This window comes from Psychrobacter sp. 219-2-C, from assembly GCF_049560815.1.
Classification (GTDB): domain Bacteria; phylum Pseudomonadota; class Gammaproteobacteria; order Pseudomonadales; family Moraxellaceae; genus Psychrobacter; species Psychrobacter faecalis.
This window is the reverse complement of record NZ_CP186933.1, coordinates 576,714-634,384: the sequence shown is the minus strand read 5'-3', so window position 1 is coordinate 634,384 and position 57,671 is coordinate 576,714. Positions and strand designations below refer to the sequence as shown.

Here is a 57,671-nt window from a genome sequence, read left to right as displayed (position 1 = left end):
TGACCATTACTAGCACTAATTAGGAGATAATTATGAAAAACACTTGGATGAACAAAGCCGCACTTGCTACGGGTACCGCTGCTCTACTAACAGCAATGATAGGTAGCGCCCATGCAGAACCTACAGGCTACGATCAGCTGACTTTTCAGACAGAAGTCAAAGAGGAAGTCCAAAACGACGAAGTTCGCGCCACTATGTATAAAAAAGCGCAAGCATCAGATGCTAAAACGCTAGCGACCACGCTTAATACTTCGATCAATAACGCGATGAAAATCGCCAAACGCTACCCAAGCGTGACGGTTAGTACTGGCCAGCAGCGCACCTATCCTCGCTACGATAAAAACGACAAAATCATTGGTTGGACAGGACAAGCCAACATCGACTTAAAGAGCACTGACTTTGCTGCCACCAGCCAACTGATTGCAGACTTACAGCAAACCTTAGTGATGGAAAACCTAAACTTTGGGGTTTCAGACGCTAAAAAAGATGCGCTAGAGCAAAAGCTTATGACCGATGCTTCTCGCGCTTTTCAGCAGCAGGCTAAAAACCTGACTCGTGCATGGGATGCGCGCGGTTATCGTGTCGTCACTGTCAATCTAAATACCGGCAGCAACTACCCTCGCCCTATGTATAGCGCGATGAATATGAAAGCTGAAGCGGCGGATGCCTCAGTACCAAGCCAAAGCTTTGAATCGGGCAACAGTACCATTTCAGTGACTGCGAATGGCACGATTGAGTTAACGAAATAAACGCAGAGGTAATGAGTTAAGCATTGACATACTCCCCCACTTTCGCCAAGCTCAAGCGGGGGATTCTAAAAGCATAAGCTCTTAGGCGACATTCTCACGAATATCACAAGTTTTCTGCTTCATCGGGCGACCTTTACCGCATCCTCCCTCCACAGACAACACGGCATGTCCTGCCGCAAGAATATTTTTAGCTGCATTCACATCAGCATTTGCTTTATGCCCGCATTGGATGCACTCAAATTTAGCTTGAGTGCGTCTATTTTCCTTGGCGATATGCTTGCACTCAAAGCAGGTTTGGCTGGTATATTGCGGATTGACTTTGACAAGTAATCCGCCTGTCCAATGCTGCTTGTACTCAATCATATCGACCATCATACCCCAACCTTGATCTAAGATAGACTTGTTCAATCCTGACTTAGCTTTGACGTTGCGCCCATGCTGAGTAGCAGAGCCACTAGCAGATTTCGACATATTGGCTACTTTTAAGTCCTCACAAGCAATCATGGCGTGGTTTTTGCTGATGTTGGTGGTGATTTTATGCAAGTAGTCATGGCGGATATTAGCAATATGATGGTGGAGTTTTTGTATTTTGTTTTTCTGCTTTTTCCAGTTTTGACTGAATAAGGCTTTTCTACTTAATTGGCGCTGTAATGCGGCCAGTTTAATTTGATTGGCTTTAAAGCTGTTTTTGGGTTTGATGTGCTGACCGTCTGAGGTAGTAATCAGTTTAGTGACACCTAAATCAATACCTATGGCGCTTGTAGAGGGGTGAATTGGGTTTTGATCCAGTTCTCGCTCACACCCAAAAGACACGTACCAGTGCCCTAGTTTCTTGCTAATAGTGACGTTTTTGATGGTGCCGATGATGTCTTGTGATTTTCTAAATTTCACAAAGCCCACGCCATTAGGTAGTTTGACGCGATTACCCTCAACACGGCAATATTTATCAAACTGAACAAGCCTGATTGAGTCGCAGCCATCGGATTTACGTTTAAATCTTGGCATCAGTTGTCGTAGTTGAATCTCTGTGCCATCGCTTAGCTTAAAGAACTTGGGTTTTCGGAGCTTCTTTTTATTTTCTTTGAGCCTAGCATGAACTTTAGGGTCGAAAAATCGTGACCAAGCAGAGGCGAGATCACGTACTTTTTGTTGTAAAGATACGGCGTTGGCATGGGTTCTTAAGAAGTCAAAATCAGGATTGTTCTTTAGATCCATGATTTTATTAACCAAGTTGGTGGCATTAATAAATTCATTTTTGGCAAACATCTCAAATGAGATCGCTAGTATTTGATTCCAAACAAAACGTGCAGAGCCGACAAGACTATTTAGAATAATCTGTTGCTCTGCATTAGGCTCAAGCCTAAATTTATACGCTTTGTTGATTTTCATGGAATAGTCTTGGCGAGTTTATTAATATAACGCCAATCTCAACTTATCGTAGGCTTTTGATTTTTATAGAATTTAAAATTCTAATTGTTTTAACTGAAATTTTAAAAACTAAGTAAACCAATACCTTAGAAAAATAAGTTGAGAGTGGGGTTAATATAACAATACTTAATAAGCATATCAAATTCACGGTCAGGATGTGTAAATAAACAGTAACAATGAGGCGAAATTCACCTCCACCCTAATGTCGGATGGAATCCTCTTTCGCGGTTTGATAGATATTATTACTAACTTCTACCAATAAGGGCAATCACTGCTTTCAGTGACTGCCCTTATTTTATGTCCAGCAATTATTGTTAATGGATTGCCGCTATCTTTTCACTGTTAACCTTTCACTACTAGCCTTTAACACAGTGACTCAGATTTATTTTTTTACCAGTTCTTCAAGCGTTATGGGTTTATCAACTATTGGCTTAGTAAATGACAACATATTAGGATGCTTGCCATCTTGACGCAGTTTTAATAGTACTTTTTGGTGCCAAGGTAGGCGCTGATACGCCAAAAGCTGCTCTGCTAATTTCTTATTTTTTTGCAAGGTTTGCGTGTTTTGAATGACGTAGACGGTACGCTCGACCTGTTTTGCTGCCTGCCCTTTTTTATCTTTTATCACCGCTTTGATATTATGCGTGCCTGGCAAGATATCAACAGTTGCAATCGAAGCGCTCAAACCCTGCGCCACCTCGTTGCCATCTAAGTAAATGCTCACGCTATCGCCTGCTTGTAGGGCTGGTTTTACTTGCACCTTGACATCGATGCTTTGTACCGGACGACGATACGCCCGCTCTTCGCTAGGCTCTGTTATCGTCAGCTGATAATTAATGGGTGCTTTATTAGCGGTTTTGTTACTGTTAGCAGTGGTGCTGGTGGTGCCAGTGCTGTTAGCAGCAGATGCTTGAGTAGTATTGACAGGCTGGTTGTTGGCACTGTTGGTTTGACTAGAACTATTTGCACCCACACTGTCGCTGCTAGTCATGACGCTGGTTTGGCTAATTTGTTTGCCAGCTTGCTGTTCGTAGTTTTGCGGACGGTCGGTAAAGGTCACTTGACCGGTCTTTTCATCGACAACTTTATAAATAGCAGCGGCATTTGCCATCGGCGCGTAAAGGCTTGCGGTGCTAATAATCAGCCCTGTCAGCAAACTTACCGACAACCCTTTATTTAAAAAAACAGTACTTTTAAATGATGAACTCATAGTCAATCAGCCTAAAGCGATTTGTTATTAATATATAGATGTAACCATTATGCGATATTTTTGCCATTAAATCAGTAATGACTTTACACTAAATTTAACAATTAAACGTCTACTTTAATTGCCCACAAAAAAACCAGCTAAATATAATTTAGCTGGTTTTTCTTATTTAAAACAATTGAGCCTATTAATTATTAATTAGCAGCTGTAGTACATGTCAAACTCAACAGGATGCACAGTTACGTTCAGACGTTGTACTTCTTCTTCTTTCAAAGCAATAAACGCTTCTAGCATGTCTTTAGTGAACACATCGCCTTTTAACAAAAACTCGTGGTCGTCTTTTAGCGCCTGTAGTGCAACATCTAGACTCTCTGCAACCGTTGGGATTTGTGCTTCTTCTTCTGGTGGCAAGTCATATAAGTTCTTGTCAGCCGCTTCACCTGGATGCATCTTGTTCTGGATACCGTCAAGACCTGCCATCAATAGCGCAGCAAATGCCAAGTATGGGTTCGCCGTTGGATCAGGGAAGCGTGCTTCGACGCGTACTGCTTTTGGACTGCTCACGTGCGGAATACGGATAGACGCTGAGCGGTTTGATGCAGAATACGCAAGCTTGATAGGTGCTTCGTAATGCGGTACCAGACGCTTGTAGCTGTTGGTCGATGGGTTGGTAATCGCATTCAGCGCACGAGCATGCTTGATGATACCACCAATGAAGTACAATGCTGTCTCAGACAGACCAGCATACTCATCACCAGAGAACGTGTTTACGCCATCTTTTGAGATCGACATATGCACGTGCATACCAGAACCGTTATCACCAACGATAGGTTTTGGCATAAAGGTGGCGGTTTTGCCAAACTGGTGGGCAACGTTATGGACGGCATACTTTAGCTTTTGTACTTCGTCTGCTTTACGTACTAAAGTATTAAATGCCACGCCAATTTCTAACTGGCAAGGAGTCACTTCATGATGATGGACTTCGATACAACCTTCGCCAATCATATCTTCGATACGCTCGCACATTACCGCACGCATGTCTTGTGAGCTATCAACCGGTGGTACTGGTACATAGCCGCCTTTAACGCGTGGACGATGCCCCATGTTGCCCCACTCATAGGCTTTATTGGTTGACCAAGCGGCTTCTTCAGCGACGATTTCATGGCTGACACCAGACATATCAACCGACCATTTTACTTCGTCAAAAACAAAGAACTCAGGCTCAGGACCAAAAAAAGCGGTATCACCAATACCCGTTGATTTTAAGTATTCTTCGGCCCGACGAGCAATAGAGCGCGGATCACGGTCATAGCCTTGCAGCGTTGATGGCTCGATGATGTCACAAGTCACCACCACAGTAACTGCGTCAAAGAATGGGTCGATAAAGGCAGTTTCTGGGTCAGGGCGCAAAATCATATCTGAGGCTTCGATACCCTTCCAGCCAGCAATCGATGAGCCGTCGAACATTTTGCCATCTTCCATCACTTCTTCATCAACGCTGTGCGCTGGGAAAGTCATGTGTTGCTCTTTGCCGCGGGTATCGGTGAAACGGAAATCGACCCATTTGGCATTGGATGATTCGATAAGATCAAGTAATTTGTTCGACATGGAAAGTTTCCCTTATGGTTAACATGGTAATAAAATTGTAACGTAGAATGAAAATTTTAGACGGAAAGTTTTTTTAAAGTTGTTTTTTGCTTAAAGCCCAGCTGATTTTCTGGCGTTAAGCTTTAAGTATTTTTATGAGCCAAATAAATGCAGGTGCTATTTTAGCAACATCTGGCCAATAATGCTGAACTCTTCAAATGCATCTTGGTAAATAATATTACATCGCTTTAATAGCGAGCTATTCACATCTATAAGAATTGCAGCTACTATGCCAACTCATCTTCGGGCCATCAAGTTTTTAAAACATCCAAAAGCTGAAAGTAATAATTATTTATAATAGATACAAGCATTTACATAATATAAATCTTATATATTAAAGCGTTATTTGCATAGCAATTGCTATGTCTAGCTAGCAAACTCAAAGATTAATATATTAAATAACGTCCCATAACAGTGCAAACTTTAGAAATTTTAACTTAGTAACGCACCTTTATAGAGCATTTATTACTATCAGCGTGCAACGGCGCTACGTTTGATAGATAACGAAATAGTGTTAAGATAACAGCCTTTAAAATCGCATCGCTGTTGAACCTATTAAGTTAAAGATACTAAGCTAAAAACACCAAGCTTAAGACACTAGGTTAAAGAGACTAAGTTGAACAAATGATGATTTTGATGATCGATAATTACGACAGCTTTACCTACAATATTGTACAGTACTTCGGTGAATTGCAGCAGGACATCAGCGTTTGGCACAACGATGAAATCAGTATTGATGAGATTAAAGCACTTGCGCCAGATGCCATTGTTATTGGTCCCGGCCCCTGTGACCCTGACAGTGCTGGTATCTCGCTAGAGGTGATTGCGACCTTTAAAGGCATTATCCCGATATTAGGTATTTGCTTGGGTCATCAGGCAATCGGTCAAGCCTTTGGCGGTAAAGTCGTCAAAGCAAGCGAGGTTATGCATGGGCGGTTATCGGCTATTTATCATAATGGTCAAGGCGCTTTTACCAACTTGCCAAATCCAGCCCAGTTTACCCGTTATCACTCATTGGTGATTGAGCAAGCAAGCTTACCCGACTGCTTTGAAGTTAGCGCTTGGACTCAAAATGCTGATGGCAATATCGAAGAAATCATGGGCATTCGCCACCGCGAGTTTGCGATTGAGGGCGTCCAGTTTCATCCTGAGTCGATTTTAAGCGAAGCGGGTTATCAGCTGCTGAATAATTTTTTACAAATGCATCAGTTAGCAGTTTTATCCTCAGATAATTTACCAAAAGTAGGATAAGTGTTTTAAAAGACGAACCCTATTTTTTAATCCAATGAATGTATTTAAACGACAACTATAAAAGATAATAATAAGTGAGAATATTATGACCGCTGCCGCTATGCAGGACAAAAAATCAATCATGAATCAAGATAAGCAAAACCTGCAAAATGCTGAGAGCATCAATCAGCTGCCAGATGAGAGTATTCATAAGCTTCTGACCACCGCATTAGGCAGGATTTTTCAGCATATTGATTTGACCTTTGACGAGATGTATCAAGTCATGCTCGTCATCATGCAAGGCAGATGCAGCGATGCCATGATGGGTGCGATTTTGACGGGCCTGCGGATGAAAGGCGAATCCATCGACGAGATTACCGCCTCAGCCAGTGCGATGCGTGACTTAGCTGCCAATATTAACCCAAGAGACTGTCGCTACATGGTCGATATCGTCGGTACTGGTGGCGATGGCGCTAACTTATTTAACGTATCAACAGCGGCAGCCTTGGTCGCAGCCGCAGCTGGGGCGCAAGTCGCTAAGCATGGCAACCGCGGCGTTTCAACCAAATCTGGTAGCTCAGACTTACTTGAGCAAGCCGGTATTAGCCTAACCCTGACACCAGAGCAAGCACAGCAGTGTATCGAGAATCAAGGGATTGGCTTTTTATTTGCGCCCAATCATCATAGTGCGATGCGCTACGCCAATCCGGTACGCCGTGAGCTAAAAGCGCGGACGATTTTTAATATCTTAGGTCCACTGACCAACCCTGCTGGCACGCCAAATCTGGTTATCGGCGTCTTTACCGCCCAGTTATGTGAGCCTTTGGCAAAAGTGATGAAAAATCTGGGCGCGCGTCATGTAATGGTGGTCGGTGCCAAAGATGGTTTGGATGAAATCAGTCTTGCAACTTCAACCACGGTAGCCGAGTTAAAAGACGGTGAAATCTCTGTTTATGAGATGATGCCAGAAGATGCGGGCGTTGAGTCACAAACCTTAATTGGGCTTGATGTCGATTCTCCTGCCCAAAGTCTTGAGCTGATTCGTGCCGCTTTATCAGGAGCAGATACTAATGACCGCGCTGTTCTAAAAGCCCGTGATATGATTGCCTTAAATGCCGGAGCGGCGATATATACCGCAGGACTTGCCAGCAACTATCCGAATGGCGTGAGCCGCGCCCAAAAAGTCATTCAAAATGGTGACGCTTTGATTAAGCTTGATGACTTAGCCAAATATACGCAGCAATTAGCTGACCAAGTTTAATAAGCTAAATGCTTAGAATTAATAAGAAATACGTGGCTCATAACCCTGTTAATCGCAACTATGTGTGCCGCCTTAATTTATTAGCCTAATTGTTACCCTAATTTTTTTACCAAATAACGGAATATAGCCATGACCGCCAAACCAAAATCAGACACCGCGATTCCTTCAGTGTTGCAGCGTATCGTTGCTACCAAGCACGAGGAAGTTGCTGCTGCTCGTGCGGCAGTATCGCTTGAGGCATTAAAATCGCAAGCCACCGCTGATACCCAGCCACGTCGCGGTTTTGCCAATGCTTTACGCAGCGCTGATATTGGTATCATTGCGGAGATTAAAAAAGCCTCGCCGTCTAAAGGTATTATCAATCATAACTTTGAGCCTGCGCTATTTGCCAAGCAATATGAGCAAGCGGGAGCCAGTTGTTTATCAGTACTCACCGACCGTGATTATTTCCAAGGTGATGATAGCTACTTAATCCAAGCGCGCCAATCTTGCAATTTGCCCATATTGCGCAAAGATTTTATGGTAGATATTTATCAGATTTACCAATCTTACTTAATGGGCGCTGATTGTATTTTATTGATTATGGCCTGTCTTGATGAGGCGCAAGTACAAGAGCTGCATGCGCTAAGCATTGAGCTGGGTATGGATGTCTTGATTGAAGTTCATACAGCAGATGAGCTTGAGCGTGCGCTACAGTTGCCACGTTCAGCGCATAATATCTATGGTATTAATAATCGCGATTTAAACACCTTTGATGTCGACTTACAAACGACGCTTGATTTAAAAAACACCCTGCTGCGCGAATTAGCTATCGATGATGCGCTCGCTGCCAATCCTAATGACCGTCTAGAACGGCCGCTTATTGTCACCGAAAGTGGCATTCATAGCAGCCATGATATACGTTTGATGCTCAATAATGATATTCAGCACTTTTTAATCGGCGAGCAGTTTATGAAGACCGAGCATCCAGGGCAAGCGTTACAATCCTTACTTGCGAGCGTCGCAGCACAGGCGTAAAGTAAACCGCATCTATTTTATGTACGATATAAATCATTAAATCACTCATTCACTCACCAACGATACGTTAATTATTATGTCAAACTCTCTGTTTTCAAAAGAAATGCAAGACCAATTAAAAGAACTTAAAGGGCAACTGAGTAAAGGTCGCGATACCAATTCACCAGAAGGTGAAAATGAAAAGCCAACCGAACCTGTCTCACTCTTGACCCAAAAACAAGTCAAAAAAACGGTCAAGCAATTAGATAGCGAACATATCGACGACGATAAAGTGCTATTTATGCAAGCGATGCATGGCGTCAACCAGCTAAAAGACAAAAACGTGCGCACACCTGCCAACGCCTCTAAAGCAGGTAAGCCTGACGCTGCAACGCTTTCAAAACGTGCGGCTGCTCAAGGGAGCGAAGCTGGTGATTTGGGCGCAGGCTTGTCAGATATGCAAGCGCTATTAAACCCTGTCGCCGGCGAAGCTTATTTGTCTTATAAGCAGCCGACCTTACAAAACAAAATCTTTGATCAGCTTAAAAAAGGTAAGCTACGCTGGTATGATGCGGTAGACATCCATGGTTGCACCATTGAAGAAGCGCGCGATGCAATGACCCAACTGCTCAGCCAAGCCAAGCAAAACAATGAAACTGTGGTAAAAATCGTCCATGGTAAAGGTTCTGAGGCTATTTTAAAAACCTGCGTCAATGGTTGGTTACGTCAACTGCCAGAAGTACTGGCATTTTGCTCGGCTCCGCCGAAAGATGGTGGCAATGGTGCGGTACTGGTACTACTTAAAAAGACCAAGACCGATAAAGAATAAAATTATAGATCGAAAAAAAGGACTGCCACCCTGCAGTCCTTTTTTATATCAAAGGTTCACCCTCTCGTTTTGTAGTCGCGCTTTGATAAATCTTCCTATCATTTTGCTGCATATTTTTTAGTAAGTGATTTCTCTATGAATATACAAATCATCGAAAACAAACAAGAATTAAAAGCACATATCAACGCTTTGATTGCTCTCGAACCAAGATTTGCGCCTGTTTATGAGCAAGTGGGTGTGCCTGATTTACGCCATAACGCGGGCGGCTTTACGCAAATAATGAGAGCGATGGTTGGACAGCAGTTATCAGTCGCAGCGGCAGCCAGTATATGGCAACGCTTGGTAGAGGCAGGTTTGACGACGCCATCAGCGATTCGGGCAGCGACAGACGATGATTTACGGGCGCAGGGGCTCTCTAAGCAAAAAATTCGTTATACGCGCTCTTTGGTCGAGCACGATATAGATTTTGCTGCCTTAACAACCCTACCCGACAACGACGTTATCGATACCCTGACTGCTGTGGTTGGCATTGGACGCTGGACCGCTGAGATGTATCTGCTATTTTCGTTACAGCGCGCTGACGTGCTGGCAGTTGATGATCTAGCCATTAAAGTCGCAGCGATGGAATTGTTAGATTTAGAAGAGCGCCCAACGCCAAAACAATTAAAAAACCTGACCCAAGATTGGTCACCGCACCGTAGCGCTGCCAGCTTATTGTTATGGCAATATTATGGTTTTTTACGTCAAAAAACTGCTATCCCTTTATAAGCCATAGCTTTATAAATAAAACGTTCAATAAACCTTAAGCAAAATAACCACACAAAATATTAAGGCTGATTCCATATAGAAAAACCAAATTTCTTTTTGGCGTGTTTAAACTTACCTTTTTTTAACAGACGATGTTTGTGCCTTTGTAGTTTTTGCTTTTTAGTGGTGTCTTTACGAGCCTCTTTCTCACTCGTCGCACTGTCAGCGTTTTTATTTAAATCAAGCGCCTTTTGCTCATCAGCATTATCGTTATTGGCATCAGTGTCTGCTTCACTCGCATCGCTTGCGTCCACTACTTCGTTTATCGAATCATCAGTCACGGTTTCTAGCTGAGGTTGTGGCTCAAGCTCGGCTTGATTGACAATCAGCTGCTGCGTTGGCAGCGCATGCTCGACATCGTATTTTTTCACCAGGGTCAACACGTCGACCAACAAGTCATCTTGCTTACGATAAAACTCTATCGAGTCGACAGCATTAATATAAGCGCGCAGTTGAATGACGTAGCAGTCTTGGCGCAGCTCTGAAATATTGGCCTGATTCCACTCCTGATTGGTCAGCTCGTGCTCGTCCAAAAATTGATCTAATTTTTTGACCATCTTAAAGACCACATCAATATCCGCATTGCGTTTAATATACAAGTTATGCAAAAAGTGAAACATATCCCGCGAGGTATAGTTTTCAATTTGCATCGATGAGAAGTCACTGTTAGGCACCGTCACAATCGTCCGGTTCAGCGTACGCACCCGTGATGAACGAATACCAATATCAATCACCGTACCTGCTTGGTTGCCGAAGCTACAATAGTCGCCAATGCGTACTGGCGAATCTGCCACCACCACCACACTGCCGACCAAGTTCTCAATCGTCTTTTGCGCACCTAGTGCTAAGGCTAGACCACCGACCCCTAATGCGGCAATCCCTGTGGTCAAATCAAATCCTAAATTTCCAAAAATGACAATAACCGCAAAGATTAATAATAGCGCTTTGACCACCTTGCGCATCAAACCCAAGATAGAAACTCGCTCGGTATAGTTTTTCTTATAACTTAAATTGACCGCGCGGGTAAATATCGAATCAATAACCCGCAGTAATAGCCATGTCGTCGCTACCCAAGAAGCAATGTCGGTAAAGCGCTTAATTGGTTCACGCAGTGTCACTGATATACCGGCATATACCATCACCTCGGCCAATATCAGCGCCGTGATAACGACGGTCAGTGGCAATATCACATTATTAGGTAAAGGTAACGTCTCACCCCGTAGGCGAGGATAAATCAGTTTTAATAAATAATAGAGCAGCCAAACCACGATGTAAGTAAAAATAAAACTACTGACTATAATGGCTAATGCCGCCAATATATCAGAAATCTGATAACCAAATAGCTTTTTACCATCTAATGAGTCAATGGTGTAGCGCGAAACCAGCGTCGGCTGATAATTCTCTATCACTTCTGGTATCGAGCTTAGGGTATCGTTTGAAAACTGCCAATATTGCTCGCCTTGCTTAGAGGCTACTCTTTCGAGCACCAGCGGCACGCTCTTATCACCCACATTAATCACGCCGACGTTTTCTTGGCTTGGCGGTAGCTGATCGCTTAAATTTCCCTCAGGCGTATTATTAATTTGCAAATCAGGCTGAAAACGCCCGCCCGCATCGAGTGCTTGCTTAAATTGGCGCACCACAGTGGTTGGATTATCAGACTTGGATAAATTTAGATAATTACTGGCCAGCAGATAGTCGTTATCGCCCAATGCTTTAATAAAGCCTTGTACAGTATGGCGCGGCGTGTCACGTCCGAAAGAATCAGGGGTCGAAGTGTTGGCCACCTCTTCAGTTTGACCACCCACGCCCAATATACTGGCTTCGGCAGCAAGCGCACCATGTGAAAAAATGACGCTTAATGCACTCACTATCATCGCAAACAAAAACACCGTTATCATGAGCGGCGTTTTTGTTTTTAAAGATGTAAATGATGAAGATGTCGCAGTACGAGCACTCAGATGACGCTGAATAGACAAAACAAACCTCTTAGCTTTAGGAAGAGCAGCACAGTAAATAAATGAAATCCGCCACTATAATAGCAATTATTAATCACAGCAATGCGTTTGATTGCATGTTTTTATTACTGGTTAAAATAGTGCTTGCCTTTAATGCAGATGATACTTATTTAAAAGCTTAAAAAACACTACTAATGGCTAAACAACCCAAATAAATCCCCGTCATCATGAGCATCACTCAGCGTATGCTGAATAAATATTAGGACAAAGTGGTTTATAAGTACGTAGCTTTTATAGATAATAAGCGCATGTAAAATTCGTATTACTTTTTGTAATTTTTTACTTTTAGGCTCTCGCTTCTGTAACTTTTTACTTTGTTCAATTTGTCATTCAACTTTGGAATTCAATATGGCTTTATCACGTTCATCTTCGACCACCTATCTGCGGTTGTGTCTCTTAAGTGCTTTAGGCGGATTTGCTATGAGTGCCACAGCTGCGACTGGTGATAGTAGCGTTATCAATCACAGCGAGTTGCCACAAGTTGAGCTTGATAAAATTGTCGTGACGGCGACGCGGACGCCAACTAAGACCAGTAATGTCATTGCCCAAACTCGAGTCATTGATAGTGAAGAATTGCAGCGTTATCAGGGTCAGACAGTAACTGACGTATTAAAGAATCAGCCTGGTATTAATATTACGCAAAGTGGCGGTATGGGCACAGCCAGTAATTTTTATATGCGCGGTTTTGATAGCAAGCAAGTCTTGGTGATTATCGATGGGATACGCTATGGTTCTATCTCCTTGGGTAGCCCTTCTCTAAATCTATTATCAGCAGATCAACTGGATCGTATTGAGATTTTATACGGCGCCTCAGGTTCTAGTATTTATGGTTCTGATGCCATGGGCGGTGTCATTCAAATCTTTACTAAAGGCAATAGCGTCGATAAATCCAATGTTTCTACGACTGTTGGTTATGGCAGTAACAATCATTACCAAATAGGCATTACAGGTCAGCTTAAAAATGCGACTTCATCAATGAGCTTGGGCGTCAGTCGCAACGAAACAGACGGCTTTAACGTCATAGCCAACCCCGAGTCTGTTGATTTTAATGCGGACGATGATGGCTTTAAATCTACTAACGCCAGTTTGGCATTGCAGCACAAGCTTTCAGATTCGCTAAGCGCGGGGTTGAGCGCCTTGTATACTGACTCCACCACTGATATTGACTCAGCAGGAAACGCGTTTCCAAATGCTTATTCAGATCAAAAAAATGGCAGTGCCAATGCTTATCTTCAATACAAAACGCCTTTAACGGTCAGCAAACTTAGTTACGGTCAAAGTATTGATAAATCGACTTCTCATGACGCCAACTCTATTAATTACCAAGAAGGCAGCCAGTACGATACCACCCAAGAGCAAGCGCGATTAGAAACCAGCATTAATGCGCAACCTGGTACTGTAACTGTTGGGGCAGAATGGTTGTCACAAAAACTAGACGCGTCAGATGTTTTAGATTTTTCAAGTTATCCTGATCCTGCTGTACGAACCCCTTATGACCCTAACGACAGAACGGTCAAAAGTGCCTTTGTTGGTTATCAGCTCGCGGACACTTATTACGACCTACAAGCCAATTACCGCGTAGATGACAACTCGCAGTATGGTAATGAGAGCACCTATAATTTAGGAGCAGCTATACGTCCATTAGCTGGTATGCGAATTGGTGCTAACTATGCCACAGGTTTTCGTGCACCAACGTTTAATGACTTATACTGGCCGGGTTTCAGTAACCCCAACCTTAAACCCGAAAGAACGAAAAACACCGAAGTATTCGTTGAATACGCAAATGACGCTCAAACGTCACGATTGACAGGCTATTATACCGATGCAGAAGACTTGATTTCTAATGCAGCAAATATCAGTGAAGCGAAAATCAAAGGCTTAAGTTTGACCTCAGACTGGAATATGAATGACTTTATCTTTGGTCTCGGTTATGACTACTTAGATGCGAAGGACAAAACGGCAAATAGCGCCAGCTACGATCAACAGCTCGCCTACCGTCCTAAAAACAGTGGTTTGATTTACGTTGGTTATCAACAGCCGATGTTCGATGTTCGCCTCGAAGCCAAACATACTGATGATAGAATCACGGCCGAAAACAATAAACTTGATAGCTATACCCTGCTTAATTTGAGCGGCGCAGTTTATATCAACCCTAATCTCCGCGCTAACTTGCGGGTAGATAATATCACTGATGAAGACTATACGCTTTCAAGCCAGTATGGTAACGTCTATACCACAGAAGGCACCAGCTATTTCGGCTCACTCACCTATAAATGGTTTTAAGCTTATTTGGTAAAAATCAGAACTTATATATAAATAATCAAGGCTATCGATAGATGGCCTTTTTTTTATGACGTAAGCACTTACGATTTTCCGCAGCCAATAGGTGACAAATTAATCCTCATCAATTACAATAACGACCTCCGAGAGGTGTTGCGCCATAATCATCGATTACTGCAATTAAGCTTTATTGCTTTGCAAATCATTTATTATGTTAGGCTCGGTTAACTGTTTATGACCATTTTTGGTTATGAACAGCGCAAATAACGGCACCTGCGTTTTTATTCTTTTTATCTATTAACTGATAGGAGCATATTATGGACGCAGTGTCTAACACCCCATCTGCCCATACGATCGACCCCTCTTTCACTGACTATAAAGTCGCCGACATTAGCCTTGCTGATTACGGTCGCCGTGAAATCACCCTAGCTGAAGCCGAAATGCCTGCCCTGATGGGTTTACGTCGTCGCTACGAAGCCGACCAGCCGCTTAAAGGCGCAAAAATCGCTGGCTGTATCCACATGACTATTCAGACGGCTGTCCTCATCGAGACGCTTGTCGCGCTAGGTGCAGAAGTACGCTGGACCTCATGTAACATCTTCTCAACCCAAGACCATGCTGCGGCAGCAATTGCTGCTGCTGGTATCCCTGTTTATGCTTGGAAAGGCGAAACCGAAGAAGAGTACGAGTGGTGCTTGCGTCAACAAATTCACGTTGGCGGCGAAGAATCCGGTCAGCTTTGGGATGCAAACTTAATCTTGGACGACGGCGGTGATTTAACCGCTTTGATTCATAATGATTATGCCCAAATGCTTGATAACATCCATGGTATCTCTGAAGAAACTACTACAGGTGTCCATCGTTTGGTTGAAATGCTGGGTAAAGGTACGCTAAAAGTACCGGCTATCAACGTTAACGACGCGGTTACCAAATCTAAAAATGACAACAAATACGGCTGCCGTCATAGCTTAAATGACGCCATCAAACGTGCTACCGATATGTTCCTTGCAGGTCGCCGTGCTTTGGTCATCGGTTATGGCGATGTGGGTAAAGGCTCTACCCAAAGCTTACGTCAAGAAGGCATGATTGTCCGTGTATCAGAAGTTGATCCTATCTGTGCCATGCAGGCCTGTATGGACGGCTATGAAGTATTGTCACCTTATATCAATGGCGATAACACCGGCGGCGCAGAAAACATCAACACTCGTCTGCTTGAAGACACTGATTTGATTGTTACCACTACCGGTAACTATCACGTTTGTGACAAACATATGCTAGCGGCGCTGAAGCCGGGTGCGGTCGTATGTAACATCGGTCACTTCGATACCGAAATTGATACGCAGTTTATGCGTGATAACTGGCGCTGGGTTGAGATTAAGCCGCAAGTGCATCAAGTCTTCCGCTCGGATGACGAAAACGATTATTTGATTTTGCTTGCTGAAGGTCGCTTGGTGAACTTAGGTAATGCTACTGGTCACCCATCGCGCGTGATGGATGGCTCATTTGCTAACCAAGTATTGGCACAAATGTACTTGTTTGAAGAAAAATTCGCTGAGCTGCCAGTCGATGAGCGCTTTGATAATTTATACGTTAAAGTGTTACCGAAAAAACTTGACGAAGAAGTTGCGGCGGCAATGGTTGCAGGCTTTAACGGTACATTGACGAAACTGACTGAAAAACAAGCCGAGTATCTAGGCGTACCTGTCGAAGGTCCGTTTAAGCCTGACGCTTATAAATACTAATAGGAGTCAGACTGTGACTAAGCCTACTTTCTCCTTCGAGTTTTTCCCAGCCAAAACCGAGCAAGGCCATGAAAAACTCCTCAGCACTTATGATGAGTTAAATAAGCTATCACCTGCGTATTTTTCGGTGACCTATGGGGCTGGCGGTTCAACCCGTGGCCGCACGCTTGATATCGTGCAAGCGTTGTGTGCGCGCGGTGACACGGATATTGCGCCGCATATGTCTTGTATTGGTGATGACAAAAGTCAAATCGCTGAACTACTCGATCTTTATAAAAGTTTGGGCATCACACGCTTGGTTGCCTTGCGTGGTGATTTACCGTCAGGTCAGGTCAGTATGGGAGAACTGCCGTTTGCCTTAGACTTAGTAAAGTTTATCCGCGAATATTCAGGCGATCACTTCCGTATCGAGGTCGCAGCCTACCCTGAGATGCATCCGCAAGCACGTAGCTTTGAATTTGATGTCGACAATTTGGTGAATAAATATCAAGCGGGCGCCAATGCGTCGATTACCCAGTTTTTCTATAATGCCGATAGCTATTTATATCTGCGTGACACCTTAGAAAAACGTGGTATTGACACGGTAGCGCAGCCTTTGGTCGCTGGCATCATGCCGATTACCAACTCAAGCAATCTCGTACGCTTTGCTGATAGCTGTGGCGCTGATATCCCACGTTACGTGCGTAAGCGCTTGGCAGATTTTGGCGATGACCGTACTGCTATCCAAGAGTTCGGCTTTGATGTCGTTTATCGTTTGTGTGAGCGTCTAATCTCTGAGGGCGTACCTGCCATGCATTTTTATAGCATGAATAAGGTTGAGCCAAATAAACGCTTAGTCGAAGCTTTAGGCTTGATTGCTTAAATATTTATCGAATGTACTGCTGAATGACTGGCGTTCTTAGGGGCGCCGGTCTTTTTTGGTATGGGAATTGCATTTATGCCAATTCTACTTATGACAATCCCTTTACCCACCCAAATGATATTCTGCTAAGATATTGAAAAATGTCATGACTCCCATTATAGGAATAAGTAATTTTGCGACGTTTCTTTTATGCCACCAGTAGCGATAGCAGTGATAAAAATGCCCCAACCTGGCCACAACTGAGCACCTTAGCTATCGGTGCTAACGTCGATTTGACCGAAAGTATTGTCCATCATTGGTGCCGTGTACTGCGCGCCAATAACGGCGACACAGGTATTTTATTTGACGGTTTTGGCGGTGAATATCAGGTACAGCTGAATAGCATCAGTAAAAAACAGGCCACTGCGACGTTATTATCACACCTAGAAACTGACCGTAACGCCGCTATCTTAACTAAAATCGGACTGGTGATGAGTCGCGGCGAGCGCATGGATTACGCCATTCAAAAATCCACTGAGCTTGGTGTCACTGCTATTCAACTACTGAGTAGCCACCACGGTGAGGTCAACCTAAAACCTGCGCAAGTGGAGAAAAAACTGGCACATTGGCAGCAAGTGGCGATTGCTGCCTGTGAGCAATGCGGCCTTAATCGCCCGCCCCTTATTATCGCGCCATTATCGATTGATGACTGGCTGTCAAATATAGCGGCCAACGAAAATGATAACGACAAAGAGATGGCAGTTAGCCCAATCGTCGCTGAGCTAAGTAAGGATGCCTATTATCAAGCATTACAGCAACCAGCAGATTTACGTCTGCAGCTAAGCGTGCCAGCATCAGGACAGCCGCTGATGCCTGAGGCGCTGCCCGTCGTTTTGAAACAACAGGCGCCTTATATTGAATTACTAATCGGACCTGAGGGCGGGCTCAGCGCTGATGAGTGCGCCAAAGCTGCTGACGTTGGTTTTGCACCGTGGCAAATTGGACCTAGGGTGCTGCGTACCGAAACTGCGCCTGTCGTTGCCCTAGCGACATTGGCTTCGTTGGCAACCCTGCACACCTTACATATGTAGGCATCAAATTGCCATCGCTACATCGCCATTTATTATTCAATTTGATGTTATGAGTCCTATTATGACCGATTTTACCCCTATGCCAATATCGGATAAACAGCAATTATTGGTCAAGCTGTGCGAGCAATTTGAAGACGCTATCTTCATACTGGACGACAAACTGCGCTATCTATCCGTTAATGCGAACTATGAGCTGATGCTTGGCTATACAGAAAAATTTTTGCTTGGCCGTCCGCTTGGTATCTATGCAGCCGAGTTTTTGTCTGAAGAAGAGCAAGGTGTGCTTAGAAATCTGATTAACAGTTTAGACAGTACAGGATTTTGTGAAATTGATTTTTCGATGGCAAATCGCTATGGCGAAATACTTGACTGTCATATCACCTATCGCAAAATTTACTTAGAAGACACCCCTTATTACGTTGGTACCATACGTAATATGGCGACGCTGGCTAAAAACAGAAAAAAGGTCGCCCATCTGTTAAATTATGACCAGCTAACTGGACTGCCAAACCGAAAAGTATTTTTAAGTCAAACCAGTGAGTTGTTAATAGAAAGCTACCAAGAAGTGGTGGTCGTGCGTTTTAACATTGACCGTTATCGCAACCTTGCTATCTTATTGGGACCAGATGGCATCAACAAACTGGTAGAAAGTTTTGTCTTACGTATCACCGAGTTGGAGCTGGACAATTTACGCTGCTTTTCGCATTTTGGTGGTGACGACTTTGCTTTATTATTCGAATGTAATGATGCCAACATGGTGCGCCATCAATTAGACAGTTTAATGCAAATGTGCGAGCGGCCTTTTTTCTTAAATGACAGTATGGCAAAAGAAGCACAAGTCTATTGTCATATCTCGGTTGGGGTCAGCTATTTTCCTGAAAACGGCAATGAGTTCATCGGCTTATTGACCAAAGCCGAAAAAGCCTTGAATTACGTCAAGCAGCAAGGCGGCGATGATGTCTGTTGGTATCATAAATCAATTAACGAGAGGAATGCACACGATATACAGTTAGAGTCTGAGCTTAGGACGGCCAGCAACGAATGTCAATTTGTGCCGTATTACCAACCAAAATTCGCCTTAGATACGGGTGTGATTAGCGGTTTTGAGGCGTTGGTGCGCTGGCAACATCCTACTCGCGGCTTACTAAGACCCATAGACTTTATGGATGCCATCATTTCTCATAAATTATCGTTTGAGTTGTTTTCACAAATGGCGAACCAAATTGCCAAGCAATTGACCGTTTGGCAATATTTGGGCTTTGAGCAGCACATCTGTATCAACGCCGATGCGGCCGAGTTTAGCCATCCTGATTTTTTTGACTTGGTCAGTAACTTGTTAGACAGCCATAAACTTGCCGCTCACCAACTGCACATAGAGGTGACCGAATCTTCATTGATACAGCGCCATGCCAATGTCAAAAAACAACTGGATTTACTTAAAGAACTTGGCATCTGTCTGGCGCTCGATGACTTTGGTACAGGTTTTGCCTCGTTAAGCTATTTACAAGAATATCCGTTTGATTTTATTAAAATTGATAAAAGCTTTATCTCTAAGATTACCAATGACCGTACGCAGCGCGCCATTGTTAAAGCGATTTTGGATTTAGCAGAAGCGCTTGATATGCACGTTATCGCCGAAGGTATTGAAAACGAGCAGCAACGCGATTTACTGCTTAGTATGGGTTGTCAGTACGGTCAAGGTTATTGGTTTGGTAAACCGATGACGGCGGACGAGGCAACTAAGATGCTTACGCAGCAACATTTGTCTAAAAATGACCGTCCTTAGGATTATCTATCAAAGCGAGATTTATTAAAGCGATATTGTTTGAATTTTTCTACCCTTATTGTTAAATAATGCTTAAGTTTTTGGCGTATAAGCTCGATGATATATAGGATGCAATACAGGTTGATGACTTATCAGTATTGTCACCAAACTTGTATATTTGTCAGTGAACGCCTATCTTTTACCAAGAATTTACGAATACAATCATAATTCTTTTTCACTCTTCTCAATTTATTTCATATGATCGGTGTTGTTGTCCGTTATTGATACAGACAAACCCTTTAACAGTAAACAGTTGGCAACTCAGACTATTCATAATAGTCGATGACAGTTGCTGTTTTACTGCCGGTCGCATCCTAAAAAAGGACAGGAAGTTATGCAATATAAAGCGCCCCTACGTGATATCCAATTCGTGATGCATGAGTTACTTGACAGCGAAAGTCACTACAAAACCTTACCTGCGTTCCAAGAAGCGGATCGTGAGTTGATGGACAGTCTGTTTGAGATGGCGGCAAGCTTTGCGGAAAATGAGCTGTCTCCATTAAACCAAAGCGGCGACGCGGAAGGCTGTCATTTTGACAACGGTACTGTCACTACGCCAAAAGGTTTTAAAGAAGCTTATAAAGCCTACTGCGAGCTTGGCTTCCCAGCCTTGTCTGCTGAAGAGGCATTCGGCGGTCAAAACATGCCGTTCTCATTATCAACAGTTATCAATGAGATGGTTGGCACGGCGAACTGGTCATTTTCTATGTATCCTGGCCTATCACATGGCGCGATTCAAACCATCGAGCACCATGGTACTGAAGAGCAAAAACAAACTTACCTTGAAAAAATGGTCACCGGCGAATGGTCAGGTACTATGTGTTTGACTGAAGCGCATGCGGGTTCTGACTTAGGTATTATCCGCACCAAAGCTGAGCCAAACGATGACGGCACTTATAGCATCACTGGTCAAAAAATCTTTATCTCAGCGGGCGAGCATGACCTAACCGACAATATCATTCATATCGTCCTAGCCCGTCTACCAGGCGCGCCTGCTGGCACCAAAGGCATCTCGCTGTTTATCGTGCCTAAAGTCATGGTCAACGCAGACAGCAGCCTTGGTGAAAGCAACAACGTCGTTTGTGGTTCTATCGAGCACAAAATGGGTATCAAAGCGTCAGCGACTTGCGTGATGAACTTTGATGGCGCCACTGGTTATTTGATTGGCCCAGAAAACCGCGGTCTACAGTGTATGTTTACCTTTATGAACGTGGCCCGTATCGGTACCGCCGTTCAAGGTTTAACGGCAGCAGAGTATGCGTTCCAAGGCTCATTAACCTATGCCAAAGACCGCTTAGCGATGCGTTCATTATCAGGGGCAAAAGCGCCAGAAAAAGTCGCTGACCCTATCATCGTTCACCCAGCCGTTCGTAACATGCTATTGACCGAAAAAGCCTTTGCTGAAGGCGGTCGTGCCCTCGTTTATTACCTCTCACACTTTGCGGATACTGTAGCAAAAGGCGAAGGCGATGATCTTAAATTTGCTGACCAAATGCTGTCACTATTGACACCGATTGCTAAAGCATTCTTGACTGAAACTGGTCTAGAGGCGGCTAACCATGGCGTACAGGTTTATGGCGGTCACGGCTTTATCAGTGAGTGGGGCATGGAGCAAAACGTCCGTGATACCCGTATTGCTTGCCTCTACGAAGGTACCACTGAAATCCAAGCGCTTGACCTACTCGGCCGTAAAGTATTGGGCTCACAAGGTAAAATGCTTGCCAACTTTGTCAAAGTCATCCAAACTTTCTGCGAAGAGAACAAAGACAACGATCAAATGGGTCAATTTATCCGCCCACTTGCCAAACACGTCAAAGAATGGGGCGATTTGACCGCGCGTATCGGTATGCAAGCGACTGAAAACCCAGATGCGGTTGGCGGTGCAGCAGTTGACTACTTATACTTCAGCGGTTATGTCACATTAGCTTATTTATGGGCGCGTATGGCCTTGGTTGCGCAAACTGCATTGGCGGACGGTACTGGCGAAAAAGCTTTTTACGATGCCAAAATCAAAACCGCGCAATTTTACTTTGCAAAATTATTGCCACGTACCACCACGCACGTACAGCGCATCAGCACTGGTGTTGAGCCGTACATGACCATGGACGTTGATCAATTTGCGTTTTAACGTATAGAACGTTGCAAGTGTAGTATCTATTTTAATAAGCAGTTCCTATCGGCAACATACTTAGGTGTGTTGCCGATTTTCTTAGCGGCTTTATTGCTAATGGTTTTTGGTGGACGCACAATTCACGAAGAAAACCACCCGTCGTTACGCTAATTTGCTAAACTTTAACTATCTATGTTTAAGCTGCACTCACAAGAAAATTGAACGCTTTGCCCTACTCACTTTTATTTATTTAAACCAAAGGAATGTTTATGGCTGTTTATAATGCCCCTCTTAACGACATGCGCTTTATCCTAAACGACGTATTTAAGGCGCCTGAATTTTGGCAAAACAACGAAAACCTTGCTCATGTCGATATGGAAACTGTCGATATGATTTTGGAAGAAATGGCAAAATTGTCAAAAAACGTTTTATTACCTATCAACCGTAGCGGCGATGAAGAAGGCGCAACCTTTGAAGGTAATGGCGTTGTCACCACCCCTACTGGCTTTAAAGACGCCTATAAGCAGTATGCCGAATCAGGTTGGGTTGGCTTAAGTGGTAACTCTGAGTACGGCGGTCAAGGTTTCCCAAAAATGGTCACTATGTTGACCGAAGAGATGGTATTTACCGCCAACCAGTCATTTGCTCTATATCCAAACCTAACCGTAGGCGCAACGCTTTGTTTAAATGCGGCGGCGTCTGAAGAGCAAAAGCAAACTTACTTAGAGAAAATGTACAACGGTGAATGGTCGGGTACCATGTGCTTGACTGAGCCGCATGCCGGTACTGACTTAGGTATTATCAAAACCAAAGCGGTACCAAACGATGATGGTAGCTATAACATCTCTGGTACCAAAATCTTTATCACCGGCGGTGAACACGACCTCACAGAAAATATCATTCATTTGGTATTGGCAAAAACCCCGAATGCGCCAGAAGGCTCAAAAGGCATTTCGCTGTTTGTGGTACCAAAATTCTTGGTTAATGAAGATGGTAGCTTGGGCGAGCGTAACACCTTGGCAGTTGGCTCTATCGAGCATAAAATGGGTATCAAAGCCTCTGCGACTTGCGTGATGAACTTTGATAATGCCAAAGGCTGGATGGTTGGCGCAGAAAACACCGGTCTGTCTTCAATGTTCATCATGATGAACTATGAGCGCGTGACCATGGGTCTGCAAGGTCTTGGTGGTTCTGAGCTTGCTTATCAAAATGCGGCGCTATATGCCAATGACCGTGGTCAAGGCCGTAGCGATACCCAAATTCAAAGCCCAGAAAAACCTGCTGATGCCATTATTTATCATGCCGATGTACGCCGTATGCTGTTAAATGCCAAAGCCAACACCGAAGCGTCACGTTGTTTTGCGATGTACGTCGCCAAAAACCTAGACCAAGAGAAATTTAGTACCGATCCTGAAGCCGCTCAAGCAGCCGCTGCACGCGTTGCCCTCCTGACGCCAGTTGCTAAAGCGTTCTTGACCGATAAAGCATTAGAAGCGACCATTGATTGCCAGCAAGTATTTGGCGGTCACGGCTATATCCGCGAATGGGGTATGGAGCAAATCGTTCGTGATACTCGTATTGCCCAGATTTATGAAGGCACCAACGGTATTCAAGCGCTTGACCTATTAGGTCGTAAAGTGGCGAAAAATAATGGCAAATACGTCATCCATTTCTTAGGTGAGATTCGTGACTTTGTCAATAATATGCAAGCAGATCATGGTATTAAGCAAGCAACGCTAAACGCTGCTGATACGATTGAAGAGTTAACCACCACGGTACTTAGCAATATTGGCGCACGTAAGAGTGAAATTAATGGCTGTGCCGTTGATTACATGCATGCGTTTGGCTACCTTGCCTACTCGTATATGTTTGCACTCATGGTCGAAGCTGCGAATGGTAAAGAAGGTGAGTTCTACACCAATAAAGCCAAGCTTGCCGATTATTTCGTCGGTCGTATCTTGCCACGTATCGACGCTCACGCGCAGATGGTAAAAGCTGGCAGCGATCCAATGATGAACTTTGATCTTAGTTACTTTGATGTACCTGCTAGCTAATTGTTTACTTTTATAATAAAGTAAGCAATACCGTACAACAATAAAAGGGACAGTCACGCTACTGTCCCTTTTTTTGCCAAAATATTGTGGCAGCCATTAAAGAAACTAGACGAATTAAAGAAATACGAGAAATCAGCATATTAAAGGTCAGAATAACTGCTAACAAAATAATTAAGCGCCGAGAGATAGTTACGATTAAAATAACGCAGAGCTAAGCTTATTAAGGCGTGTCCTCATTTTAAAAATGGTGATAAAAATGAGATAAATTGCCGTCAAACGAGGAAAATAGCGCAAATAATATCGAGATATTAGTCAGCTATTTGACGATGTTTGACAAAATTTAGCCATTTTTAGCCCCTTTGGATACAAGCGCTTGAATTGAGGACACGCCCTAACTTTAACAAGGGTTTTTTAGTTTTAAACAGTAAAGTGATGCCTTGGCACGCTAAAAATTAACACTCAAAAACTCCCCTCACTTATTGCAATATTGATAAACACAGCATTTGCTAAAAAAAATATCTCCTTGCCCATACTCAATAATAACAATGATTGAAATAACTACCATAAGGGATGCAATGTGTCAGAAATAAAACACATTTTACAACAGATTACTGCCTTAAGTGATGTGCCAGATCCTGCGGTACTCAAGCGCTTAATCGATGAGCTACGTGTCAGCGACAAAGAGCCAGCGTTAGCCAATCAAAAGATGCAAGATTTGATTGATATTTTACGTCAGCATCCAGAATATGCCGATGGACTGTCAAGCTTCGTTTTAAAACTCATCATTGAATATCGCCAAATTGCGTTATATACCGATACGGGCATCATGTCGGATCAAGGCTTTTTTAATAGTCTGCGCCGCCTTATCGGTCATCGTTTTTTACCCCTGCTGCCACAAGAAGATTCTGTCATAGAATTGGTCGGTTATTTGTTTGACAGACGCTCTGATGAGCGCTGGCTTGCCAATATTGACAAAGACAAATGGGATGAGATGGTCGGCCTACTCAAGGTCAATGAGCAGCATTTAAACTTGGTCGCAACGGCAAAAAACAGTATCTTGAACGCGATTATCATTTTATCGTATCGGATTAGCGGCATCGGCTTGCATCCAGATTTGATGGAATTTTATCCGCAAATGCTCAATTACTCGGCGTCATTTGTGGCACAAAATCAAGAAGCTGTCCTCTACGTCAATCAATACCGAGAAGCGCATGAGCTTGATACTCTGACCGATATTATCCCTGACAAAGCGGTCGATCCTGCGCCATTACTAGTGATGATTGAGCAATGTGAAGATATCGTTGCCACTATCCGTAAACGTATCTATAAAACTGGTATTTCTATTCGTCTAACCAACATGATGCTGCGTTTGGATCAAAGCTTACAACGGATGCGTATTTTAACTGAGCTGGTAGCAGACAACTACGATAAGCGTGATCAGGCTATTATTGAGCTTATTCAAGCGCTGATTACCACCGCTAGCCGCCGCTATAGTATTGGCTATCTGATTGATAATAATACCAAGCTGCTGTCGCGTAAAGTCACCGAAAACGCCAGCCGCGTTGGTGAGCATTATATTAGTACCGATAAATCTGGTTATCAGAAGATGTTTAAAAAAGCCTCTATCGGTGGCTTTATCATTGCTTTTATGGCGACCACTAAGATATTGGCGTACCATCTGGCGCTTGCACCGATGGGACGCGCCTTTATCAATAGCATGATTTATGGTTTAGGCTTTGTATTTATTCATATCGTCCACGGTACAGTCGCTACCAAACAGCCGGCTATGACAGCGGCGGCAATCGCCTCTACCATCTCTGACGGTTCTGGTAAGAAATCGCACCAATTAAATAAGTTATCAGAGCTGGTGGTCGATATTTTACGTACCCAGTTTGTTGCGATTATGGGTAACGTCATGTTGGCCATACCCGTTGCCCTGATTATCTCGTTTGCGTGGTTACAGTATACTGGTACTCCGATGATCAATACTGACAAAGCCGCACACTTATTGCATGACCTCGACCCTTTTCATTCCTTAGCGCTTCCTCATGCGGCTATCGCTGGCGTGTATTTATTTTTAGCCGGTCTTATCGCGGGTTACTATGATAATTTGGCGGTTTATAACCAAATCGGCGCCCGTATTCAGCGTCATAAGCTTTTGCAATACTTATTACCCAAAGCTTGGCTTCAGCGTTTAGGCGGCTTTATCGAAGCCAATCTCGGCGCCATTATGGGCAACTTTTTATTCGGGGTGTTCTTAGGCAGTACGGCTACCATAGGTTTTATATTTGGCTTACCGATTGACATACGTCATATCGCTTTTGCCTCGGCGAATCTGGCGCATGGGTTATTTCACATACCTGCCAATCAATGGGATTGGACGGTTTTTTTCATCTCTATTTTGGGCGTTGCCCTTATCGGTATGGTCAACCTCATGGTCAGTTTCTCGCTGGCATTGTTTGTCGCACTGCGCTCTAAAGAAGTCAAGTTTATGGAATGGAGCCGTTTAACCAAGCAGCTTTTTAGTCATATGCTGACTCACCCGTCCGACTTTTTTTGGCCACGCGACAAACCTATGAAATACGCTCGTATCGATAGCCAAGGTCACATGATTTTTGATGATACCAATGCTCATAAAGGCGGACAGACCATACCGCATAACTATGTGGTACGCCGTTTATCTGATGTCAAAATTCTGCCCAAATCTAAGCAAAAAAGCATGCAAAATGAGCAGGTGATTACTGATATAGATTATGATAATAATATATCGGATAGTCATGCCGACGCGGCGCTAAAAAGTCGAGAAACGCACAGTACTACTAAGCCAGTAAGCGCCAAAAAAACGATCGACCTCGATGATGGACTAATAGATGAGGAGCTAAATAGCGTCCCTTATAGTAATGACATCCAATACGATAAGTCGTATAAAGACGACGACAGCAATCCTGATAGTAAAGCTGCTGGCGATGCCAAAACGCCCTTGCCTAAACCAAAAAAACCACCAAACCTACCCAGTTAAGGGGACAGTGTTGGTGGCTTAAATAGCAGCTTAACTAACGGTTTTTTTAATTTACGAATTAAATGATAAGTTATTTTTTTTACAGATTTTATCTCAGATAATATAGTCAAAATAACCTAAAAACGCTACGGTATTGCTGATATCAATTTTTTGTACCCTCTGTCTGCGCAGGCACAGCAAGCAAGAAAAATTGATATCAGCAGTGCGTGAGGTATCGATATTACTTTTCACTAACTATAGCATATAAAGTGGTATGACTATTTTTCTGTGGACTCCTCTGTTGGTGGTAGACAGTGAGCGTTTGAGGTGATGGCTTTACCGTCGTCCAAGCGATAAGCAAATAGATAATTACCCCAAACACAGCCACCATCAAGCGCACGCGCATGCGGCAAATCAACCTCAGCTTTAAGCGCCGCCCAATGACCAAATAAAATTTTGCGTGCACGTGGTACCTGCCATTCAAACCAAGGTAAAAAATCCTTTGGCATTGGCTCATCTAATCCTGCTGAAAAATCAAATTCAAGCGCGCCATCTTGTTTGCATAAGCGCATACGGGTGAAATAATTGGCAATTGCTCGCATTTTGGTATAGCCATGAATGTCTGCATGCCACTCATCGGCAGTTTTGCTATATAGATTCGGCAATAAGCGATCAAGCTGTTCTAAGCTGCCTTTTAGTTGGGCCTCTAACTGCTGTGCATATTTCGCCGCCGCCTTAATCGTCCAATGCGGTGGGATACCCGCATGTACCAATACCGTCTGCTCATCAGGATAAGCCAGTAGTGGCTGATGGCGTAGCCATTCTAACAATTCATCGCAATCATCGGCAGCAAAGATAGGCGCAGTTTTGTCTTTTTTCTTGAGCGCTGTTGCCCCGCGCCAAACCGCAATTAAATTGATATCGTGATTTCCCAATACCGTTGCCGCAGCCCCTTGTTCGCATAGTGCTTTGACATGACGTAGAGTACTTAACGAATCTTCACCGCGTGCCACCAAGTCGCCGGCAAACCATAACTTATCTTGCGCTGGGTCAAAATCTAAAGTTTCAAGTAATTGCAGGTAGGCCGCATAGCAACCCTGCAAATCACCGATGACATATTGATGGCGAAAACTCATAAACCCTCTATCATTTTTGTTTGATAAATTAAGCTTCTAATAAATTAAGACGCTAAGTGACGCGCTTGATTGCTTAAATTGACAAAATCTTTCACACTTAACACTTCCGGACGCGCTTGTGGATCGATGTCGCAAACGGCGAAATCGGCTTCGCTCAGTGTCGGCAATAATGTAGAATTTTTAAAAATAGCGCGTAGTGTCTTACGGCGATGGTTAAAGGTCTCACGTACCACAAGTGCGAAATATTCCTCATCTTCTGCCACGATTGGTTTATTGATATGCGGCGTTAAGCGAAAAACCGCACTGGTGACTTTTGGCGGTGGATTAAAGGCGCCGCGCGGTACGGTCAATAAATAATCGGTATCGCAATGGTATTGCATAATGACTGATAGACGACCATAGGTTTTGCTGCCAACTTCGGCGGTGATACGCTCAACCACTTCTTTTTGCAGCATAAAGTGCATGTCTTGAATGACATCGGCATAACTGAGCAAATGAAACAGTATCGGCGTAGAAATGTTATACGGTAGATTGCCCACCACGCGCAGCTTACCACGCTCAGGACTATACAGTTCACGATAATCAACATGCATGGCATTGTCTTTAATAATCGTAAAGTTTGGATGGCTATTAGCCCCAATACGAATGCGCAAACTATCTGCCAAGTCACGATCAAGCTCGACCACGGTCATCGCATCGACTTCTGTTAATAGTGGCTCTGTTAGCGCGCCCATACCGGGTCCAATCTCAATTAAATTATCGTCACGCTCTAAACGAATGCTCTCAACAATCTCACGAATAACACTACGGTCATGTAAGAAGTTTTGGCCAAAGCGTTTACGCGGTTGGTGTTTGGCAGCGCGTAGGCTGTTAGAAATAGATTGAGCATCAAACGTAGTTTTGGACATAAAAAGGTCTTAATCGATAAAAGATAAAAGATAAATGGACTATAGCGCTATGGCAGCAATGTGCTAGATTTATATGCGCTTTTATTTGCTGGCTTTGTGATACAAAATTATAGCACAGCTCATAATTACACTGTATTTTTGAGACATTATTATTAATAAACTACCCATACCTTATCACAACCGACACAGTGCCTTATTTTTGTTCTAAAATCCTTTATTATAACGACGATCATGAGAATAAGCATGGTACCCTAGTGAGGACTTGAATATTAAGCTGTAGGCTAGTGTTATCAATGGTTTAAGTTATTAACATAGTTGCAGTGTACTTCATGGTGTACTGATCATATATACTCTATCTGTGGTCAGTGTGCTATACAGGGCTTGTACTCAACACGTCTATCCTAGCTACTCACACTGGAATATGGAAAATTAACAATACATTTAACAAGCTGCTACTTGGAAAAATCAGTAAATGAACTTAAGTTTTCGTGATTTATCTACTCTTGGAAAGCTATATATTGTTCTTTTAACTTTCATGGTTGTAGTAGGAACTATTTACATGCTTATTGTGATGAATGTAGATAGAAAATCTGACAAATATCCGATTAATGAATCAAGTATCTATAGCAGCGAAGGCATTTTAACACTAAGAGAAATCTATAATAACGAGTACTGGCTATATCTAAATAGCAATGGAAGCGACACGATTATCAATTGTTATTTAGGTGCACGAATGCCTAATGAAAATAGCGGTTGCCGCATACCTTCTGAAAAGATAACTCTCATTCAAGGTAAGGAAGTTACTGTTCATTGGTATAGAGTTCCTAAATTATATTGGTATCACAACCCTTACAAGCAACTCATCAGTATTAGCGCTGATGATGAAGTTATTTATCAGATATCCAAAGGTAAGAATCAACTTCTCGTAAATGTTGGTCATGCCTACATAATTCTCGCGCTATTGATAGGAAATATCTTAATGTTTTTCGTCATTAGATATTTTATCAAATCTAATTTTGGTGAGTTTAGATAGCTTAAACTAGAAAGTTTTTATAGCGTATACCCCAACGGAACCAGCTATTTCACCCTCTAAACCTATTAACAGACCACTTAAAACAGACTGGTATAACGGAACCACTTATATTAGACCGTGTTTGATGATTCATAAATAGCCGTTATTCACAACAAAGTTACCCAGTACTGCGTGACAAATGCCGCTAAGGTACCGACTTATGCAAGAGATCTATCAATAAGCGATTCATCTGCCATCTCATTAGCCATCAGGAGTGCTTGGTATAAGCTGGTTGCACTTGCGCCGCTACGTCCTGCTAAATCAAGCGCCGTACCGTGATCAACTGAGGTACGAATATACGGCAACCCCAAGGTAAGATTGACTGTATCGCCAAAGCCGTGCGATTTGAGCACTGGTAAACCTTGGTCATGATACATAGCAATGACCGCGTCACAGTTGGCTAAATGTCTTGGGGTAAATAAGGTATCCGCTGGCATTGCTTCTGATATATCGACGCCTACGTCAATAAACTCACGCAATACGGGATTGATAATCTCAATCTCTTCAACGCCCAAATGACCGCCCTCACCTGCATGCGGATTAAGACCGCAAACCAAAATACGTGGCTGCGTTAAGCCGAACTTCTCGCGCATATCGTCAATGACAATTTGTACCGTTTGGCGTACATTATCAGCAGTGATAGCCGCAGGTATGTCTTTTAATGCTAAATGCGTGGTAACAAGCGCCACTTTCATGGCTTGATTGGCGAGCATCATCACGACTTTCTCACAGCCACTTTGCTGCATAAAAAACTCGGTATGACCGCTAAACATGGTGCCATCGAGCAGTTTAATATCAGCATCTATTAAGGCAGATTTTTGCAATGGCCCTGTGACGATGGCAGCGACTGTTTTATTAGTCGCTAACTGATGGGCGATGTCCAATTGTTTGGCAACCATGGCCGAATTGCGAGTATTAATTTTTCCGCAGACAACGGCTTCAGCACAAGGCGTATTTAACAAAATAAACGCATTATCATCATTGTCATCCATAATTTGCTGTAACATCTGTTCTAAAAAGTCATCGGCTGCGATGTCTAAATCGACAGTTTGCCAAAGCGGACAGTTTTGGAGCACGCCTGCTGTTACCAGTATATCAGCGCGCTTTTGCATTGCGGCGCTATCAGCAGTGACCCAGATTGGACGCTTAAAATCCTGCAATTTACCCTCAGCTGCTAATAGCAGCACGATATCCATACCAATACCAGCAGGCTCACCGGTTGTGATTAATAATGGTAGTCTTTTTTGCATAGTAAAATATCCTATTTTGACATTAAGAATATGATTTTATTGTATTTATTATTATGAAAACGAGCGTTCAAGAGGTTTTAAGGGGACGCAAATTTTATATCATAGCAGATAGTATTTTTATAGATAGTTACTGATAGCAGCCGAAAAAACGCTAGAATGTGTTAAACTTTCGCCTTTCATTGTAGCATTTACCAGCAAGCGCTGAGACCACCTTTTGGTACTTCTCTCGTAGAGCTATGTCGCGCTTGCTTGACCGTATCACTCCTAAAATAAATACTGATAGCAAATAGCTATTTATACTCTTATATAATTAATTTTATACCGACTTTTGAAACTGACTTTTAAGACACTGGGCACCCATGGCAGACAACGAAAAAACCGACGACTTACTCAATCAGACACCGCCGCACAATATCGATATTGAAAAGGCCTTGCTGGCGTCTTTGATGAGCATCGAAGAGGCATACGATAAGATTGCAGATATCGTCACCAAAGACGATTTTTATGCGGGGCGTCACCAGTATATTTTTGATGCAATTGCGCATTTGGCAGCGGTCAACGAGCCTTACGATACGGTCATGGTGCATGATTGGTTGGAAGCACAGAAACTGCTTAAAGGTGCCGGCGGTGACAGCTATTTGGCCGATATTTTGAGCCAAAGTCCTGCCACTTTGTTTAACCTCACTGCTTATGCACAGCGCGTGCGTGAGCTGTCGACCTTACGTCAGCTCATTACCACGGGCAATGACATGCTGACCCTTGCCTATAATCCCAAAGACCAAACGGTAAGCGATATCTTGGACAATGTTGAGGCAAAAATATTTAGTATCAATGAGCAGCATAATAAACGCGCAGAGCAACGCGGCCCCGTTGGTATTACCTCAGTATTGACCAATGTCATTGATAAGATTCAAGAGTTAAAGTCTAATCCTGATGGCATGATTGGTTTGCAAACGCCATTCGTCGAGCTAAATAACAAAACCCAAGGCTTACAAGCCGGCGATTTAATCATTGTAGCGGCGCGTCCGTCTATGGGTAAAACCACCTTTGCTATGAACTTAGCAGAAGGCGTTTTGTTTAATGAAGATTTGCCCGTGGTGGTATTTTCGATGGAAATGCCAGCGGAGTCCATCGTCATGCGTTTGCTGTCGTCTTGGGGTGCGATTAATCAGACGCACTTGCGCTCTGGGCAAATGAATGAAGATGAATGGGCAAAAATGATGAATGCCATTCAGCATTTGCAATCTAAGCATTTATATATCGATGACAGTACCGCCCTGCCGCCCTCTGAGCTGCGTTCGCGCTGTCGCCGTATTGCTAAAAATCATGATGGTAAACTTGGCGCTATCGTCGTCGATTACCTACAGCTAATGAAAGTACCTAGTCTTGACGGCAACCGTGTGGGCGAAATCTCGGAAATTTCTCGTAGTTTAAAAGCCTTGGCTCGTGAGCTTGAATGTCCGGTTATTGCGCTGTCCCAGCTTAACCGCAGTCTAGAAAACCGTCCAAATAAGCGCCCTATCATGTCGGATTTGCGTGAATCGGGGGCGATTGAGCAGGATGCCGATTTGATTATGTTTATTTATCGCGATGAGGTTTATAATGAAAACTCAGACCACAAAGGTGTGGCTGAAATCATCATCGGTAAACAGCGTAACGGCCCTATCGGCACCGTCCGCTTAGGCTTTGAAGGGCAATTTACCCGCTTTATTAACCTGACACCAGAATACTATCAAAACGTCAGCTTTGAGAATGATGAATAATCGGCTGACTAAACAATACATATAATAAGCCTTAACTTTAAAACGACTATGAATAAAACTAGCCAGTGCGTCATCAGCCAAATTGATGACGCACTGGCTTTATTGCTTTACCCCATTACTAATAACACCATTTGTTTAATGAAATCGTTTTACTAATAAAAATAACTTTGCTATAAAGAAGGCAATTATGCGCACTATCACAATCAAACCAGCCGCCATTACTCATAATGTGGCGCAAGTTAAAAAATTGGCACCGACGGCTAAAGTTCTTGCTATGGTCAAGGCCAATGCTTATGGTCATGGCGTCGCTGCAGTTCTACCAACATTGCAACAAGGCGAGCAACAGGCTGATGGTATCGGCGTTGCAACCTTGATAGAAGCCTTGGAAGCGCGACAACTTGGCTGGGATAAAACCATTGGTCTGATTGAAGGCGCATTTACCGCCGATGAATGGCAGCTAGCGATAGAGCATGATATCAGCTGCGTGATTCATCATGAGCCGCAATTAATATGGGCATTAGAAAAAACCCCACCGACTACCAGCGCCACTCGAGTGGTTTGGCTAAAATATAATACTGGCATGAACCGCTTAGGTTTTAATGACCAAACGCTGATTCCAGCAGCCAAACGTTTGCATAAAGCCGGTTATCAGCTGATTTTAACCACTCACTTTGCCAATGCCGACGACCGCGCTCATCCTCTAAATACCATTCAAATCCAGCGCTTTAACGTCATGCTACAGACGTTACGAGAAACGGTGAGCAGCGATGTAAAAGGCTCATTGTGCAACTCAGCAGGTATCGTCAATTTCCCCGAGCATCATCACGATTGGGTACGTCCGGGCATCATGCTTTACGGTAGTACGCCTGTCACTGATAAAAGTGCGCGTGATTTGGACTTACAGCCAGCAATGGAATTTAGCGCCCAAATCATCGCGCTACAAACAGTCAACGCAGGTGACGGCATTGGTTATGGCAGCCGCTGGACTGCGATGCAAGATACCAAAACAGCGTTAGTCAGCATCGGTTATGGTGACGGCTATCCACGCGTGGTGAGTGCTGATGCCTATGTTTGCGTCATTGACGATACCAACAACCAAAGCTACCCATGTGCGGTCATCGGACGCGTAGCCATGGATATGATTGTCATTGACGTCAGCGCTGTGCCAAACAGCGTGGCGTTAAATAGTAAAGTATTACTGTGGGGTGACGCGCCGCACGTCGATGAAGTCGCCGCCCATGCTGAAACCATTAGCTATGAGCTGCTATGCCGCCTAAGCGCGCGCCCAACTCGAAACATAACAGAATACTAATCGTTAGATATGAACATCATGACAGTTTGCCAGATAAAAGAGACAGCGCCAAATCATGGCAAATTGAACATTTACATTAAGCCCAATTGCGCTATACTAAAAGTTTGTTGTCACCACAGTATACGCACTGACGCGATATGATTACTGACTGACAACGTAACATTTTTATCGATTTTTCATCGATTGTGATCGACTGCTAGGATTACTATGAGTTTGCGCCATTTTTTGACCCTATCTGATTTAACCAAACAAGAACTAGAAAACCTCATCAAACGCGCTTGTGAATTACGCAAAATGCAACATGCCGGCGAGATATATCAGCCCTTCGTTGGGCGCACGCTTGGCATGATATTTGAGAAATCATCCACTCGCACACGTATCTCATTTGAGACGGGTATGGGACAGTTTGGCGGCAGCGCTATCTTTTTGTCGCCAAACGACACGCAGCTTGGGCGCGGTGAGCCGCTAGAAGATTCGGCGCGCGTTATCTCAAGCATGGTCGATATCATTATGATTCGTACCTTTGGCCACGAAAAAGTTGAAACCTTTGCCGAATACTCAAGTGTGCCTATCATTAACGCCCTGACTGACGAATTTCATCCATGCCAGCTGCTTGCTGATATGCAAACGTATTATGAGCATCGCGGCAGTATCGAAAACAAAATCGTCACTTGGGTTGGCGATGGCAACAATATGTGTGCCTCTTACATGCAAGCGGCCAATCAGTTTGGCTTTGAGCTGCGTGTTGCTGCTCCTTATGGTTTTGAGCCTGATCCTGAGCTGATGGAGCGCTTCTCACATTGCGTGAGCTTGGTCGAAGATGTGCAAGATGCAGCAAAAGATTCAAACTTAATCGTCACCGATGTTTGGGCAAGTATGGGGCAAGAGTCTGAACAAAACACTCGCGCACGCCGTTTTGCGCCCTATCAAGTCACGCCATCACTGCTTGATAAAGCTGACCCCGAAGTGGTATTTATGCATTGCTTACCTGCGCATCGCGGCGAAGAAATCTCTCACGATATGCTTGATGATCCACGCTCAGTGGTTTGGGACGAAGCTGAAAACCGATTACATGCGCAAAAAGCCTTGATGGAATTTTTATTAAAAGACAAAATTAAGCTACCTGCCTAAAAATAGGTTGTTAAAAACATATCGTGATATTTTGCTAAACCAGCAAGCAGCAGATGAACAGATACGAAAAAGGCAGCGCATATTTTAATGCGCTGCCTTTTTATTGTTTATGACTTTATTTAGCGATAAGTTATAGCATTAAATTCTATCAATAATGCATTAACGCGTCAAAGTTGTCACCCCATCACTGCCCGCTCTAAGCAGCACATCGGCTTGATTGGCAGCAAAGATACCATTACAGACCACACCAACGATATTATTTAACTCTTGTTCAAACGCCAACGGATTACTGACATCTAAATCATAGGTGTCTAAAATCACATTACCATAATCGGTGACAAAATCTTCACGATAAACCGGCTCCCCGCCCAAACGCGCTAATTGCCTCGCTACATACGAGCGCGCTTGTGGCAGTACTTCTATCGGTACGGGAAATTCGCGCCCCAAGCATTGCACACTTTTGCTTTCATCAACCATACAGACAAATTTATTGGATGCCGCAGCGACGATTTTTTCACGTGTGAGCGCGCCGCCGCCCCCTTTAATCAATTGCAAATGTTCATTTACCTCATCAGCGCCATCGATATAAACATCAAGCTGACCGGCAAAGTTTAAATCGACGATGTCGATACCCAAGGCGCGTAGTTTATCTTCGGTGACCTGTGAGCTTGCGACCGCGCCAGCAAGCCTTAACGTCGGCAATAACTCAATCAAACAATTTACCGTACTGCCTGTCCCTACGCCAAGTATCATGTCATCTTCGATATAGCGGAGGGCAGCTTTGGCTGCGGCTTGCTTTTGTGCTTGCTGATCACTCATCATAAATCCTTGGAAAAATAAACGTCTTACTCTAAAAGAGCTAAAATGATAAAGGAAGTAAAAGGCGCGCTTATTATAACCGATGGCTCTAAGCGATGTTAGCGTAAAACCTATTCTAAATACTCATTGAACCCTCTCATTACGCATACTTACTTTAATGTATTCATAAATGAGCATTTAAACTTTAATAAACTCTCGACGAAATTTGCAATTGTGTCTTGCAAGATAGTGAAAATCAGCATAGGCTAATCTATTTCGTTTTTGTGCTTATCTTTACTGGTTTATTGCTGTTTATTATTAAATACCAATTTATAACCATTTGCACTTCTTTTATTCATCTTCACTTTGTTTAGGAAACATTATGCTGTCACATTGGGTACGAGCCATCTTGCAAGCCACCGTCTATGACGTCGCCATTCAAACACCACTTGAAGCTGCACCGAAGCTGACCCAACGTTTTGCTAATGATATTCGATTTAAGCGCGAAGATTTGCAACCGGTTAAATCCTTTAAGTTGCGCGGTGCTTATAACCGTATTAGCCAATTGAGCGATGCGCAAAAAGCGCGTGGCGTCATTTGTGCTTCGGCAGGTAATCATGCACAAGGCGTTGCCTACTCTGCTCGTAAGCTTGACTTAAATAACATTATCGTGATGCCAACCACCACACCGGATATCAAAGTCGATGCCGTACGCGCGCTTGGCGGTAATGTCGATTTGCATGGCGACAGCTTTGATGAAGCCAACCGTTATGCAATTAATCGTGCTGAGACCGAGGGTTTAACCTTTATCCCGCCTTATGATGATGAATTGGTGATTGCAGGACAAGGCACTATTGGCCTGGAATTGACCCAGCAATGGCGCAACATGGATTATGTCTTTGTTGCTGTGGGCGGTGGTGGTTTGATTTCTGGCGTGGCAGCATTTTTGGGTGAGGTGGCGCCGCATGTCAAAGTTATTGCGGTCGAAGCAGAACAATCAGCATCTCTTAAGGCGGCGCTTGAAGCGAATGAACGGGTTAAACTCAAACAAGTCGGACTGTTTGTCGATGGTGTCGCCGTTGCTCAAATTGGCGAGCTGCCTTTTGATATCGTGCGTATGCAAAAGGGCGATGCGTCAGGTCCTTTAGTCGAGACTGACGTGGTCACTTGTACCAATGATGAAGTCTGCGCGGCGGTGAAAGATATCTTTGAAGAAAACCGTAGTATCGTTGAGCCTGCTGGTGCTTTGTCCGTTGCAGGCATGAAAAAATATATCGAAGCCAACAATTTGCAAGGCAAAAACTGCGTTGGTATCATCTGCGGTGCCAACATGAACTTTGACCGCTTGCGCTATATCGCCGAGCGTACGGAGATTGGTGAGAAAAAAGAAGCCATCTTTGGCGTAACGATTCCTGAGCAAACCGGCGCGTTTTTAAACTTTTGCCGCAGCCTACATGGCCGTAATATCACCGAGTTTAACTATCGTGCCGATAGCAAAAAATCACCCGACTCTATGGAACCTGCGTCTATTTTTGTCGGTATCGCCTTAAAAGAAGGTGAGAAAGAGCGTCAAACGATTAGCAACCAATTGGCAGCCGATGGCTATGAAGCGCATGATTTAACCGATGATGACATCGCCAAATCTCATATTCGTCATTTGATTGGCGGTCATGCCCATGTCGAAAATGAGCAATTATTAAGCGTAGTATTCCCAGAACGTCCGGGCGCTTTATTGACCTTTTTAGAAAAATTGGGCGATGACTTTAATATTACCTTATTCCATTATCGCAACCACGGTGCCGCTGAAGGTCGCGTATTGGTTGGCTTACAAGCTTCTGAGGGCAACTCTCGCCAGCTACAAGACGCGCTTCTTGATATCGGCTATGACTGCACCATGCTCAATGACAATATCGGCTATCAGTTATTTTTAAAGTAATTTTAGATATAGTTTTAGCAAAAACAATAACAGCATATTTTAAGCGGCCTACCCCAATAGGATTGGCCGCTTACTAATATTGAGAACGCGATGCATATCCCTACTATTTTTGCCGAAGACAATTTTGACAATATTATTAAATTTATCGCCGTTAATCCGTTAGCAACTTTGATTGCCCAAACCAATGATGGTATGGAAGCCTGCCATATACCGTTATTTTGGTATAAAGATGATACGAACATCAATTTTCAATACGGCTACCTTTATGGTCATTTTGGTCGCAAAAACCCTGTTTACCAACAGGCTTTAGCAGACAGCTCATGGTTAATTATCTTTCAAGATTCTGGACACTACATCAGCCCTAACTGGTATCCTAGCAAAGCCAAAACTCATAAAGAAGTGCCGACATGGAACTATCAAAGCATCCATATTCAATCTAAAATTGAGCTGCTTGAAGACACTGATACCCTTAAATGGATATTAGCTAGCATGACCGCGCAACAAGAAGTAATAAACGATAATCCTTGGTCGTTAGATGACGCACCAGCTGCTTATATCGATGCCATGTGTCGCGGTATTATTGGCTTTAGATTGTCTATTAATTCGATACAAGCCCAATTTAAATTAAGCCAAAATAAAACTGTAGAAAACATCACAGGGGTGATAAACGGCTTAGAGAATTTACGTACAAATGACGCTAAAGAAATGGCTATTAAAGTTACACATCAGAATAAAGGCTAATTTTTTACTTATTCACCACAAAAACCCATTTTGAAAAACTTTAATCACTTATCACTCTTTTAATTCCCAAAAAAACCACCATTATTATCTTAGTTTATTGATATTTATGAGGTTTTGATGAGTAAACATAACAAAAACCATAATCAGTCAAGCCATAGCCAACCAGATACGGTACGTATGCGTCTTGATAAATGGTTATGGGCTGCGCGTTTTTATCGCACTCGCACTCTTGCCAAAGAAGCTATCGAAAGCGGTCGCGTCCATTATGCAGGGAGCCGTGTCAAAACCAGTAAAGAGATTGCAATCGGAGATGAGCTCAGTATTCGCCAAGGCTCAGCCACCGCCATGACTGAAAAAACCGTGGTTGTCGAAGCGCTAAGTGCCCAACGTGGTAATGCAACTGCCGCCCAAGCGCTGTATTCTGAGACTGAAGAAAGCGAAGAGCGCCGCGCCTACTATGCCGAACAGCGCAAACTGGCCAATCTTGCCCGCCCTGATAATAAACCCAATAAAAAAGAGCGTCGTGATTTACAACGCTTTAAAAACAAGCAAGAATAAAGGCTGCCAGTAACAGCAGTATTCTATTATTTATTGCCTAGCGTGACCCTATTGTTTACCTCTGCTCTTGCCATTCAAGGTATTAACCGTTACGCTAACCACCAATTCATTTATTCGATAACATGCTAAGCAACCGCATTATTATGCTGGTCTTGATGGCATGTTTTTTTGTTGTGATAAAAGGTCGTTATATGCCAATCAAAGCGTCTACTCCTTCCTCTGTTCTAGTGGTTTGTTTGGGGAATATTTGCCGTTCACCGACCGCCGAAGAGATTTTCCGTCAGCAAGCAGCGATTGCAGGGCTGGCGATGAAAGTGGATTCAGCAGGTACGGGAGACTGGCATATTGGTCATGCGCCAGATGAGCGGGCACAGCGCCACGCCAAAGCCCATGGTTATAACATCAATAAGCTGGTCGCGCGTCAAGTGAGCGCTGATGATTTTCGTAAGTTTGATTTAATTTTGGCGATGGATGCGCAAAACTTAGCTGACCTACAAGCCATAAAAGACAGTATCAGCGATACAGATGGCAAGCTTGCCAAACTGGCATTATTTAGTGAAGAAGACCCAACTTACGGCGGCGACGATGTACCAGACCCTTATCAAGGGGACGCCGATGCTTTCGAAGAAGTGATTGAACGTATTGAATCCAGTTCACAAGCTTGGATTGAAAGTTGGAAAACTGCTTAGTTTAATAGTTCTTAGCGCTAAATGTTTAACCACACTCAATAATAGTTAGCGATAAAGTGCTATATTTCTGCTACTTTTATGCCGCTCATCCTTTATAATAAACACCGCATGATTTTTTGTTTATTTGCCCTATAGGCTATGTTATGACCTCAGCTTTACGCCATAATTTCAGTGCTCAACCTGCGACATCAACCAATCTTGCAGTGAATATATCGCAGGATAATTTAGTCGATTTGTCGCATAGCAATACCATGGCATTAGCATCTGTAGCGGATGTGGTCGTCACACTAACGGATGAGGCACAGCTTGATGCCTTTATGGCAAATTATGAAAAAGAGGCAGCACCTACTAAGCCGTTGTTTGTGCTCTCGGGCGGCAGTAACGTTTTATTGCCCGCACAGCTAAATGCGATTGTCTTGCGGCCACAGATGCGCGGTATTAGGGTGACAGCGCAGACAGACAGTTATGTCGATATCGAAGTGATGGCTGGTGAAAATTGGCACGACTTGGTCATGCATACGGTGGCTCAAGGTTGGTATGGCCTTGAAAATCTGGCACTGATACCAGGTTTGACTGGCGCGGCGCCGGTACAAAATATCGGCGCTTACGGTGTGCAGTTAGAAGACTGTCTAGAGTATGTGCGTGCTTATCATCTGCCAACCCAAACTTGGCATCAGCTAACAGCAGCAGACTGTGAGTTTGGCTATCGTGATAGTGTTTTCAAGCGTGCGCCCAATACTTGGCTGATTACGCGCGTTGGTTTTCGTCTGCATACCGATCCCAGAAAAATCCTTGCCAGCTACGGTGATGTGCAGACGGTTTCGCAGCGCTATGCCGAGCAGCGAGGACGCAGCCAGCCCAATCCTGCTGATGTCATGCAAGCGATTATAGATATTCGCCAGCAGAAGCTACCCGACCCCAAACAGCTACCCAATTGCGGCAGCTTTTTTCAAAATCCTATTATTCCTCAAGCGCAATTTATAGCGCTAAAAGCCATCCATCCTACCATCGTTGGCTATCCAATGCCCGATGCCATGGTTAAGGTGGCAGCTGGCTGGTTAATTGAACAGGCTGGTCTAAAGGGGCATGGGTTAGCGCCAATACTCACCCATCAGCAGCAAGCGTTAGTGTTGACTAATCATAACCCTTATCAAGCAACGCAAGCGGATGTGGCAAAAGCGCAGCAGCATATCGCTGACATTGTCTATGAGAAGTTTGCGATTGAATTGGCGCGCGAGCCGGTTTGGGTAAATGCTGACGGCTCTATTGGATTTGATGAGCATGTGGTCTAAGCGATCATGGTCCAAACGCTTATGGCGCTCTTATTTACGTTCAGCTGAGCGTATGATAAAGCTGTTTCGTATTATTAACGCCACTTTTTTGCTTGGCTCAACGGCCGTTATTCTCGTTCTTATCAGTTTGTTTACCCCGCTATTTTCGCAAGCGGTGGTTTATCTCTTAGCACATTTACCCTTACCAAAGATGCCACCTGCCGCCATGAGTTCTCCGCCGACCGCTTATGTGGTGTTGGGCGGCGGCTTGACCAATGACAATAACAATCAAACTATTCTCAATAGTTATAGCCTTAATCGCGCTCGTACAGCGGCAACCGCTTATCATGACTTGCCGCTACCTATTGTCCTGAGCGGCGCCGAAGCGCCTTGGCTTGGTCAGTGGCTTATTGACCATGGGATTGACGGGCTTATCAGCGAAAACGCCAGTATGAATACCTGTGAAAATGCGCGTTTTACTGCCAAGCGCATTCCTCTGTATCATGTGTACCTTATCACCGACAGCTATCACATGGCGCGCGCGCGCAGACAGTTTGCTTTAAATGGCATTAATAGCACGCCGATTAACGCGCCCTTACCGGTGCGCCGTGATTGGATGGAACCAGCGCAAAACTTAAGCCATTCGCGGCGGGCAGTTTATGAAGTTGCCGCTTACTTACGTGATGTCATTCGTCCGCAAACAAACTGTCGCCAAGCAAATGATGTGACCTCGCAGCAACTATTAACCCCAAGAGGTAATGTCGCTAAAAACCCTACTGAGCAATAGCCAGCTGGCATTTACTGTTTTAGTTTTAATAACATTAGGTACCTACTATTGCCCCATTATCCACTGTCTTATTTTTGAACTTTATAGAACATTTATAACACTTGCAATAAGTGTATAATATAAGAAACTGCTATGAAAGAGGTTTGCCATGCTCAGTATATTTTTATTAATTCCTTTAAGTTTAATGCTGTTCGTGGTCGCTATCTGGGCAATACGCTATGCGGTTCGATCAAACCAATTTGAAGATTTAGATAATGCATCGCAGCGCATTATCTTGGATGACCGACAAGAGCGTCGCCAAACCATTCAAGCCCACGAACCTAACGAGAATACCCCTCAAGCGCCGCAAACCAATGATCCAGCAGACTCCAACAGAATCGACGATTGAGTGCTACCGATTCACCTTTTACCGATATCGTCTTAATAAAGCAAATATCTATCAATAAAACTCAACCCTTTAGCCTTTTATATCTCATTTATACCTGACTGTTTTTATCATTTCTTTAGGGCAAGGATAAAAGCAGGCTCACCCTTTACCGTTTTTAGGAGAAACCCCCATGACCACAGCTTTACTCGTTGCGGCATTACTAATGGGATTTTTAGGTTCACCGCATTGCTTAGGCATGTGTGGCGGTTTGGTCGCGGCATTTAGTTTATCGATGAAAGATGTCAGCCCTGCTAAGCGCCGTGCTTTGATAGCGACCTATCATTTCGGACGTTTAAGCAGTTACGCATTTTTGGGCTTGGTTGCTGGACTTGTTGGCACCACTGTTTTAGAGCCGTTGATGACGGGCAACAGTATGCCTCGTATCCTATTGGGTTTGGTCTTGGTCTTTGTGGGCGTCACCATGCTTGGTGCGCCATTTTTAGCCAAACTTGAGCGCGTCGGCATGCGTTTTTGGCAATTCCTTAGTCCGCTTCGCCAAAAAGTATTTCCACTTAATACCTTCCCGCGTGCTTTAGCGGCAGGGTTATTATGGGGATTTTTACCTTGCGGCTTGGTTTATGGTGCGCTACTTATCGCTGTCGTTGCTCATAACCCACTGGGTGGTGCGGCATTGATGTTTGTCTTTGGTTTGGGAACTGTACCGATGTTGGTGGCTACCCACGAGACAGTTGGTTGGCTACGTGAAAAAATTGGCCGTATGCGTTTAAGACAAATTAACGGCGCTATCATGGTGTTATCTGGTTTAGCGGTTGCTTTTGTTCCTATGCTAATGGCTAGCATGCATGGTGGCCACGGCGGCGGTAATGGACATGGTGAGCATGCTCAAATGAATCATGGCAGCCACGCCGCTATGATGGCCGATAGCAATACTTCCTCTGAAGCGACAACAGCAACCACCGCCCATCATAATATGAACAATGTGCAGCACGAGATGACGCCCGCTATGAATGGCTCGATGGATCATAGTATGCATGATATGCCACATGATGCAGATAACGCTATGAATCACAATATGCATAATATGACAGATGAGCAGCAAATGAATAGCCATCATCACGAAGCTATGCCAGAAACTGCTCAATAGCAGCATAAAAAATATCATGACCCTATAAAAAAGCCCTTAACATCATGATGACGTTAAGGGCTTTTTTATGCAGCAATATTTATCAAAATAAAAGTTGCTTTAATAAAATCATTCCTGCCATTGCTCAAGGCGAAACTTGGTATCTAAATGCTTCTCTAGCGCTGGGATATTAAAAGCATCGTCTTCGCTGACAAAGCTGATACTGATACCGGTTTGTCCGGCGCGTCCCGTACGACCAATACGGTGTACGTAATCATCTGGCTGATCTGGCAAGGTATAATTAATCACATGGCTGACATCATCCACATGAATGCCGCGCCCCGCCACATCGGTTGCCACCAACACAGAAGCATGACCATCTTTAAAGCGTTGCAGATATTTTTCACGCTTTTGCTGAATCACATCTCCTGATAACATGACGATTTTATGCGCTTGACGCAGCTTATGATACAAACGCTTCACTTGGTCTTTACGGTTGGCAAAAATTATCACCTTCTCTACTGTCTCATCAGTGATGAAACGCTCGACCGCGGCGAGCTTTTGATCTTCGGTTAATAAGTAAAAATGCTGATCGACCAATTCACTGGTTTTATGCTCAGGCTCAATTTCTACAAATTCTGGCTCATGTAACCAGCGATAGGCAAGATTCATCACATCTTGGTTAAAGGTGGCAGAAAACAGCAAGCTTTGACGATCAGTATTCGGCGGCATACGACCAACCAAGCGTTTGATATCTGGGATAAAACCCATATCGAGCATACGATCCGCTTCATCTAACACCAACACTTCCACGCGATCGAGATAAACCATGCCTTTATGCATTAAGTCAATCAAACGCCCTGGAGTCGCAATTAAGATATCGACATATTGGCGCTCAAGCTCATGCTGCTGAGTTTCATAATTGGTACCACCCATGATACAAACGCTGTGAAGCGAAGTATATTTGGTCAGAGCAATACAGTCATCAAATATCTGCTGGGCAAGCTCACGCGTTGGCGCCATAACAACGGCTCTTGGCTCGCCCAAATAGCGTTTTTCATCGGCAGCAAAGGGGCGCTTAAGTAGTGCTTCCATAATAGTCAATAAAAACGTTGCCGTCTTGCCAGTACCGGTTTGCGCCTGTCCGATAGCGTCTTGATTTGCCAATGTATGCGGTAATATCTGTGCTTGAATGGGTGTCAATTCAGTAAAGCCTAAATCATTTACAGCTCGCAAAGTGGCATTTGATAACGGCAAATCGGTAAACGTCTTAAAAGTACTCAAAAAAAATATCCTTTTGTATAATTTGCCTGCCATTAATAGCATATCTGCGCTAAGCAGACAAACAATAAAACAAGCATGCATAAAAAAGCCAAGCCTAACATCTAAACTTACCAAATATGCTGCGTTTTATTCAACATAGGCAAGACAGACGGGCTTGACTTAGTAGTATATCAGTAGTTTGTAACGACATTATAGCCAAACGGCATTAATGTCAGTAGCAATTACTCTTCTACTTTTCTGACTTCTTCAGCTTGCAGGCCTTTTTCGCCTTCAACCACACTGAACTCGACTTTTTCGCCATCTTTTAAAGAGCGATAACCATCACCTTGGATCGCGCGGAAATGGACAAAAATATCTTCGCCGCTATCACGTTGAATGAAACCAAAGCCTTTTGAGTCATTAAACCACTTAACGATACCTTGCTCACGAGCTGACATAATATTACTTCCTAAAAAGTCACTTAACCCCAAATTCCTTTGCGACATTGCATATAAACGGGGTTGAAGATTATGAAATCAAAATGTAAGAGTACTACTTTACATACCATCATCGCCTCATAAAGCCTGTTATTACTCTCTTTATGAATCAGCGTATAGTAAATTCATCCTCACCAACATAAGCAACTATCAAAATACTCTAAGCATTATATTATTTGCTTATATCAGCACTAGCAACAAACAAGTAATATTTGTTGCGTAAAAAATATCATAGCATGGGTTTTTGGCAACATAAAGACTTTTCATATGATTTTTAGCCCTTATGGCAGTTTTTGCGGTTATTTTTATAACCATGCTGACAAACTGTTATGATAAAGGTCTAAAACATCGTATATTTGATGTATTTTCTTTCTTAAAATTTCAAAAAAGCACCGTCATAAAAGTACGGCGCCGCTTATTTTTAATAATAGCAACCCACTTACCTTAATAATTGTAGAGCCAACTATAACTATGACAACCACTTCTCAGCCAATAAAAGCAAATAGCAATCTACAACAAAATGATAAGACGTTGACGCACAAATTATTGCTGATCAATGGCGTTAATCTTAACCTACTTGGTAAACGTGAGCCAGAAATCTATGGCCATACGACCCTTGCTGATATTGAGAAAAACTTGATCGAGCGTGCCGCCAAATACGGTATCGAGCTGATTTGTATCCAATCAAACCATGAGGGCAAACTGGTCGATGAGATTCAATATTATGGTCTTTTAGCAGAAACCGCTGTACAAGTAGATGCAATTATTATCAATCCTGCTGCTTTTACCCATACCTCAGTGGCGATACGCGACGCGCTATTGGCAACACAAAAACCCTTTATAGAGGTGCATTTATCCAATGTTCATGCTCGTGAGCCGTTTCGGCAGCATTCGTATTTAAGCGATATAGCCGTCGGCGTGATTTGCGGTCTCGGGCATTTGGGTTATCAGATGGCATTGGATTATTGGCTAACCCATACTTATGCTTTAAAATTAGACGGTTAACGTAGAGATTATGACTTTATCTATATAAAGAAAACGTCAAATAAGCACAAGACTATTAGCATTGAAGTTGCGATCAAGTTGCTTTTGGCACATTAGTCAAACAGCAATGATATGATGAAAGTAATAATATTAGCGCATGAAAAACAACCCACGATATGGTGATATGAATGGCAAAATCGTCCGGAAAACGCTTTATGAAACTCGCTGGTATGACCGCAAGTATCGCCGGTAAAGCTGCTAAAAACTCATTAAAGCACCTCTCAAGTGACGAAGAAAAACGTCTAGAAGCGCGCTCAGCGCTGATGCAAGACGTCGGTGTGCAAATCGCTGAAACGCTTGGTGAAATGAAAGGCGCGGTGATGAAAGTGGGACAAATCGCCTCCCAATATAAAGACGTGTTTCCGCCTGAAGTGGCGACGGCTTTAGAAAAACTCCAAAAAGACGCGCCGCCGATGCCTTATGGACAAATACGCGCGCAAATTGAGCGTGAATTAAAAGCGCCTATTGCTGAGTTGTTTACCCAATTTGAAGAAGCGCCATTTGCCGCGGCGTCAATCGGCCAAGTGCACAGAGCGGTTTTGCCGTCTGGACAAAGGGTGGTGGTAAAGGTGCAGTATCCTGATGTTGATGAAAACTGCGATAGCGATCTAAAACAAGTACGCATGGCGCTAAAAATAGCTGGCGTCCTCAATATGAGTAAGCAGTTACAAGAGCAGCTGTTTAATGAGATTCGCCAAAGTTTGCATGACGAGCTCGACTACGTTAAAGAGGCGCACAATCTACAGGTATTTGGCGCCTTTCATGCCGATGATGAAGGGCTAATTATCCCTAAAGTGATCAGTAGCCATTCATCCAAGCGCATTTTGACCTTGACCGAAGAGATGGGTGAGCCGCTTGCTGTTGCTGCAACTTGGGATAACGACATTAAGCAAAAAATCGCTAAGCGCCTGTTTCATTTTAGCGCTGGACAGCTATTTGGTTTATACCGTATGCACTGCGACCCCCACCCTGGCAACTTTGCTTTTCGCACCGATGGTAGCGTTGTGGCTTATGATTTTGGTGGTATCCGCAGTTATAGTGACAGCGAAGTACAATTATTTCGCCGCTTTGCTAAGCATGCCTTAAAAGGCGATGTGACCGCGCTTGAGCAAGACTTGATTGCCCTTGATATCCGCCGCGATGATGATAAAGTTGTGCCGGGTGAATTTTATAAAGAGTGGTTAGAGATTGGACTTAAACCCTTATCCATAGAACCTTATCAGCAAGGCCCTTTTGATTTTGGCAGCAGCCAAACCCATCATGAAGCTATCGCCCAAATGCGCACCTCGTTAAAGTATTTTGGTCAGTTTCAGCCATCAGCAACGACGATGATGCTTGACCGTACCATTTCAGGTCAGTATTGGAATTTGGTCAATCTAGGCGTGGTTATCGACTTATCGCCGCTGGTTGCAGAATATATAGACTACTAAACATGGAGCGCATGACCGCAGCGATCGCAGAAATCCGCTCCTACGGCGTGACCGAATTTGCCACAGTTTGGACAGGCAATCGGGTTTAGCTGTGGGCGCATGTTACGTGCCAGCTCGGCGGTAAAAATACCTGTCGGCACAGCAATAATCGCATAACCGGTGATCATCACCATCGATGCAATTGCTTGGCCGATTGGCGTTTTCGGTGACATATCACCATAGCCCGTGGTCGTAACCGTCACCACTGCCCAATAAATAGAGATAGGAATACTGGTAAAACCATTTTCCGGCCCTTCTACCACATAGACAACTGAACCAAAAATAGTCACTAGCAAAACGAGTGATAAGAAAAATACCGTGATTTTCTGTTGGCTGGTTTTAAGTGCTGAGGCAAGAAAGCCCGCTTGCTGCATGTAGGTATTGAGCTTGAGTACCCGAAATACCCGTAAGATACGCAGGATGCGAATGACGAGCAGATACTGGACGCCGCCAAATACAAGGCTTAAATAGCTGGGTAATACTGACAATAAATCTACGATGCCAAAGAAACTAAACGCATAACGAAAGCGATTGGGCGCCGAAAACCACCTTAAAATATACTCAATGGTAAATAAAATGGTAAAAAACCATTCTGCATAACGAAATAGCGTACCATATTGCAAACGCATATATAGCACACTATCGAGCATTACCACGGCAACACTGGCCAAAATCGTAATCAACAATACGATATCAAACAGCTTACCCAAACGGGTATCCGTGCCTTCGATAATGATATGAATGCGGTTACGCAAATGGGTAATGGCTTCGGCGGTTGGTTGTTTCATAAAGTCGGTATAGTCACAAAATCAATGGTTATAAAAAACCGAACGCTTTAAGCTGATATGGGCAAGCTAAGGTTGGTCAAAATGCGCTAAAGTGGTTTATAATACTGCCAATATTTTACTAGCGGTTTTCATAGTCTCAGACAGTAGCCGCTCAAAACAAAGAAGATAGCAGTGTAGCAAAAAAGTGCGCCAAACGACATACATATCGCTAACTTGCCGATAGGTCTATTACACTCTATTAACCGCACAATCATATAATAACAATACCTTATCAAGTATAAAAAGTTGTTAACAAGGCATAGCCTACTAACTTTTTATACGCACTATAAACAACCCGTAAAACGTAAGGACGTCATATGGCAGGCCATTCAAAATGGGCAAATATCAAACACCGTAAAGCCCGTCAGGATGCGGTAAAAGGTAAAATATTTACCAAGATTATTCGTGAAATTGTTTCTGCTGCCAAGCAAGGTGACCCCGACCCTGATAAAAACCCACGCTTGCGTGCGGTAATCGAAAAGGCTTTATCAGTTAATATGACACGAGATACCATCAACCGCGCGGTGGCTCGTGGTACAGGCGGCGATGATAATGACAATATGGATGAAGTCAGCTACGAAGGCTATGGCGTCGGCGGCGTTGCGGTCCTGGTAGAAACCATGACTGACAATCTGAACCGTACGGTCAGTGAAGTGCGCCATGCCTTTACCAAAAATGAAGGCAATCTTGGTACCTCAGGCTCGGTCGCTTATCTGTTTACCAAACGCGGCGAAATCGTTTTTAACGATGTCAGCTTAGAAGAAGAAGTCATGCTCGCAGCTTTGGACGCTGGCGCGCTGGATATCGAAAACGATGGTGAAAGCTTGCTGGTTATTACTGAATGGGAAAATTTCGGTCGAGTAAAAGATGCGCTCAATGCAGCAGGGCTTGTCTCTGATAATGCCGAAGTCACTATGGCACCTGCCACCAGCGCTGAGATTGATAATATCGACGACGCGCTAAAAGTGATGAAAATGATCGATATGCTAGAAGATATTGACGATGTGCAAGAAGTCTATAGTAATGTGAGCTTTACCGATGCAGTCATGGCGCAGCTTGAACAGTAGCCTAATGTGTCTAAGATTTACCAGCAAAAAACCTTGGCAAATTTAATTAGCTTACGTCAAAAACCATATTATCCTTAGCAAAAAATAAAAACCAGACAGTGTCATACTCTCTGGTTTTTTTTGTTATTTGCATCATCCTTTATGGGTATTGTATCGTCAATAAGTCTGGCTACCAGATGAGATATTACAAAGCCTGCTCGTCAATGGCGTCGTTGCTGGCGTAGGTAGCGTCGTGGTGTTCGTACCACAAATCACCCTGCTATTTTTATTCTGGTGGTGTGTCAAAAAGTATGCTGATTAAAATTTGAATAATTTTTGAAGTCTTGAAAGCCCTATAGAATCAGAGAACTTCGCATAGATTTCTTATTGGCTTTTATCGCCAGCATACTTTTTAGAACACCACCTTTATTCTTATTAATACTAGAGGACTCAGGTTATTTACCGCGCGCCGCTTTTTTACTGGACCGTACTATTCCCGATCATAAAGAACGTTTTGTGGCGATTGCGGTATTGCCCATGCTGACGTGTTCGGCGCGTTTGCCGATTTATGCGCTGATTATTGCAGCGGTGATTTCCAATCAAACCGTCCTAGATGTTTTCAACTTACAAGGTATGACCTTATTTGTATTGTATATCGCCGGTATTTTTTCAGCGGCGTTTGTATCGTGGCTATTCAAACGCTTTCATAGCACGACGGCAAAAGCGGCAGCATTTCCCTTATTGATAGAGCTCCCTACTTATCGTCTGCCAAATATCAAACATATTGCCAGTGAGCTTTGGGACAAGGTAAGTGCTTTTTTAATGCGAGCCGGTACAGTCATTTTTGCGATGACGGTAATATTGTGGGTATTGGTGACTTTTCCCGCAGCCCCGATTGGCGCGACAAACCCAGCGATTGATTATAGTTTTGCGGGCATGCTTGGGCATATGATTGAGCCAATTTTTGCGCCCATTGGTTTTACTTGGCAGATGTGTATTGCTTTAATCCCAGGGCTTACCGCGCGCGAGGTCGTTATTGCCGCGCTTGGCACAGTATATGCGGTCGGTAGCATCGGCGATGAAGCGGTCAATCAGACGCTTATTCCTATTATTCATACGCAGTGGGGATTGGCTACTGCGTTTTCATTTTTGGCATTTTATGTTTACGCGCCGATGTGTTTGGCCACGCTAGCCGTTATTCGCCGCGAAACCAACTCTTTAAAGCAAACCATCGCCATAGCCAGCTATTTATTCGTATTGGCTTATTTAATGGCGTGGCTAACCTATCGGGTAACAGGACAAATTTTCGGATTTTAGAGAGGTAATGATGAGTACATGGGTCGAGTATTTATTGGTGTTTATGATGGTGGTTTTATCTATTTATTACGTATGGACCAAGGTGATATTTAAAAAGTCGAAGGATTGCAATGGCTGCGGCAAATGTTTTAAATAGCCAAAAAACTTATAGTCAGAATTTTTGGCTTAGTAAAGAAAAACCTTAGCGTTTAACCTCAGCCCCTTCGAGCGTCAGCAAGTATGTTTTTTTATCTAAGCCGCCGGTATAACCGCCCAATTTACCATCGCTCGCAATAACGCGGTGACAAGGAATGATGATGCTAAAGGGGTTTTTGCCATTGGCATTGGCGACGGCGCGAAAGCCTTTAGGATTACCGACTCGCTGCGCCAGTGTGGCATAACTAATCGTTTCACCATGCGGTATCTGTTGCAGCTGTTGCCAGACGCATTGCTGAAAATCAGTGCCTAAGCTTATGTCTAATGGCAAGTCGAATGCTTGACGCTTACCTTTAAAATACGCTGCTAATTGCTCAAGCGCTTCTAGAAGTAACGCCTCAGCAGGCTCGCTTTTGCTCAGGTTATTTTGAGCGATAAAGGTGAAATCCTCATCGACAAGCCCATAATGCTTTTTAAGCTTGGGAATAGATTTTGAGCTGTGCCAAGAATCACCCACCTGCAGCCAATTGACTTCGACCAGCTTAGGGCTGCTATGCTCATGCGTACTGGCAATCAACGCCAACTGGTGCGACTCAACCGCTGCGATGGTGACTATCATTATTCCTTCCTCTAAACACTCATAATTTTGACACTTACTTATTGTAAAAAACCTATAGAGCGCTACTCTTTATCGTCAGTCTCAAATAAAGCGGCGACAAACTGTTTTGGACTAAAGGCGCGCAAATCATCAATCGACTCACCGACCCCAATATAACGAATCGGCACATCCGTGGTTTCAGCGATATTGAACACCACACCACCTTTCGCCGTACCGTCTAGTTTGGTAATGGTAATACCGGTTAATGGCACGACTTCATTAAATAACTCGACCTGATTGATGGCGTTTTGACCCGTGCCAGCGTCGAGGACAATCATGCCTTCATGCGGCGCGCTTGGATCAGCTTTACGCATCACGCGCACGACTTTTTCAAGCTCGGCCATCAAGTGGGTTTTATTTTGCAAGCGCCCTGCCGTATCAGCGATTAACACGTCGATATTTTTTGCTTTGGCAGATTGCATCGCATCAAAGATAACAGAGGCGCTATCAGAACCATGACCTTGAGCAACGACAGGAATGTGATTGCGCTCACCCCAAATTTGTAGCTGTTCAGTCGCCGCGGCACGGAACGTATCGCCAGCCGCTAACATGACGGATTTTCCTTCACCTTGCAGGCGCTTAGCAAGTTTACCAATAGTCGTCGTTTTACCAACACCATTGACGCCCACTACCAAGATAACAAAGGGCTTTTTACTGGTATCGATGACTAATGGCGCAACTTTTGGCGTTAAGATATCGACCAGCTCAGTTTGCAGTGCTTTATATAATGAATGGGCATAAATCAAATCGCCACGGGCAGTTTGTTCAGTCAGGCTCTTAATAATACGATTGGTTGCATTGACACCGATATCAGCCACCAACAGCTGGTCTTCCACTTCTTCTAAGAGCTCATCGTCAATCTCTTTACCACCGATAAGGATACTAACCATCCCTTCGGCAAGATTTTTACGTGACTTACTCAGCCCCGTCTTCATGCGATTAAACCAGCTGCCTTTTTTCTTATTTTCCTCAGTCTGTTCTGACTGTTGCGACTCTTCTGGCGCTGTTGTCGGCTGCTGTAACTCAGTTTTTGCTTTATCAATAGCGCTGCTATCATTATTTTTAGAGGTGACGCTCGCACTATCGCCCAGATGATCTTGCAGAGGCATCGTAGGAATTGAAGTTATAGACTGCGACGCAACAGTATTTGTAGCACTTTTTGCCGTTGTTTCTACAGTACCCTCTATAGTATTTGCAGCAGGGCTTTGTTTTTCTTTCTCAATAATCGGCGTCGCTAGTGGTAGGTCTGCCGCTGTATCGGTAAGTGAAGTATCTTCAGGCTCATCGATGATAGGCACCGATTGCGCTGGCAGACTGGGTAAGGTAATATCATCGTCATCCAAATCATCAAGACCGCCGTCGAGGTTGATGACCACACGATTGCTATTATTGGGATTATTCATAAGCTTGCCCTAAAAGTTATCATTATCAGTAGTTTTTAAAATGATGTGCCGCCCGCCTTTGATGATTAACGGACGATTATTTTTAGCCTAGTTTAGCATAATTCAAGCGGCGCTTAGCCTTTAGCATCGTAGAGCATGGTTAAATTATAAAAACTCATAAATTCATAATAAAAACGCTTACTAATTAAGAATAACCTTCCTAATGATAGGTTTATAAATCATATAACTATCTAAGCAAGTTTCGCTTAAGGTTTGGACACAAAAATCTGACCTTTAATAAGCCAAACTTCGCCTACCCTTAGCATGATTATGCCACCCTATTTCGTTTACTTTACTTGGCCACTTATATTGGAAATGACCTATGTTATCACTATCGAACGATTATAAAAAAATGACCCAAATGGGCGCCGCTTTGCTTGTTGCTACTATCGCGTTGTCTTCAACTGGCTGTAGCACTACACAAGAATTTAAACCGACTGCTAGCGTGATGGTTGGAGCACACAAGTCTTTATAATGGCGTTATGTTTATCATAAATAGGCATATTCATCTAAGCATAAATATACGCCATTCTCATTTTATCACTCAGTCACTTATCAGCTACCTTTTATATAAGTAGAACCTATCATGCCCTCATCTTTACCTACTATCTCTTTACGCTTTGCCTGCGCTTTAGCGATGGCGACCACCCTTGCGGCTTGCCAAACCAGCGCAATTTCTTCGACAAATGAAGTTGCTACGACTAAAAATGCCGCAACAACACAGGTAGTGAATAAAAATCAAACGCTAGAAAATACCGAACAATCTTCAGCATTGACCATGGATATGTCTGGTCGCCATGAATACCAGCTTGAAAATGGCTTAAAGATAGTGGTCAAAGAAGACCACCGCGCGCCTGTGGTCATGACCCAAATTTGGTATCGCGTCGGCTCAGCAGATGAACCTCTCGATAAAGGCGGCATATCACATGTGCTTGAGCATATGATGTTCAAAGGTACCGCTGATGTATCAAGCGACGATTATGAGCGTTTGATTGCCAAATTTGGCGGCGTCAATAATGCCTTTACCAGTTACGATTTTACCGGTTATTACGAGCTATTCCCTGCCAATCGCTTGCCGTTAGCCTTAGAGCTAGAAGCAGATCGCATGACCAATTTGGTCTTTGATGATAAAGCGTTTGCCAAAGAGCATCAAGTGGTCATGGAAGAGCGTCGTCAGCGTACGGATGACAATCCGATTGCCAAAGCTTATGAGTCATTTCGGTTGCTGGCAATGCCAAACAGTCCAAAAGGCGAATCGGTCATTGGCCCTATGAATGAGCTAGCATCAATCACCCTTAGCGACTTAAAAGACTGGTACAAAACATGGTACGCACCTAATAATGCGACGTTGGTTATCGTCGGCGATGTCGAACCAACCGACGTATTAGCGCAGGTCAAACGCTATTTTGGTGAGCTAAAACCGACCGCGCTACCTAAGCGTCCTGTGGTCACACAAAAGGGTTTTCGCGGTTATCAGCAGGTAGAGTCTGAGCAAGCGGTACAAGTGCCGGTTTTATTGATGGGTTATAACGTACCCAGTCTGGTAACAGCGGGCGCTAACAATGAGAAGCAAGCGTATGCGCTGTCGCTTGCGCAAGATGTATTAGATGGTGGTTTATCAGCACGCCTTGAGAGCAGGCTGGTACGCGAGCAAGGACTGCTGACCACAGTTGGTACGTCTTACGATTTGCTCGATCGCGGCGATGGGCTGTTTTTGATACAAGCAACCCCGCGCGAAGGCGTCAGTTTAGCGCAGGCACAACAAGCCATTATCAATGAGATTAATAAGCTATCAACCGACCCAATTTCTGCCGATGAAATCGAGCGCGCCAAAACCAATACTGTCACCGGCTTGATATACGCACAGGATAGCATGGAAGGTCAGGCGCGTATGATTGGCTCGCTGCAATCTATCGGTCTTGATGACAGGCTACTGGCTAAATTGCCAACCAAGCTTGATAGCGTAACCATTGCGGATATCCAAGCGGCAAGTAAAAAGTATTTGGTTAAAGATAATTTAACGGTCATGCATATCATCCCGCCTAAAGAGACTGCTGCTAAAAATAACGTTAGCCAAAATAAGATGAGCAAAGACACTGTTAATAAAAACATTGCTACCGATAGCGCTACTAAAGAAACGGCTAGCAAAGCTAAATAACATCAATGTGCTACCCAATTAACTTGGCAAAAACTCAATACTGATGACCTTATGAATAAGAAGAAAGACATGACGCAAATACATTTTTTCAAAAAAAATAATTTATCATCACATTTTAAACAGCTGCCTTATGTAAGTGCTTGCGCCTTCTTTGGCATAATGAGCTTGACCACTGTAGCGCAGGCAGATATGGCAGGTGGCGAAGATGCTCGTACGCCAGCTGCTGCAGTCGATACCAGTGCGCCTATTGCCGCTCTGTCTAAGCTGAGCAGTCTTGAAAATGCGAAACCTTTAGAAGTCACGGTTCCAGACATACAGAGCTTTAAGACCAAAGCCGGTATTCCTGTGCTTTTCGTGCCGACCACTACCTTGCCCATTGTCGATATTGATTTGCGCTTTAATGCCGGTAGCGCGCGTGATGGCAGTATCAGTGAATCAGGCTTTGGTATCGCCAATATGACCGCGACGATGCTTGAACAAGGTTCCAAACGCTTAGATGAAAACGCGTTCACGCGGGCGGTCGAAACCTTGGGTATCAGCTTAGGTAGTAGCGCCTATAAAGACATGTTTATTGTCTCGTTGCGCAGCTTATCTGATGACAAGCATTTGCTGCCTGCGGTTGATTTAATGACGCAAATGCTTACTGAACCGAGCTTTGATGAGCAAATCTTAGCCCGTAATAAAGCACGCTTATTGGTCGGTTTACAACAGCAAAAGCAAGACCCTGGCAGTCTTGCCAGTATCGCCTTTAGTAAGGTATTGTATGGCGACCACCCTTATGCGCATCCATCGGTTGGCACGCTTGAAAGCGTTCCTAATATTGATAGACAACAGCTAATTGATTTTAAAAATCGCTATCTAGTCGCTGCCAATGCGTCGCTTGCCATGACGGGTAATTTGACTTTGGCACAAGCGAAAAATTTGGCGGAAGAAATAACGGCAGACTTGCCAGCGGGTCAAGCGGCGGCGGCCCTGCCCGAACCAAAGCCACTAACCCAGCCTCAACATATTCATATTCCGTTTCCTAGCACCCAAACTACGGTATTGATGGGACAACTGGGCGAAAAGCGTGCCACTGACCCGCAAGCGCAGCAAAAGCAAACCAACTTTGCCGTCGGTAATGAAGTGCTAGCAGGGGGCGATTTTAACGCGCGTCTGATGACCGAAGTCAGGCAAAACCTCGGCTATACTTATGGCATATCAGGTTCTATGAACCCGATGTTGGCGCGCGGTCCTTATCAAATTGGATTTTCAACCCGTAATGACAAAGCACGCGCAGCAATTGATGCTAGCTTAGCCGTGATTAATGAGACATTAGATAAAGGTATTACCAGCGATGAGATGAAATTGACCACGGATAATTTAAAAAACAGCTTTCCGATGGGATTTGCCAGTAATGCTGGAATCAACAGCTTAATTGGTATGATGAATTTTTATCAGCTACCTAACAGCTATCTGACCAATTATGTCAATCGCATCGAACAGGTTAAACTCTCAGAAGTCAACCAAACCCTGCGCGACACTCTAAAGCCTGATAACTTTTTGATTGTGACTGTTGGTGAGGTCAATCCATGGGATAAGAAGAAAGCTAAGAAAAAGTCGTAGAATCCATCGTTTATTTTTACAGACGCTTAAAAAATAGCTCAATAAAAAAGCTCAATCAGTAATCACTGGCTGAGCTTTTTAAATTGAAGAGTCTGCTTTTAATAGCGGCAAGCGGAGCTGCTACTGGCATGATTAAAGCCCCATTTGCGATAACCATCGGTATCAAGATGAATAGCACCGGTAGAATACAGTCCTAAACCAAAGTTATGCGACTGCCCTTGATATTGCCAAAAC

The 57,671-nt window shown here is 43.8% G+C and carries 47 protein-coding genes (1 of these 47 only partly in view); 33 read left to right on the top strand and 14 right to left on the bottom strand.

Annotated features, from left to right (window positions below):
* Positions 1–32 precede the first annotated feature (32 nt).
* Entirely contained in the window at positions 33–749 is a 717-nt protein-coding gene (locus ACPEGP_RS02570) for an SIMPL domain-containing protein (protein WP_288728124.1), read from the top strand.
* Positions 750–830: 81 nt separating this feature from the next.
* Here ACPEGP_RS02570 and ACPEGP_RS02565 read toward each other — a convergent pair whose 3' ends face one another.
* The 3 genes from ACPEGP_RS02565 to glnA form a co-directional block, all read right to left on the bottom strand.
* Positions 831–2,138 carry an RNA-guided endonuclease InsQ/TnpB family protein gene (locus ACPEGP_RS02565; protein WP_423813831.1) on the bottom strand — a complete coding sequence of 436 codons (1,308 nt, stop codon included), beginning with the start codon at positions 2,136–2,138 and terminating at the stop codon, positions 831–833.
* A gap of 421 nt (positions 2,139–2,559) precedes the next feature.
* Positions 2,560–3,387, bottom strand: a complete 828-nt coding sequence (locus ACPEGP_RS02560; protein ID WP_201590879.1) for a DUF4124 domain-containing protein — start codon at positions 3,385–3,387, stop codon at positions 2,560–2,562.
* A 195-nt stretch (positions 3,388–3,582) separates the two neighbouring features.
* Positions 3,583–4,992, bottom strand: coding sequence for a type I glutamate--ammonia ligase (gene glnA / locus ACPEGP_RS02555; RefSeq protein ID WP_423813830.1), 1,410 nt, complete (start codon positions 4,990–4,992; stop codon positions 3,583–3,585).
* Positions 4,993–5,658: 666 nt separating this feature from the next.
* Here glnA and ACPEGP_RS02550 point away from each other — a divergent pair.
* The 5 genes from ACPEGP_RS02550 (at position 5,659) to ACPEGP_RS02530 (ending at position 10,115) form a co-directional block, all read left to right on the top strand.
* Positions 5,659–6,282, top strand: a complete 624-nt coding sequence (locus ACPEGP_RS02550; protein WP_144296405.1) for an anthranilate synthase component II — start codon at positions 5,659–5,661, stop codon at positions 6,280–6,282.
* A 121-nt stretch (positions 6,283–6,403) separates the two neighbouring features.
* Positions 6,404–7,522, top strand: coding sequence for an anthranilate phosphoribosyltransferase (gene trpD / locus ACPEGP_RS02545; protein WP_286795669.1), 1,119 nt, complete (start codon positions 6,404–6,406; stop codon positions 7,520–7,522).
* Positions 7,523–7,651: 129 nt separating this feature from the next.
* On the top strand, positions 7,652–8,539 hold the full coding sequence (gene trpC / locus ACPEGP_RS02540) for an indole-3-glycerol phosphate synthase TrpC (protein ID WP_144296232.1): 888 nt from the start codon (positions 7,652–7,654) through the stop codon (positions 8,537–8,539).
* A 76-nt stretch (positions 8,540–8,615) separates the two neighbouring features.
* Entirely contained in the window at positions 8,616–9,347 is a 732-nt protein-coding gene (locus tag ACPEGP_RS02535) for a Smr/MutS family protein (RefSeq protein WP_144296233.1), read from the top strand.
* Positions 9,348–9,482: 135 nt separating this feature from the next.
* Entirely contained in the window at positions 9,483–10,115 is a 633-nt protein-coding gene (locus tag ACPEGP_RS02530; RefSeq protein ID WP_423813829.1) for a DNA-3-methyladenine glycosylase family protein, read from the top strand.
* A gap of 59 nt (positions 10,116–10,174) precedes the next feature.
* Here the strand turns inward: ACPEGP_RS02530 and ACPEGP_RS02525 are convergent, their stop codons facing one another.
* Entirely contained in the window at positions 10,175–12,127 is a 1,953-nt protein-coding gene (locus ACPEGP_RS02525; protein WP_423814233.1) for a mechanosensitive ion channel family protein, read from the bottom strand.
* 465 nt (positions 12,128–12,592) lie between these two features.
* Between ACPEGP_RS02525 and ACPEGP_RS02520 the strand changes: the two genes are divergently transcribed.
* From ACPEGP_RS02520 to ACPEGP_RS02485, 8 genes are all read left to right on the top strand, one after another.
* Positions 12,593–14,455, top strand: a complete 1,863-nt coding sequence (locus ACPEGP_RS02520; RefSeq protein WP_423813828.1) for a TonB-dependent receptor — start codon at positions 12,593–12,595, stop codon at positions 14,453–14,455.
* Positions 14,456–14,769: 314 nt separating this feature from the next.
* Positions 14,770–16,194 (top strand): adenosylhomocysteinase, encoded by a 1,425-nt coding sequence (ahcY, locus tag ACPEGP_RS02515; RefSeq protein ID WP_286795659.1) that lies wholly within the window; start codon positions 14,770–14,772, stop codon positions 16,192–16,194.
* 13 nt (positions 16,195–16,207) lie between these two features.
* Positions 16,208–17,056 (top strand): methylenetetrahydrofolate reductase, encoded by an 849-nt coding sequence (locus ACPEGP_RS02510; RefSeq protein WP_423813827.1) that lies wholly within the window; start codon positions 16,208–16,210, stop codon positions 17,054–17,056.
* A 173-nt stretch (positions 17,057–17,229) separates the two neighbouring features.
* On the top strand, positions 17,230–18,126 hold the full coding sequence (locus tag ACPEGP_RS02505) for a 16S rRNA (uracil(1498)-N(3))-methyltransferase (RefSeq protein ID WP_423813826.1): 897 nt from the start codon (positions 17,230–17,232) through the stop codon (positions 18,124–18,126).
* A 61-nt stretch (positions 18,127–18,187) separates the two neighbouring features.
* Positions 18,188–19,912 carry a putative bifunctional diguanylate cyclase/phosphodiesterase gene (locus ACPEGP_RS02500; RefSeq protein WP_423813825.1) on the top strand — a complete coding sequence of 575 codons (1,725 nt, stop codon included), beginning with the start codon at positions 18,188–18,190 and terminating at the stop codon, positions 19,910–19,912.
* Positions 19,913–20,285: 373 nt separating this feature from the next.
* Positions 20,286–22,079 carry an acyl-CoA dehydrogenase C-terminal domain-containing protein gene (locus tag ACPEGP_RS02495; RefSeq protein WP_423813824.1) on the top strand — a complete coding sequence of 598 codons (1,794 nt, stop codon included), beginning with the start codon at positions 20,286–20,288 and terminating at the stop codon, positions 22,077–22,079.
* A gap of 251 nt (positions 22,080–22,330) precedes the next feature.
* Complete coding sequence (locus ACPEGP_RS02490; RefSeq protein WP_423813823.1) at positions 22,331–24,115, top strand: acyl-CoA dehydrogenase C-terminal domain-containing protein; 1,785 nt, start codon at positions 22,331–22,333, stop codon at positions 24,113–24,115.
* Between the two features lie 577 nt (positions 24,116–24,692).
* A complete protein-coding gene (locus ACPEGP_RS02485; RefSeq protein ID WP_423813822.1) occupies positions 24,693–27,134 on the top strand; it encodes a site-specific recombinase in 2,442 nt (813 codons plus the stop codon).
* Positions 27,135–27,391: 257 nt separating this feature from the next.
* Here ACPEGP_RS02485 and ACPEGP_RS02480 read toward each other — a convergent pair whose 3' ends face one another.
* Positions 27,392–28,249, bottom strand: coding sequence for a symmetrical bis(5'-nucleosyl)-tetraphosphatase (locus ACPEGP_RS02480; RefSeq protein ID WP_423813821.1), 858 nt, complete (start codon positions 28,247–28,249; stop codon positions 27,392–27,394).
* Between the two features lie 44 nt (positions 28,250–28,293).
* Positions 28,294–29,157, bottom strand: coding sequence for a 16S rRNA (adenine(1518)-N(6)/adenine(1519)-N(6))-dimethyltransferase RsmA (gene rsmA / locus ACPEGP_RS02475; protein WP_313205745.1), 864 nt, complete (start codon positions 29,155–29,157; stop codon positions 28,294–28,296).
* Between the two features lie 472 nt (positions 29,158–29,629).
* On the opposite strand from rsmA, the gene ACPEGP_RS02470 reads away from it, so the two are divergent.
* The gene (locus ACPEGP_RS02470) at positions 29,630–30,190 is read left to right on the top strand and encodes a hypothetical protein (RefSeq protein WP_423813820.1); all 561 of its coding nucleotides are present in this window, start codon (positions 29,630–29,632) and stop codon (positions 30,188–30,190) included.
* Between the two features lie 197 nt (positions 30,191–30,387).
* On the opposite strand, the gene pdxA is transcribed toward ACPEGP_RS02470, so the two are convergent.
* Positions 30,388–31,479 carry a 4-hydroxythreonine-4-phosphate dehydrogenase PdxA gene (pdxA, locus tag ACPEGP_RS02465; protein ID WP_423813819.1) on the bottom strand — a complete coding sequence of 364 codons (1,092 nt, stop codon included), beginning with the start codon at positions 31,477–31,479 and terminating at the stop codon, positions 30,388–30,390.
* A gap of 359 nt (positions 31,480–31,838) precedes the next feature.
* Between pdxA and dnaB the strand changes: the two genes are divergently transcribed.
* The 3 genes from dnaB (at position 31,839) to argF (ending at position 35,685) form a co-directional block, all read left to right on the top strand.
* Entirely contained in the window at positions 31,839–33,242 is a 1,404-nt protein-coding gene (dnaB, locus tag ACPEGP_RS02460; RefSeq protein ID WP_068405205.1) for a replicative DNA helicase, read from the top strand.
* Between the two features lie 187 nt (positions 33,243–33,429).
* Positions 33,430–34,554 carry an alanine racemase gene (alr, locus tag ACPEGP_RS02455; RefSeq protein WP_423813818.1) on the top strand — a complete coding sequence of 375 codons (1,125 nt, stop codon included), beginning with the start codon at positions 33,430–33,432 and terminating at the stop codon, positions 34,552–34,554.
* A gap of 207 nt (positions 34,555–34,761) precedes the next feature.
* The gene (gene argF, locus ACPEGP_RS02450; RefSeq protein WP_144296248.1) at positions 34,762–35,685 is read left to right on the top strand and encodes an ornithine carbamoyltransferase; all 924 of its coding nucleotides are present in this window, start codon (positions 34,762–34,764) and stop codon (positions 35,683–35,685) included.
* Positions 35,686–35,844: 159 nt separating this feature from the next.
* On the opposite strand, the gene rpiA is transcribed toward argF, so the two are convergent.
* Complete coding sequence (gene rpiA / locus ACPEGP_RS02445) at positions 35,845–36,504, bottom strand: ribose-5-phosphate isomerase RpiA (protein WP_068405199.1); 660 nt, start codon at positions 36,502–36,504, stop codon at positions 35,845–35,847.
* A gap of 361 nt (positions 36,505–36,865) precedes the next feature.
* Here rpiA and ilvA point away from each other — a divergent pair, with 361 nt between their 5' ends.
* From ilvA to ACPEGP_RS02405, 8 genes are all read left to right on the top strand, one after another.
* Positions 36,866–38,419 carry a threonine ammonia-lyase, biosynthetic gene (gene ilvA, locus ACPEGP_RS02440; protein ID WP_068405198.1) on the top strand — a complete coding sequence of 518 codons (1,554 nt, stop codon included), beginning with the start codon at positions 36,866–36,868 and terminating at the stop codon, positions 38,417–38,419.
* 90 nt (positions 38,420–38,509) lie between these two features.
* Positions 38,510–39,160 (top strand): FMN-binding negative transcriptional regulator, encoded by a 651-nt coding sequence (locus ACPEGP_RS02435; protein WP_423813817.1) that lies wholly within the window; start codon positions 38,510–38,512, stop codon positions 39,158–39,160.
* Between the two features lie 117 nt (positions 39,161–39,277).
* Positions 39,278–39,718: an RNA-binding S4 domain-containing protein gene (locus ACPEGP_RS02430; RefSeq protein ID WP_423813816.1), complete on the top strand. Its 441-nt coding sequence runs from the start codon at positions 39,278–39,280 to the stop codon at positions 39,716–39,718.
* A 191-nt stretch (positions 39,719–39,909) separates the two neighbouring features.
* Entirely contained in the window at positions 39,910–40,407 is a 498-nt protein-coding gene (locus ACPEGP_RS02425) for a low molecular weight protein-tyrosine-phosphatase (RefSeq protein ID WP_102077558.1), read from the top strand.
* A 143-nt stretch (positions 40,408–40,550) separates the two neighbouring features.
* On the top strand, positions 40,551–41,699 hold the full coding sequence (murB, locus tag ACPEGP_RS02420; RefSeq protein WP_423813815.1) for a UDP-N-acetylmuramate dehydrogenase: 1,149 nt from the start codon (positions 40,551–40,553) through the stop codon (positions 41,697–41,699).
* Positions 41,689–42,465 carry a YdcF family protein gene (locus tag ACPEGP_RS02415; RefSeq protein ID WP_201590916.1) on the top strand — a complete coding sequence of 259 codons (777 nt, stop codon included), beginning with the start codon at positions 41,689–41,691 and terminating at the stop codon, positions 42,463–42,465. The genes murB and ACPEGP_RS02415 overlap by 11 nt, the downstream gene beginning before the upstream one ends.
* Before the next feature lie 148 nt (positions 42,466–42,613).
* Positions 42,614–42,853, top strand: coding sequence for a cbb3-type cytochrome oxidase assembly protein CcoS (gene ccoS, locus ACPEGP_RS02410; RefSeq protein ID WP_068405191.1), 240 nt, complete (start codon positions 42,614–42,616; stop codon positions 42,851–42,853).
* Positions 42,854–43,022: 169 nt separating this feature from the next.
* Positions 43,023–43,997: a sulfite exporter TauE/SafE family protein gene (locus tag ACPEGP_RS02405; RefSeq protein ID WP_201542734.1), complete on the top strand. Its 975-nt coding sequence runs from the start codon at positions 43,023–43,025 to the stop codon at positions 43,995–43,997.
* Between the two features lie 108 nt (positions 43,998–44,105).
* Here the strand turns inward: ACPEGP_RS02405 and ACPEGP_RS02400 are convergent, their stop codons facing one another.
* On the bottom strand, positions 44,106–45,293 hold the full coding sequence (locus ACPEGP_RS02400; protein WP_305935445.1) for a DEAD/DEAH box helicase: 1,188 nt from the start codon (positions 45,291–45,293) through the stop codon (positions 44,106–44,108).
* A gap of 188 nt (positions 45,294–45,481) precedes the next feature.
* Positions 45,482–45,697: a cold-shock protein gene (locus tag ACPEGP_RS02395; protein ID WP_068405185.1), complete on the bottom strand. Its 216-nt coding sequence runs from the start codon at positions 45,695–45,697 to the stop codon at positions 45,482–45,484.
* Positions 45,698–46,207: 510 nt separating this feature from the next.
* Between ACPEGP_RS02395 and aroQ the strand changes: the two genes are divergently transcribed.
* Together aroQ and ACPEGP_RS02385 are read left to right on the top strand one after the other, a co-directional pair.
* Positions 46,208–46,741, top strand: a complete 534-nt coding sequence (aroQ, locus tag ACPEGP_RS02390) for a type II 3-dehydroquinate dehydratase (protein WP_068405182.1) — start codon at positions 46,208–46,210, stop codon at positions 46,739–46,741.
* Between the two features lie 167 nt (positions 46,742–46,908).
* The gene (locus ACPEGP_RS02385) at positions 46,909–48,210 is read left to right on the top strand and encodes an ABC1 kinase family protein (RefSeq protein ID WP_423813814.1); all 1,302 of its coding nucleotides are present in this window, start codon (positions 46,909–46,911) and stop codon (positions 48,208–48,210) included.
* Here the strand turns inward: ACPEGP_RS02385 and ACPEGP_RS02380 are convergent.
* The gene (locus tag ACPEGP_RS02380) at positions 48,207–49,037 is read right to left on the bottom strand and encodes an ion transporter (protein WP_191689982.1); all 831 of its coding nucleotides are present in this window, start codon (positions 49,035–49,037) and stop codon (positions 48,207–48,209) included. The genes ACPEGP_RS02385 and ACPEGP_RS02380 overlap by 4 nt on opposite strands.
* Positions 49,038–49,393: 356 nt before the next feature.
* Between ACPEGP_RS02380 and ACPEGP_RS02375 the strand changes: the two genes are divergently transcribed.
* A complete protein-coding gene (locus ACPEGP_RS02375; RefSeq protein WP_102077564.1) occupies positions 49,394–50,143 on the top strand; it encodes a YebC/PmpR family DNA-binding transcriptional regulator in 750 nt (249 codons plus the stop codon).
* 366 nt (positions 50,144–50,509) lie between these two features.
* Positions 50,510–51,439, top strand: coding sequence for a nucleoside recognition domain-containing protein (locus tag ACPEGP_RS02370; RefSeq protein WP_423813813.1), 930 nt, complete (start codon positions 50,510–50,512; stop codon positions 51,437–51,439).
* 181 nt (positions 51,440–51,620) lie between these two features.
* Here the strand turns inward: ACPEGP_RS02370 and ACPEGP_RS02365 are convergent, their stop codons facing one another.
* Both ACPEGP_RS02365 and ftsY read right to left on the bottom strand, forming a co-directional pair.
* Complete coding sequence (locus ACPEGP_RS02365) at positions 51,621–52,193, bottom strand: methylated-DNA--[protein]-cysteine S-methyltransferase (RefSeq protein ID WP_068405174.1); 573 nt, start codon at positions 52,191–52,193, stop codon at positions 51,621–51,623.
* Positions 52,194–52,255: 62 nt separating this feature from the next.
* Positions 52,256–53,167 (bottom strand): signal recognition particle-docking protein FtsY, encoded by a 912-nt coding sequence (ftsY, locus tag ACPEGP_RS02360; RefSeq protein ID WP_223808455.1) that lies wholly within the window; start codon positions 53,165–53,167, stop codon positions 52,256–52,258.
* Between the two features lie 829 nt (positions 53,168–53,996).
* Here ftsY and ACPEGP_RS02355 point away from each other — a divergent pair.
* The 3 genes from ACPEGP_RS02355 (at position 53,997) to ACPEGP_RS02345 (ending at position 57,437) form a co-directional block, all read left to right on the top strand.
* A complete protein-coding gene (locus ACPEGP_RS02355) occupies positions 53,997–54,149 on the top strand; it encodes a hypothetical protein (RefSeq protein ID WP_156508480.1) in 153 nt (50 codons plus the stop codon).
* A gap of 111 nt (positions 54,150–54,260) precedes the next feature.
* On the top strand, positions 54,261–55,832 hold the full coding sequence (locus ACPEGP_RS02350; RefSeq protein WP_423813812.1) for a M16 family metallopeptidase: 1,572 nt from the start codon (positions 54,261–54,263) through the stop codon (positions 55,830–55,832).
* A 159-nt stretch (positions 55,833–55,991) separates the two neighbouring features.
* Positions 55,992–57,437: a M16 family metallopeptidase gene (locus ACPEGP_RS02345; RefSeq protein WP_423813811.1), complete on the top strand. Its 1,446-nt coding sequence runs from the start codon at positions 55,992–55,994 to the stop codon at positions 57,435–57,437.
* A 98-nt stretch (positions 57,438–57,535) separates the two neighbouring features.
* Here the strand turns inward: ACPEGP_RS02345 and ACPEGP_RS02340 are convergent, their stop codons facing one another.
* Positions 57,536–57,671, bottom strand: partial view of a D-Ala-D-Ala carboxypeptidase family metallohydrolase gene (locus tag ACPEGP_RS02340; RefSeq protein WP_200662148.1) — the 3' end only. The gene runs 842 nt beyond the window's last position; only the last 136 of its 978 coding nucleotides appear in the window; its start codon lies beyond the right edge, outside the window — the gene reads right to left on this strand; its stop codon occupies positions 57,536–57,538.

What these genes read in the sequence shown, in the direction of transcription:
- dnaB (WP_068405205.1), top strand. Translation starts at nt 31,839, where the DNA reads ATGGCAGACAACGAAAAAACCGACGACTTACTCAATCAGACACCGCCG.
- ACPEGP_RS02375 (WP_102077564.1), top strand. Translation starts at nt 49,394, where the DNA reads ATGGCAGGCCATTCAAAATGGGCAAATATCAAACACCGTAAAGCCCGT.
- ftsY (WP_223808455.1), bottom strand. Translation starts at nt 53,167, where the DNA reads ATGAAGACGGGGCTGAGTAAGTCACGTAAAAATCTTGCCGAAGGGATG.
- trpC (WP_144296232.1), top strand. Translation starts at nt 7,652, where the DNA reads ATGACCGCCAAACCAAAATCAGACACCGCGATTCCTTCAGTGTTGCAG.
- ACPEGP_RS02355 (WP_156508480.1), top strand. Translation starts at nt 53,997, where the DNA reads ATGTTATCACTATCGAACGATTATAAAAAAATGACCCAAATGGGCGCC.
- murB (WP_423813815.1), top strand. Translation starts at nt 40,551, where the DNA reads ATGACCTCAGCTTTACGCCATAATTTCAGTGCTCAACCTGCGACATCA.
- alr (WP_423813818.1), top strand. Translation starts at nt 33,430, where the DNA reads ATGCGCACTATCACAATCAAACCAGCCGCCATTACTCATAATGTGGCG.
- ACPEGP_RS02415 (WP_201590916.1), top strand. Translation starts at nt 41,689, where the DNA reads ATGTGGTCTAAGCGATCATGGTCCAAACGCTTATGGCGCTCTTATTTA.
- ACPEGP_RS02480 (WP_423813821.1), bottom strand. Translation starts at nt 28,249, where the DNA reads ATGAGTTTTCGCCATCAATATGTCATCGGTGATTTGCAGGGTTGCTAT.
- ACPEGP_RS02400 (WP_305935445.1), bottom strand. Translation starts at nt 45,293, where the DNA reads ATGGCAGGCAAATTATACAAAAGGATATTTTTTTTGAGTACTTTTAAG.
- ACPEGP_RS02520 (WP_423813828.1), top strand. Translation starts at nt 12,593, where the DNA reads ATGAGTGCCACAGCTGCGACTGGTGATAGTAGCGTTATCAATCACAGC.
- ACPEGP_RS02490 (WP_423813823.1), top strand. Translation starts at nt 22,331, where the DNA reads ATGGCTGTTTATAATGCCCCTCTTAACGACATGCGCTTTATCCTAAAC.
- ahcY (WP_286795659.1), top strand. Translation starts at nt 14,770, where the DNA reads ATGGACGCAGTGTCTAACACCCCATCTGCCCATACGATCGACCCCTCT.
- ACPEGP_RS02560 (WP_201590879.1), bottom strand. Translation starts at nt 3,387, where the DNA reads ATGAGTTCATCATTTAAAAGTACTGTTTTTTTAAATAAAGGGTTGTCG.
- ACPEGP_RS02530 (WP_423813829.1), top strand. Translation starts at nt 9,483, where the DNA reads ATGAATATACAAATCATCGAAAACAAACAAGAATTAAAAGCACATATC.
- ACPEGP_RS02405 (WP_201542734.1), top strand. Translation starts at nt 43,023, where the DNA reads ATGACCACAGCTTTACTCGTTGCGGCATTACTAATGGGATTTTTAGGT.
- aroQ (WP_068405182.1), top strand. Translation starts at nt 46,208, where the DNA reads ATGACAACCACTTCTCAGCCAATAAAAGCAAATAGCAATCTACAACAA.
- ACPEGP_RS02385 (WP_423813814.1), top strand. Translation starts at nt 46,909, where the DNA reads ATGGCAAAATCGTCCGGAAAACGCTTTATGAAACTCGCTGGTATGACC.
- ACPEGP_RS02570 (WP_288728124.1), top strand. Translation starts at nt 33, where the DNA reads ATGAAAAACACTTGGATGAACAAAGCCGCACTTGCTACGGGTACCGCT.
- ccoS (WP_068405191.1), top strand. Translation starts at nt 42,614, where the DNA reads ATGCTCAGTATATTTTTATTAATTCCTTTAAGTTTAATGCTGTTCGTG.
- rsmA (WP_313205745.1), bottom strand. Translation starts at nt 29,157, where the DNA reads ATGTCCAAAACTACGTTTGATGCTCAATCTATTTCTAACAGCCTACGC.
- ACPEGP_RS02365 (WP_068405174.1), bottom strand. Translation starts at nt 52,193, where the DNA reads ATGATAGTCACCATCGCAGCGGTTGAGTCGCACCAGTTGGCGTTGATT.
- ACPEGP_RS02500 (WP_423813825.1), top strand. Translation starts at nt 18,188, where the DNA reads ATGACCGATTTTACCCCTATGCCAATATCGGATAAACAGCAATTATTG.
- ACPEGP_RS02345 (WP_423813811.1), top strand. Translation starts at nt 55,992, where the DNA reads ATGAGCTTGACCACTGTAGCGCAGGCAGATATGGCAGGTGGCGAAGAT.
- trpD (WP_286795669.1), top strand. Translation starts at nt 6,404, where the DNA reads ATGAATCAAGATAAGCAAAACCTGCAAAATGCTGAGAGCATCAATCAG.
- ACPEGP_RS02430 (WP_423813816.1), top strand. Translation starts at nt 39,278, where the DNA reads ATGAGTAAACATAACAAAAACCATAATCAGTCAAGCCATAGCCAACCA.
- pdxA (WP_423813819.1), bottom strand. Translation starts at nt 31,479, where the DNA reads ATGCAAAAAAGACTACCATTATTAATCACAACCGGTGAGCCTGCTGGT.
- ilvA (WP_068405198.1), top strand. Translation starts at nt 36,866, where the DNA reads ATGCTGTCACATTGGGTACGAGCCATCTTGCAAGCCACCGTCTATGAC.
- ACPEGP_RS02380 (WP_191689982.1), bottom strand. Translation starts at nt 49,037, where the DNA reads ATGAAACAACCAACCGCCGAAGCCATTACCCATTTGCGTAACCGCATT.
- ACPEGP_RS02350 (WP_423813812.1), top strand. Translation starts at nt 54,261, where the DNA reads ATGCCCTCATCTTTACCTACTATCTCTTTACGCTTTGCCTGCGCTTTA.
- ACPEGP_RS02395 (WP_068405185.1), bottom strand. Translation starts at nt 45,697, where the DNA reads ATGTCAGCTCGTGAGCAAGGTATCGTTAAGTGGTTTAATGACTCAAAA.
- ACPEGP_RS02425 (WP_102077558.1), top strand. Translation starts at nt 39,910, where the DNA reads ATGCCAATCAAAGCGTCTACTCCTTCCTCTGTTCTAGTGGTTTGTTTG.
- ACPEGP_RS02470 (WP_423813820.1), top strand. Translation starts at nt 29,630, where the DNA reads ATGAACTTAAGTTTTCGTGATTTATCTACTCTTGGAAAGCTATATATT.
- ACPEGP_RS02535 (WP_144296233.1), top strand. Translation starts at nt 8,616, where the DNA reads ATGTCAAACTCTCTGTTTTCAAAAGAAATGCAAGACCAATTAAAAGAA.
- ACPEGP_RS02565 (WP_423813831.1), bottom strand. Translation starts at nt 2,138, where the DNA reads ATGAAAATCAACAAAGCGTATAAATTTAGGCTTGAGCCTAATGCAGAG.
- glnA (WP_423813830.1), bottom strand. Translation starts at nt 4,992, where the DNA reads ATGTCGAACAAATTACTTGATCTTATCGAATCATCCAATGCCAAATGG.
- ACPEGP_RS02495 (WP_423813824.1), top strand. Translation starts at nt 20,286, where the DNA reads ATGCAATATAAAGCGCCCCTACGTGATATCCAATTCGTGATGCATGAG.
- argF (WP_144296248.1), top strand. Translation starts at nt 34,762, where the DNA reads ATGAGTTTGCGCCATTTTTTGACCCTATCTGATTTAACCAAACAAGAA.
- rpiA (WP_068405199.1), bottom strand. Translation starts at nt 36,504, where the DNA reads ATGAGTGATCAGCAAGCACAAAAGCAAGCCGCAGCCAAAGCTGCCCTC.
- ACPEGP_RS02550 (WP_144296405.1), top strand. Translation starts at nt 5,659, where the DNA reads ATGATTTTGATGATCGATAATTACGACAGCTTTACCTACAATATTGTA.
- ACPEGP_RS02435 (WP_423813817.1), top strand. Translation starts at nt 38,510, where the DNA reads ATGCATATCCCTACTATTTTTGCCGAAGACAATTTTGACAATATTATT.